Here is a 45793-nt window from a genome sequence, read left to right on the forward strand (position 1 = left end):
GCCAGCGCGCTTTCCGCGGTGATGCCCTTGCCGCCACCGGTGACGAGCAGGACGTCGCCCGCCTCCAGCGACTCGGGGATCGGGCCGGTGGGCGCCGGGGCGACCGCCACCAGGCGCGGCACCGTCCGGCCGCCGTCGACGCCGTAGCGGACCTCGGCGAAGTCCGTGGTCGCGGCGACCTCGGCGACGACGACCTTGACCGCGTCGGCGATCGCGGCCGGGTCGGCCGGGGCCGGGTCGGCCAGGTCGACGATCGTGGTGCGGGCCGACGGGTCCTCGAGCCGCAGGGTCTTCGCGAGCCCGGAGGCGCCGAGACCGTGCTGCACGACGACGAAGCGCGTGCCGTTGGGCGCGGCCATGACGGCGCGACCGGCTTCGAGGAACAGCCCCGCGTGGCTCGCGTCGCAGTCGGCGGGCAGGCAGAGCAGCACGCCGTCCCCGGCGCCCGCGCGGGCCAGCGCCGCGCGCAGCGGCTCGGCCAGCGGGTGCCCCGGCGTCGAGAAGACCTCCCAGCGCGCCTGGCCGAGGCCCGGCGTCAGGTCGGCCACCGGCCGCGGGGCCGGCACGTACTCGACCGCGAACGGCCGGACCCACGGGCCGGCGCCCGGGACCTCGCTGCCGCCGGTCTCGGCCGGCTTCGCGGTCTGGGCCAGCTCGTCGATCATCTCGGCCAGCTCGCCGAGGCAGACCGTCGCGAAGTTCGGCATGCCCTCCAGCGCGGGGCGGCCCAGCGCCCGGGTGACGTCGTTGACCAGCTGGCCGACCGTGATGGACGACAGGTGCAGGTCGTCGAGCGGGTGGGTGTCCGCGGTGACGGTCTCCAGCGGCAGCTCGACGCGCTCGGCGGCGAGCTTGCGCAGCAGGTCGAGCGTCGCGTTGGCGCCGCCGCCGACCTCGACCGCGGCTTCCGACGCCGCCTGCTCCTTCTCGGCCGCCAGTTCCGCGGCGAGCTCGCTGTCGATCTCGGGCGCCGCTTCGCAGGGGCTGGCGAGGAAGTTGAACACGCCGTCCTCGGGCAGCGAACGGACGGCCCGGCCCTCGAACAGCGGGTCCGTGGTCAGCTGCGCCCCGGCCGCGAACGCGGCACCGGCGACCCGCAGCACCGCGCTGAGCGTGGTGCTGTCGGTGTCCACGGCCAGCACCGGCGTGCCCGGCGCGATCTCCTCGAACAGGCCCGTCAGGACGCGGCCCGGGCCGACCTCGATCACCAGGTCGCTGCGCTCGGCCACCTTGGCGGCGGCTTCGCGGAAGCGGACCGGGAGCACGATCTGGTCGCGCAGCAGCTCGGGCAGGTTCTCGGCGGCGTGCAGGACGTCGCCGGTGACGGTGGAGACGACGGCGTGCTCCAGGCGGGAGAACGGGATCTCCGCCAGCGGCGCGGTCATCGCCGTCGCGGCCGGCTCGACCAGCGGCGAGTGGAACGCGTGCGACACCTTGAGCCGGGTCGCGGTGACCCCGGCGGCGTGGGCGCGGGCGATCACCCGGTCGACGGCCGCGGCCGGGCCGGAGATCACCGTCTGCTCGGGGGCGTTGTAGCCCGCGATGACGACGTCGGAGCCCAGGCCCAGCTCCTCCGCGCGGCTCGGCGACGCGGCGATGCCCGCCATGGCGCCTTCGTCGGCGGTGGTTTCGGCCATCACCTTGCCGCGGACCTTGGCCAGCCGCAGCACCGCGCGCTCGTCCAGGGCACCGCCCCAGTGCAACGCCGTCAGCTCGCCGAGGCTGTGCCCGGCCGCCGTCTGCGCCTCGATGCCCAGAGAGCGGAGCACCCGGAGCGCGGCCAGCGAGCCGGCGACGATCCGCGGCTGGGCGACCTCGGTGGCGACGTGGTCGGCGCCGGTGGGCAGGCCCGCGGCGCGGAAGACGTCGTCGGCGGCGGTGAACCGGCGGCGCAGCACGCCGTCGACGGCCCGCCCGGAGCCCTGGCCCGGGAACAGGAAGCCGATGCGCGGCTCGGTGACGCGGTGCCCGGCGAAGATGCCGTCGGTCGCGGCGAACACGGACCCGTCGGTGCCCAGCAGCTCGAGCAGGCGGGTCAGCTTGCGCTCGGCCTCCTCCGGACCGGTCGCGACGACCGCGGCGCGGGCGGGCCGGTTGGCGAGCTCGCCCGCCAGCTGCCCGGCGAGGTCGGTGAGCTCGGCCATCGACAGCTTCGGCACGATCTCCAGCAGGCCGGTGATCCGGGCCCGCAGCGCCTCGACGTCGTCGGCGTCGAGCAGCAGCAGCTCGGCGTCCTGGCGGCCGGAGACCAGTGCCCTGGTCCGCTCGTCGAGCTCGGTCTTGCGGGGCGCGCCCGGCGCCTCGGTGACCGTGACGTGCGAGTTGATCCCGCCGAAGCCCATCGCCGAGACACCGGCGCGGACCGGCGCGTCGGTCGGCCACAGCTGGGCCTCGCGCGGCACGTACATCCGCGCCGAGTCGCCGGTGAGCTTCTCGTGCGGGTCGAAGTGGCCGGTCGCAGGCGGGATCACCTGGTGGTACACGGCGAGCGTCGCCTTGATCAGCCCGGCGACGCCCGCCGCGGCCTTGGTGTGCCCGATGTTGCCCTTGATCGTCGACAGCGCGGCCGGGGCGGCCAGCGGGTCGGCGGCGTGGCGAGCGGTGGAGAGGGCTTCGATCTCGGTGGCGTCGCCGAGCGCGGTGCCGGTGCCGTGGCCCTCGAAGTAGGACACGGTCTCGACGCCGTAGCCCGCGCGGTCGTAGGCGCGCTTGAGGGCCAGCCGGTGCCCGGCGGCCTCGGGCCGGGTGATGCCGCCCTTGCCGTCCGAGGACACGCCCCAGCCGCCGATCGAAGCGTAGATGCGCTTGCCCTGCTCGATCGCGTCGCTTTCGCGCATCAGCACGAGCATGCCGGAGCCTTCGCCCGGCCAGAAGCCGTTCGAGTCGGCGTCGTAGACCTTCATCTCGCGCTTGGCGAGCGCGCCGGTCTTGGCGAAGCCGATCACCTCGAACGGGTCGATCGAGAGGTCGACACCGCCGGCGATGGCGACGTCGAGGTCGCCCTGCGCCAGCGAGTTGGCCGCGCTCACCACGGAAAGCAGCGAGGAGGAGCACGCGCCGTCGACGGTGTAGCCGCCGCCGGCGAAGTCGAAGTAGTTGCAGACGCGCCCGGCGATCGTGTTCGCCAGGCCGCCGGCCAGGGTGTCCTCGTTGATCTCCGGGAACGGCTCCTTGTACTGGACCTCGAGCTCCCGCAGGAAGGACGCCGTCTCGTCGTCGCCCCAGCCGCGCTCGGACAGTGCCGCGGCGACGGTCCGGCGGACGTACGGCCAGCGCAGCCGCATGATGTTCGCCCGCGAGAACTCGCCGGTCAGGCTGTTGCCGATGACGACACCGGTCGCCTCCCGCGGCACGCCGTCGCCCTCGGGGAACCCGGCGTCGGCCAGGGCCTGGGCGGCGACGTCCAGCGCGAGCCAGTGCGTGGTGTCCGTGGCCCGGAAGGTGCTGCCGGCGACCTTGTACGCGACCCGGTCGAACTCGAAGTCGCGGAGCACCGCGGCTTTCTGTGCGTAGAACCGGTCCGGCGCCGCCGGATCCGGGGAGTAGTAGTCCGCCCGGTTCATCCGTTCGTCGGGCAGCCGTCGGAACGCGCGGCGGCCAGCCAGCACGTTCTCCCAGAGCTCGTCCAGCGAACGGGCGTCCGGATACCGCAGTCCGATCCCGACGATCGCTATCCGCTCACCGCTCATGCCACCGCACTCCCAAATAGCTCTCGAGCCCGTCCGTCGCGAGGGCGACGGCTCCCGGTTCTGTCCGGCGCGGGTTCGCACCCGCCGCCCGGTCGTTCATTGCGTACCGCCGGGGTTCCCGCGGTCGCCGAAGCCCGCTTCAGCATGGGCTCCCGCGCGCCCGGCTTCTTCTTTCTCCCTGCCCCGGCCGCGGGTAGCGCAACGGTGAACAAATCCGCCGCGCCGCCCTCGACCGTCCACAGCGGACTGATCAGGCCGGGAACTGCCCCGGCCGGCGTCCGTCGCCCGCCGGGCCCCGGTACGCCTGGGCCAGCTCCAGCCACTGCCGGGCCAGCCCGCCTTCGGCGCGCACGTCGAGGTCGTCGGGGTGCCGCCGCCGGGTGACCAGCAGGCAGAAGTCCTCGGCACCGCCGGTGACGCGCTCCGGCGAGTCCTCGGGCCCGAAGGTCAGCAGCCGCCCGGACGGCGTGGTGATCTCGAAGCGGAACTCTTCCTCCGGCGGCGTCAGGCCGCGCGCCTGGTACCCGAAGTCGCGCACGCGCACGGCGAACCCGACGAGGTGGGCGAGGCGGTCGGTGCGCACCGGCCGGACGCCGAGGGCGTCGGCGATGTCCTGGCCGTGCGCGAAGACCTCCATCATGCCCGCGCAGGCGAGCACGTACGGCGGCAGCGGGTTGACCAGCCACGGCACGAGGTCGGTGCCGGGGACCGCGGCGAGCGCCTTGATGCCCTGGTCGCGCTCGGCACGCCAGCGGCCGAGCAGGACCTCCGCCGGCCCGCCGAGGTACTCCTGGAGGGCGCCGTTGACGGCGGCGTCGAGGTCACCGCCGATCGACTTCGTCATCGCGACGAACGCTTCCGGCTGCGCCGCGGCGAGCCCCGCGATGCGGAAGATGAAGGCGAGGTGCCCGACCTGGTGGCGCACGGTCCAGCCGGGCGCCGGGGTCGGGGTGTCCCAGTCGGTCTCGGAAAGGCCGGCGACGAGCGCGTCCACGCCCTCGGCCTCGGTCGTCAGGTCGGCGATCACGGCCGTCGTGTCAGTCACCGGATGTCCTTTCGCTACTCGTTCCTGGGGGAGGTTCGGGGGACGGGCCGGCGGCCGCCGAGCTCGTGGCGGGGGTGAGTGGGCCACGGTGCGGCGGCCGCCGGGGAGCGATCGAGGGGATCCGGCGGGGCAGGTCGCGGGCGTCCCGGGCGCAATCGGCTGTGTCCCGGTGCTGCGGTCCGGCCTGCCGGTCGATCAGCTCCTTTCCGAATCATCACCCGCGCCCGCGTGACACGTCTTCTCCTCGTGGGCGCAGGGAAAGGCGGCTGCCGAGCTCCTCGGCGGCGGCGTGAGCCGCCCACGAGACGAGCTCGATCAGGCCCCGGTCGTCGGCGCGGTCCCGGCGGGCGGCCACGACGACCTCGTCGTCGACCTGGTACGCGGCCTTGGCCACGAGCAGGGCCAGCCGCGCGGCCGGGCGCTCCGCCGCCGGCAGTTCGGCGAGCGGCGCGTCGGCCCAGGAGCGGCCCAGCCCGGGCGGGCGGCCGTCCCACGCCTTCAGCTCGCGCCGCACGAGCTCGCGCACCCGCGGCGGCAGCACGCGCTCTCCGGCGGCTTCGACGGCCACCCCGGCCCGGGCGAAGGCGTCGGCCAGCGTGCTGCCCGGCGGGGCCCAGTCCGGGCCGTCGACGCCGGTGGCGGGCAGCAGCTCCAGCGCCCGGCCGGCCGGTGGGGCCTGGCCGGGCCGCAGGAAGTGGCCGAGTACCGCTTTCGCCTTGCCGCGCGCGGACGCGGGCACCCGGTCGGGCAGCGGCGAGTCGCCGAGGAAGACGGCGACCATCCGGTTCAGGTAGTGGAAGGCCGTGGCCACGGCCGTGAACTCGGCGGCCGCCTCGGCCGGCACCCCGGGTGGGAGCGGGCCCGCGCCGCGCGCCCACCCGGCCAGCTCGCGGGCGTCGGGATCGGCGATCTCCCCCGGCGTGCCCGCTTCGAGCGCGGCCGCGGTGCCCGGGTCGCCCAGTGCGCCGACCGCCATCGCGTGCACCTCGACGCAGTACGGGCAGGCGTTGGCGGCCGAGACGGCGGCCGCGACGACTTCCCGGTCCGCGCGGCTCGAGACGCCCGCCGCGACCAGCGATTCGCGCAGCACGAGCCACGCGGCGGCCAGCACCGGCGGGGACGGCGAGTGCAGCGCGATGGGCGGCGCCAGCATCCCGAAGTCCCGCTCGAGCTGCCGGTAGACCGCGCGGACCTGGCCCTTCGCCCGCCGCGGCCGCACGGCTTCGACGTGCTTGACGTCCTGCACGGCCCGCCGCAGGGCGAACCGCACCAGTCCCGGTGCCATGGAACCTCCTCCGACGGCGAACTCGCGCTCCCAGGTGCCCAGGAGCGCGAGTTCGAAGTGGCCGTGCATCAGTTGCCGGCGACGAGGTCCAGCTTGGACACCGCCCGGCGGCCGGTGATCGACCCGTCGGGCGCCGGGGCGCCGTACTTGACGTCGATGCCGCGGGCCTGCGCGGCCCGGACGATGCTCGGCACCGAACGCTCGGCGAGCGCGGCGATGGTCATCGCCGGGTTCACGGTGAGCGCACCCGGCACCGACGCGCTGTCGGTGACGAAGATGCCCGGGTGGTTGCGCAGCTCGTGGTTCGGGTACAGCGCCGACGTCGCCGCGTCGTCCCCGATCCGGCACGACGCCAGCGGGTGCACGGTGTACGCGCCGACGACGTCGTTGGTCCACGGCGCGACCTTGCCGATGCCGTCCTTCTCGATGATCTCCTTGCAGTCGGCGTCGGCCAGCGCCCAGCCGCGCCGGGTGTTCGGCGTCGGGTCGTAGCGCAGCGGCCCGCGGCCGAGCATCTGCTGGGAGATCCGGTAGGCGTTGCCGGTGGGCGGCGGCGTGCCGAAGACGCCTTCGTTGTCGTCCTCGGTCATCAGGAAGATCGTGAGCCAGTTGGCCCACTGCTTGAGGATCTCCTTCTTCTCCGCCCCGAACCAGCGCGGCTCCTGCCCGCCGGGCACCTGGGCGAGGATGGTGCCCAGGCCCGGCGGGAAGTACAGCTGCTCCAGCGAGTACCGCTCGTACTCCGGCAGCGACCCGTCGAGCTTGTCCCAGTTCGCGACGGTCGGGCCCTTGCCGATGTGGTTCGCGGAGTAGACCGGGCCGTCCTCACGGGACAGCCCGAGCACCTCGCGGACGCGGTCCTCGTCGATGATCGCGGTGTTGAGCCGCTCGCCGTTGCCGGAGAAGTACCGGCCGACGCCGTGCGGCATGGTGCCGAGCGCGGCCTCCGAGCGCTGCAGGATCACCGGCGTCGCGCCCGCGCCGGCGGCGATGATGACGATCTTCGCCTCGATCACGCCGCTGCCGGTGTGGATCCGGTAGTCCTCTTCGTCGATCAGGTCGAAGTAAACGCGGTAGCCGCCGTCCTCGGTCCGCTCCAGGCGCTGGACCTCGTGCAGCGGGCGGATCTCCGCACCGTGCGAAAGCGCCGCGGGCAGGTAGTTCGTCAGCATCGAGCGCTTGGCGTCGAACTTGCAGCCCGCCATCATGAAGTTGCAGTTGACGCAGGTGTCGTTGTCGACCGCGACCGGCGCCGGGTTGGCCGTGCGCCCCGAGTGGTTGCAGGCCGCGGCCCACAGCCCGCCGGCGTAGGAGACGTCACTCCAGTCCTGTTTGGACACCGGGATCGACTCGTCGACGCGGTCGTACCACGGCTCGAGCGAGTCACGCGTGATGACCGAGGGCCACATCCGCCGCCCGATGCTGCCGTGGCGCTCGAAGACGAACTTCGGCGCCCGCGGCATCGCGGCGAAGTACACCACGCTGCCGCCGCCGACGCAGTTGCCGCCGAGCACGCTCATCCCGTCGCCGACGACGAAGTCGAACGCCCGGGTGTAGGACGAGCCGAGCAGGTAGTCGTGCTCGAAGTCGGCCGCGGCCAGCCAGGGGCCGCGCTCCAGCACGGTGACCTTGGCCCCGCCCGCGGCGAGGTGGTAGGCGGGGATGGACCCGCCGAAGCCGCTGCCGACGATGACGACGTCGGTCTTGTCGATCGCGTTCATGCGGGGCTCCCCGATGGGGTCGTGTCCGGGTGGAGTTCGGCCAGCTTGCGGCCGTAGCCGTACTTCGGGAACCGCCAGAACCCGTCGGCGTCCGGGGCTTTGTACCCGAGCGCCAGCAGGCCGGGGTGCCCTTCGCGGATGGCGTCGGCGGTGTGCTTGTGCGCGGCGCTGTCGAAGGCCATGTTGCAGAACAGGGCCAGGCTGACCCAGCCGTCCTTCTCGGGGTGGCCGGGCGCGGTCAGCCGCCGCACCAGCTCGCGGCGGTGCTCGTACGGCAGCGCGACGAACGGCGGGACGTCGTGGTCGAGCGCCAGCTCCACCTCGCCCGCGTAGGACTTCGCGTGGTCGTTGAGCGACTGCGCGAGGTAGGGCAGGCCGACGGTGACGCCGGTCGCGTCGAAGTTCAGCAGCTCGAGCGCGCCCGCCGCCACCGAACCCGGCCCGGGCGCGGCCCCGGCGATCGCCCGGTCGTCCTCGTGCCGCTTCTCGCCGGGCACGATCGTGTCCGCGTAGGCCTCGAGGGTCATGTTGTTGACGCGTTCTTCTTCGGTGGCCTCGGATTGCACCGCCCTACCTCCTCGTCGATTGTCCACAGTAGACGTCAGGCGGCTTCGGCCCGCCGCGTCCGTTCCCGGCGGTGCACGGTCATCGGCAGCCCGCCGCGCACCCGCAGCGACAGCATCGCCTCGGGGTCGACGACCTTGCCGGGCACCTTCCGCAGCTGCAGGTCCCGCGCGGCCATGGCCAGCACGAACACCGCCTCCATCACGCCGAGGCTGTTGCCGATGCAGAACCTCGGCCCGGCGCCGAACGGGATGTAGGCGTACCGCGGCGGCCGCCCGGCCGGGTTCTCCGGATCGAACCGGCCGGGGTCGAAGCGCTCCGGGTCGGTCCAGAACTCGGGGTGCCGGTGCAGCGTGTAGGGCACCACGACGACGTCGGAGCCGGCCGGCACGTGGTACCCGCCGATCTCGTCGTCGGCCTGGGCGATCCGCGGCAGCAGCCACACCGGCGGGTACAGCCGCATGACCTCCTCGACGACGGCCACCGTGTAGGTGAGCCGCCGCAGGTCCTCGTGCTCGGGCAGCCGGTCGCCGAGCACTCGGGCGGCCTCGGCGTGCAGCCGCTCGCCGACCTCGGGGTGCTCGTCGATCAGGTGGAACGCCCAGCCGAGCGTGCTCGCCGTCGTCTCGTGCCCGGCCAGCAGCAGGGTGATCAGCTCGTCCCGCATGCGCTCGCGCGAAGCACCGTCCTCGGACCCCGAGGCGATCAGCCGGGACAGCACGTCCTCGCCGTTCTCCACCGGGTCCGCCAGCCGCTGCTCGACGAGCTCGTCGGCGATCCGGCGCAGGTCGTCGCGCGCGGTCCGGAACTCCAGCTGCTTCTTCAGCGGCACCCACTGCGGGACCATGCTCAGCGTGACCGCCTCGAACATGGCCTGGTCCTGCACGGCCTCGAACGAGTGGCCCAGCGTCTCGTAGCCGCCGAGCTCGGCGTCCAGCAGCGTCTTGCCGAGCACGCCGAGGGTCAGCCCGGTCATCTCGTGCAGGATCTCGACCGGCCCGTCGTGCGCGGCGAGCCGCTGGATCAACGCGTCCACTTCGGCCGCGACGACCGCGGCCTGGCGCGAGATCCGCTTGGGCTGGAACACCGGCTGGATCGTCCGGCGCTGCTTCTTCCAGGTCTCGCCGTCGCTGGTGAGCAGGCCGTCGCCGAGGGCCCGGCGGGCCTCCTGCAGGCCGATGCCCTTGTGGTAGTTCGCCGCGTTGTCCGCGAGGACGTGCTTGGCCAGGTCGGGGTGGTTGACGAGGTACATCGCCTTCGGGCCGATGGCGATGCGGACGACGTCGCCGTAGGTCTCGGCGTTGTCGCCCATGAGCGCGAGCCGGTCGGTGAAGAGCTGCTTCAGCAACCGGATGGTCGCCCGGCGCGGCGGCCCGGGCGGCGCGGTGCGCGCTGCCCGGGCTTCCTGCTGCGAGCCGGTCATGCCGCGACGGCTCCCGGCTTCTCGTCCGCCGCCTCGGGTGCGGGCGGCGCGAGCTCGAGCTTCGCCTTCTGCGCGGCCTGGTCGGCCTCGAACTTGACCCGCGCCTTGTTCGAGAAGTGCAGGCCCCACAGGAACATGCCGCGGATCAGGCAGATCGTCGCAGTGGCCAGGAACAGGCCGTAGGCCACGTGCACGGCGGTGAAGAAGCCGTAGGCGAGCGCCACCCCGGAACCGAAGAGGAACTGCGAGGCCGGCTTCGACGGCGACGTGCCAGGGTCGGTGACCATGTAGTTCGTGTAGAGCACGAACGCGACGCCGGTGCCCATCGCCAGCGCGCCCGGGATGGACGTGCCGAAGAGCCAGCCGCGGACGAAGGCCTGGATGACGAAGAAGCTCAGCCAGCCCGCGATCAGCCACATCCGGTTGGTCAGCAGCGCGTTGAGCACCGTGCCCGACACGAGGATGATCGCGACGATCAGCCAGCCGCCCCAGGTGGGGATCTGCTCGGTGAAGTGGTACGGCGGGGCGATGCTCGCCCACGGGAACACCAGCAGGATGATCGTGATGCCGAAGTTCGACGGGTTCATGTAGTGCCGCATCCGGCCGTACACCGGGGCCTGCAGCACCCACTTCGCCCCGACCGCCACGACCACGCCGAAGATCATCACGAGGATCTGGTCGTTGACGTAGGTCAGCATGTTCAGGGCGAGACCGGTGATGTGGGCCGGCAGCAGGAACTCCACCAGGCCCTTGAACCCGGCGCCCTTGAACCGGACGCCGCGCTTGGTCACCTTGGAGTTGATGATCTCGAGCAGGATCTCCGTGGTGTACGCGGTCGCCAGCGCGACGAACGGGTACAGCCACGGCTGCTCGAACCCGAGGAACGTGTAGCCGATGATGTTGAAGATCGTGATCGAGATCGCGAAGCGCCGCAGCGCGGTGATGACCTTGTTGGTCCGCTTCGGTGGCGCGGTGTCCACCTTGGTCAGAGTCGGGGTGGTCATGTCACATCGCTTCCTTCGCCGTGGTGCCGAGCTGGTACATGTGGCAGCCGGGTTCGAGCTTCAGGTTCTCCGTCCGGAGCTGCCCGGTCCGGTCACGCCACTGCAGGCGCACGTCGAGCGGGCCCTGGACGTCGTGGCCGAGACCGATCTGGACGTCGAAGCTGCGCCGGCCTGCCTCCCCGCTGCTGCCGTCGACCCGGCCGAGGAACTTCTTGCCGTCCGCGGTCGTCACGGTGGCCTGGGCGCCGATCGCGGGCGAACCGGCCGCGGGCAGCGGGCCGGCCGCCACCGGGGCGTCCGTGGTCAGCTTCAGCTGCAGGTACTTGCCGGGGTTCGGGCTGTCGTTGTGGTAGAAGATCGGCGCTTCCCACTGCCGCGCCACCGCGAACTCGGGCAGGCCGTCGCCGTTGGTGTCGCCGACGCCGATGCCGCGGGTCGGCACCGGGACGGCCAGGCCCAGCTGCGGCGCGAGGTCGGTGTACCGGCCGTCGGAGCTCTTGACGAAGAAGTGCAGCGTCTGGTCGCCACCGATGTCGTCACCGGCCTGGGCGTTCGGCCACCAGTAGGGGTTCGACAGCAGGCCGTCGTGGGCCGTGGCGATCTCCTGCAGGTTCGGCCAGCGGTTGACCGCACCCTTGACGAACCCGGTCGCCTGCGCGATCTGGTTGTCGCCGCTGTTGTTGAAGTCCTGGATCTTGACGTCCCAGCCCCAGCCGGACCACGCCGTACCGTGCTCGGCGCTGTCGTCGTGGAACGGCGCGACACCGTCCTTGAGCTGCTGGGTCAGGTCGAGGTTGTTCTTCGCCTCGTTCATGAACTGGAAGTTCGACTCTTCGATACCCCACGAGGTCGTGATGTTGCTGACGAACAGGTCGTAGAGGCCGTCGTGGTTCAGGTCGCCGAAGTCGACGCCCATCCCCTTGAAGGAGTCGTGGCCCAGCACCTTCGACTTCGGGTCGTCGATCCCGCGGACGCCGGTGACCTCGGCGAGCTCGATCTTGCCCGGCGTGGACTTGTTGTACAGCAGGTGGTCGTGGCCGAAGTCGTTGGCGATGTAGAGCTCCGGCAGGTTGTCCCCGTCGATGTCGGTGGCGCTGGAGGCCAGCGTCCAGCCGAAGCGGGCGGTCTCCGGGATGCCCTGCGACGCGTCGACGTACTGCGCGGCCGGGTTCGCCCCGGCGGTCGCCCCGGTCCAGCGGAAGATGTACTTCTCGCCGGAGTTCACCGCGTGCGACATCGACTGGTTGAGGGTGATCCCGCCGTCGGCGTTCGGGTCGAGGACCCGGCTGTCCGGGAAGTAGTTCCCGACGAAGATGTCGACGTGGCCGTCGCCGTCGAAGTCGCCGATGGTCACCGAGTCGGTGTTCCACAGTGGACCGTTGTACTTGCCGTCCGCGCCGCGGTGGTTGCCCGGCACCAGCTCGACCGGCTGGAACGCCGAGGCGTCGAACCGGGTCGCGGTGGCCTTCTGCAGGAACAGCACCGGCGTGCGGCCCCAGTAGTAGGCCAGGATGTCCGTGCGGCCGTCCTCGTTGTAGTCACCGGGGACGCAGCCCATCGGGGCCATGTAGTCCCACGTCGGCAGGGCCGGCGCGGGGTCGAGCGCGAACGGCGCGTACCGCGGGCCCGAGTCCGGCGTCGGCGTGACCACGACCTGGTCGCTGCGCGGGTCGACCAGGCAGATGTCGTTGGCCTTGCCGCTGCCGCTGATGTCGTTGATCGCGATCGCGGCACCCACCGAGGAGATCCAGGCCGCGATCTTCTCGTACTCCTTGTTCACCGTCCGGATCGACTGCGACTTCGTCGCCGCGGGCAGCGCGATCGTCATCGGGGTGAAGTGGAACTTGTCCGCCATCGTGTCCTGCTCGGCGGCCGAGACGCTGGGCAGCCGCGCGACCAGGAACAGGCCGAGGATCAGCGCCAGCGCCACGATGCCCGCCAGCTGCTTGCGCAGCCAGCCCAAGGTCGCGGTCATTTGTTCTTCCCTCCGTGGGTCAGCACTTCTTCGGCGATCCGCTGCCGCCAGGTTTCGAAGGCCGGGACGTCGTCACCGTCGATGTCGACACCGCCGACGACGGCCGGGCGCACCTCCTGCGTGATGGCCGCGGCGCGTTCGGCGGACATCCCGCAGATCGCCTGAGCCGCCATCTGGGTCTCCGGGATCATCAGGCCCGAGCGCACCCGGCACTCGGCGGCGAACGCGCTGCCCTGCGCCAGCGGCCCGTGGTGGATCCCGGCCCGGTCGACCAGTTCCGCCAGCTCGTCGGCGGTGACGCCGCACGCGTAGGTCGAGGCCAGCCCGATCCCCGCGTACAGGTCGCCGTGGCGGGACTCGGGGAACTCCTCGATCGTCTTGGTCACCAGGTCGACGTCGGTGCCGCAGATGAACCACAGCGCCCGGCCGATGCCCTGGTCGATCGCCCGCAGCGCGTAGCCGTCGTAGCGCTTGTCCGGCCAGGAGAACCCCGGCTCCTGGTACTGGTTCCGGATGTACTTCTCGGTCTTGAAGTACGCCTGGTGGAAGCCGTAGCCGTCGAGCACGAGCCAGCGCAGCAGCGGGTCGAACGCCGACGCCTTCGGCCACGCGAACCGCGGCAGCCGGCACATCGCCCAGCCGACCCCGACGTAGATGATGTAGTCGTGCTTCTCGCCGGGGCCGGCCAGGAACTCGGCGGTGTTCGAGCTCTTGCCGAACGGCAGCCCGTCGAGGACGCCGTAGCCCATGCCCGCGCCTTCGTAGGCGAACCCGCGGAACTGCGTGGGGATCTCCTCGAGCCACTCCTCGGCCTGCTCGACCGAGCGCGCCTCGACCGCGTGCGCGTAGCCGAGGAGGAACTTCTCCCCGATCGTCTCGAGTCGTTCCTGAGCGGCTGGGCTCTTGCGGTGGAAGCCCCGCTTCTCCAGCGAGGTCTCCGAAACGTCCGGAGTCAGTATTCGACGCCTGAGCGTGCGCCAACCATTGCCCAACGCACTCTCCCCCTTACGGGTAGATGGGAATGAGGTGAAGCTCGTTCGCTTTCACGGTCACAGATTCGCTGGTCAGCGGTCTACTCCACGGTTGCCGGTGACCTTGGTCCCTCAGGCCGCGCGCTCTTGTGAGCCGGCACGGAACTCCGCGCGGATCCGCTCGCGCCACAGCTCGTACGGCGGCTCCGGACCCTCGTCCACGAAGGACACCTCGGTGCGGTCCGCGAGTGCCTCGGCCGCCTCGACCGTGAGGTCCGCGAGGACCTCGGCCGCGAGGACGCTGTGCTCCGGCACGTACGTCGAGTAGGTGCGCGCCTTGATCGCGAACACCACGCCCAGCGCCAGTTCCGCGTGGTGCGGTCCGGAGAGCCGCCGGAGCGTCGCCAGCCCGGCCCGGTCCGCGCCGCCGGCGAAGGTGGCCGCCAGCCCGATCCCGCTCCACAGGTCGGGGCGGCGGCTTTCGGGGAAGGCGTCGGCCGCGGCCGCGGCGGCCTCGGGCACGCCGCCGTTGATGAACCACAGCGCCCGGCCCACGCCCTGGTCGAAGGCACGGGAGAAGTAGTCCGGGCGCCCCGCCCAGGGGTACGGTGCCGGCTCGGCCTGTTCGTCGACCCACCGGCGGGTGTCGAAGTACGCCCGGTCGAACCCGTAGCCGTCGACGGCCAGCCAGCTCATGATCGGGTGGTGGTGCACCCCGTCGAGCTCCGGCAGGATGTTCTTCCACAGTGGACGCGGCAGCCGGGCCATCGCGAACCCGATCCCGATGTAGGTGAGGAAGATGTGCGGCTCCCCCGGTCCTTCCAGCAGGGCCTTCGTGCGGTCGCGGCCGCCGCCCGGCATCGCGTCGAGGATCGTGTACCCCATCGTCGCGCCTTCGTACGCGAAGCCGCGCTGTTCGGGCTCGACGAGCGCGAGCCGCCGTTCCAGCTCCCACAGGGAAGCGCCCTCGATCGCCCACTCGAACCCGCACACCACGGCTTGCGGCACCGCCTCCAGCCGGGCCGTCGCCGCGGTGGGGGTCACCGGGAAGCCGCGCTCCTCGAATCCCACGGACGCCAGGGAAGGTGCCAGCGCGCGCTTGCGCAGGACACCGAAGAAAGTCGCCATCACTCGTTCCTTTTCGTCCGGTGCCGGGTCAGGCCACCGCGCGCAGGTGTGCGCGCGACGCGGCGAGCATCTGCTGGCTGCCCGGCGTCTGCCGCGCGGCCAGGGTGATCGCGATGGGCGGGTCCGTCAGGGCGGGCGGCCGCAGCCGGATCGCCACCTCCGACGGCTCGAACGGCGTCACCGTCGCGGTCGCCGAGCCGATGGTGAACGCCGGCCCGTCCGCGGGGCGGCGGCCCGCGCCGTGGTCGGCCACCGCGATGACCGTCCAGGTGCCCTCGGGCACCCCGTGGATGGTCAGCCCGGCCGACTCGGAGTCGGCCAGCCCGCCGAAGGCCACCGGCCCGCTCTGCGGCACCGCGTCGGCGAACACGCCGACGAGCACGTTCGCGGGCGCGGCACCGTTCGGGAACCGCAACCGCACGGCCAGCCGCTCGTTGCCCCCCTGCAGGGACGCGCAGGTGCTGCCCGCCTCCCGCAGCGACCGCAGCGCGGGCAGCCGCTGGAAGTAGGCCGAGTGCGCCACGAGCAGCTCGCCGACCTCCGGCTCGCGGTACTCGGTCGGGGTCATCCCGACCGCGCGGGCGAACCGGCTGGTGAACGTGCCGACGCTGCTGTAGCCGACGCTGCAGACGATGTCCGACACCGTCAGGGAAGTCGTCAGCAGCAGCCGCTTGGCTTCGAACAGCCTCACCGCGGTGAGGAAGCGCCCGGGCGTCACCCCGGTCGCCTTGGCGAAGATGCGTGAGAAGTGGAACGGGCTCACGAACACCTCGGACGCCAGCGCCGACAACGTGATCGGCTCGAAGTACCGCTCCAGGATCATTTCGATCGCGCGCAGAACGGCGGGCTGGACGGCCTGTTCCGGCGCCTGGACCTGCCTGTACCGCTCCACACCCGCCGACGGGTCTTCGCCGTCGGCGCCCCCGGATGCCACCGATCGCAAGATCATCAGTCCAACCTCTAATTCCTTACCGACGTCAAGTTCCCTCCTCGCCAGGTAAGACGGCGCCCCTCGCGGGCCGGTGGATGCCCGATCGAAGGCCGGGCGAGGCCGGCGCAGCAACGGAGCGACGACCGTGCGGCCGTCCTGGTTCCGTTGTGCGGAACGCACATCCGCGCCGTGCGCGACGCACCGGGCCCGGTTGGCAGAAAGGCCGGTCCGAGGAGGCACGGCGGGCGCGGTTCCCCTTTTCCCGCCCTGCCAGGCCGTGCGGGACCTGGGCTTTGCCCGCCTCGGACCGGTGGCCACGGGTGGGTCGGGCCCGCGCCGGACGTGCGGAACGCACGGGTCCGTCGGGGAAAACGCATCTTGACTCTGGTGGACCGCTCACTGGTTGGGGTGGCCCGGCTCTGTCACATTCGACAGTGGACAGCCCGCGGCCGGATTGTGCTCGGTGTCGCGAGGCCAACTGGGGAGCTGAAAGTCCGTGGAGCTGAGACATCGCGGCAGAACACTGGAGGCGCGCGGCATGTACTCCGAGAAGAGGCTATCGGACGGGCTGGTCGGCGTGACTCAACGGCCCGTGCAACCACCCGAAAGTGTGGTCCAGTTCACGGTCCTCGGCACGCTCGGGGTGTTGCGGGACGGCGTCGACTACACGCCGACGGCCCCGAAACTGCTGCAACTGCTGGCCCTGCTCGTGATGCGCCCGGGCAAGATGGTGCACGTCGACTCGATCACGCAGGAGCTGTGGCCGAGCGGGCCGCCGCGGACGGTGCGGACGACGCTGCACACCTACGTCTACCACCTGCGGCGCTGCTTCGAGCAGCACAGCCTCGGCGACGGGGCCGACGAGCTGCTCGTCACGAAGGCGCCCGGCTACGTGTTCCGGATCGACCCGAGCCAGGTCGACGTCCACCGGTTCGGGCAGCTGCAGCAGGAGGCGCAGGACCTGCTGCGCCAGGACCAGCACGCGGCGGCGGCCGCGCGGTTCCGGGCCGCCCTCGACCTGTGGACCGGGCCACCGCTCGCGAACGTCCACTGTGGACCAATCTTGCTCCCGTACACGATGGAGCTGCTGGAACAGCGGCGCAACGCGCTGCACATGCTCATCGAGGCCGAGATCACCAGCGGCAACCACCGCGAGCTGATCGGGGAACTGCGCTCGCTGACCGCGGGCAACCCCCTCGACGAGGCGCTGCACGGGCAGCTGATGCGGGCGCTGGGTCGCAGCGGCCGCCGGTCGGACGCGATGGCCGTCTACCGCAACCTCCGGAAGCGGCTCAGCGAGGAGCTCGGCGTCGAGCCGTGCGACGAGCTGCAGCTGCTGCACCACGACCTCATCTCGGAGGGCGACCACTTCTGACCCACCGCACCACCGACCCACCCCGCACGGAACGAAGTGAGGATCAATGACCGCACGCACCCGCACCTACGGACAGTACTGCGGACTGGCCCGCGCCATGGAACTCGTCGGTGAGCGCTGGGCCCTGCTCATCGTGCGCGACCTGGTGCTCGGCCCGAAGCGCTACAACGAGCTCCGGACCGGCCTGCCCAAGATTCCGCCGAGCATCCTTTCGGCGCGGCTCAACGAGATGGAGGAGTCGGGCGTGATCCGCCGCCGGGTCCGCCCCGACCTCGACGCCGGCCTGGTCTACGAGCTCACCCAGTACGGCAGCGAGCTGGACCAGATCCTGCTCGACCTCGGCCTGTGGGGCGCCCGCTCCCTGAGCCACCCTGGCCCGGACGACATCTTCACCCTGGACGCGGCGATCCTTTCGCTGTTCACGACCTTCCAGGCCGAAGCGGCGGCCGGCGTCCAGATCACGTTCGAGATCCAGTACCACAACACGATGATCCTCCACGCGATGATCGACGACGGGGACCTGAAGGTCTCGGAGGGCCGCTACCCGGACGCGGACCTGATCATCCGCTCGAGCCAGGGCTCGGCGTTGCTGGACGTGATCAGCGGGCACTCGACCCCGGCACAGGCGCTGGAGGACGGCTCGGTCTCGATCGAGGGCGACCTGCGTGACCTCGACCTGTTCACGCGGCTGTTCCGGTTGACCTCGGCTCCGGAGCCGAAGAACGGCGTCGCCCTCCACTGAGGACGGTTCCAGGCGGCGGCCACGGCCGGGGATTCGCTCCTCCGGCCGCGGTCGTTCCGTCGCGTCCCGGCTTCTGGACCTGGCTCGGGTCGCGCCGGTTCGCCCCCTCCGCATGTCATGAACGAGTCGTTCATGGCGTCGGACGTCATGAACGACTCGTTCATGACAACGGCAAGCCCACCGGCTCAGCCCAGCCGCGCGGCCTGCTCCTCCAGATACCGGCGCTCGGGCACACTCCCCGTCCGCCCGGCGGCGCGCAGGTAGCACTCCCGCGCCCCCACCGCATCCCCCGCCCGCTCCAGCAGGTGCGCCCGGACCGCGTCCAGCCGGTGCCCCTGCTGCATCCGGCTGTCCGCGGCGATCGAATCCAGCAGCTCGAGCCCGCGGCCGGGACCGTCCACCATCGCCACCGCGATCGCCTGGTTCAGCGTCACCACCGGGCTCGGCGCCAGCTCCTGCAGCACCTCGTACAGCTGCGCGATCTGCACCCAGTCCGTCGTCTCCGCGCTCGGCGCCTCGTCGTGCAGGGCCGCGATCGCCGCCTGGACCTGGTACACGCCGACGGGCGCGCGGCCCAGCACCCGGCCGATCAGCTCCGTGCCCTCCGCGATCATCGCGCGGTCCCAGCGGGTGCGGTCCTGCGCGTCCAGCGGCACCAGCGTGCCGTCCTCGGCCGTGCGGGCCGGGCGGCGGGCATCCGTCAGCAACATCAGGGCCAGCAGGCCTGCGACTTCGTCGTCTTCCGGGCGCAACGCCCGCACCGCGCGCGTCAGCCGGATCGCCTCCTGCGCCAGCTCCGGGACCTGCAGGTCCGTGCCCGACGTCGCCGTATAGCCCTCGTTGAAGATCAGGTACAGCACCTGCAGCACGACGCTCAGGCGCTCGGCGTAGCCGGCCGCCTCGGGGTCGCCGAACGTCGAGCCCGCCGCCGCGATGCTCTCCTTGGCGCGGGTGATGCGGCGGGTCATCGTCGCCTCCGGGACGAGGAACGCCTTCGCGATCTGCGCCGTCGTCAGGCCGCCCACCGCGCGCAACGTCAGCGCCACCTGCGACGGCGGGGACACCGCCGGGTGGCAGCACAGGAACAGCAGCGTCAGCGTGTCGTCCTCGTCCGGGACGGCGACGGCGGCGTCCGGGACCTCCCGGGCCGCGACGGTCTCCTCCCGGCGACGCCGCGCGCTCTCACTCCGCCAGTGGTCGGTGAGCCGCCGCGTGGCCACCGTGACCAGCCAGCTGAGCGGGTTGTCCGGCACGCCGCCTTCGCGCCACTGCTCCGACGCCGCGACCAGCGCCTCCTGCACGGCGTCCTCGCACGCGTCGAACTGCCCGTACCGGCGCACGAGCACGCCCAGCACCCGCGGCACGAGCGGGCGCAGCAGCTCGCCGACGTCCCCGCTCACCCGCCGGTGAACTCCGTTTCGGTCTCGGCGTCGGCGAAGAACACGACCGGCCGGACCTCGATGCCGAGCCCCTCGATCCCCGCGTCCGGGATCATCGCGGCCACCTCGCACGCACGCTCGTGGCTGGCGCACTCCACGAGGTAGAAGCCCGCGAGGAACTCCTTCGACTCGACGAACGGGCCGTCGGTGACCGCCGGCTGGCCGTCCTTGACGCGGACCACCGCGCTCTTCGCCGGCGCGTCGAGCGCCTGCGTGCTGATCATCTCGCCGGACTCGCGGATCCGGCGGATGAACTCGCCGTGGCCGGTCATCACCGCGTCCTTGGTCTCCTCGGACAGGCCGTCCCAGACGTCCGGATCCATGTGCATCGCCAGCAGGTACTTCATCGCGCCTCCCCGCGTTCGGTCCCCGCGAACATAGCCGATCCGGCACCGCAACCTGTGAGTGGTCGCCGGCCTCGTGGCAGGAGCAGCATCGATCCTTCACCACTCGCACCTGCCCTAAGGAAACTCCCCGATGCAAGACGTGCACGCCGACCTCGCCACCGAGGCGGACGCCCTCGCGGACCTGATCCGCGACCACGAAGGGCGGGTGATGCTGCCCGCCGCCCGGGCGATCACCGGGTACCTGGCCGAGCTGACCGTCGTCGCGCGCCGCGTCGTGCTCGGCGTCGAAGGCGAAGAAAGCGCTTCCGCTCCCCGCGTCACCAACGCCGGCATGCTCGGCGACGCCGTCGTCGCCTGGCTCTCCGAGCACCGCAAGGCCACCGAACTGCTGGCGAGCACGGAGGAGGACATCCCGTGGCCCGGCGGCCCGCTGCGCCCGTCGGTCGTCGCGGCCGCCCTGCTCACCGCGTTGTTCGCCCGCGGCCAGGACATCGCCGACGTGCTGGGGGCCGGCCTGCGCCGCACCGACAGCGTCGGCCACGTGGCCTACTACGGCGTCCGCACCCGCGACGAGGTCTACGCCGGGCACGGCGAGCCGCCCGCCGGGCGGTTCCGCTACGAGCTCGTCGCGCCCTCGGGCGAACGCTGGGAGTTCGGGCCGGCCGACGCGCCGGACCGGATCACCGGCCCCGCCGTCGACTTCTGCCTGCTCTTCACCGGCCGCCGCGCGGCCGCCGACCTGGCGGTCACCGCCACCGGGGACGAAGCCGCCCGCTGGGTCGGGCTGCTGCCGTCGCGGCGGAACCCGCTGTGGACGTCCGAAGTGGACTGACGGTCACTCGAACCGCGCCGGGTCCCCGGCGCCCCGGCGGACCACCTCGGCCTCCCCCGAGGAGAAGTCGACGACCGTGGTCGGCTCGACGCCGCACTCGCCGGAGTCAACGACCGCGTCGAGGACGTGGTCGAGCTCTTCCTTGATCTCCCAGCCCTGGGTGAGCGGCTCGGCCACGTCCGGCAGCAGCAGCGTGCTCGATACCAGCGGCTCGCCCAGCTCCGCCACCAGCGCCTGGGTGACGACGTGGTCGGGGATGCGCACGCCGACCGTCTTCTTCTTCTCGTGGGTCAGCCGCCGCGGCACCTCCTTCGTGGCGGGCAGGATGAACGTGTAGCTGCCCGGCGTCGCCGCCTTGATCGCGCGGAACACGCTGTTGTCCACGTGCACGAACTGCCCGAGCTGGGCGAAGTCCTGGCAGACGAGCGTGAAGTGGTGACGCCGGTCGAGCCGCCGGATCGCGCGGATCCGGTCGAGGCCGTCCGGGTTGTCGAGCCGGCACCCCAGCGCGTAGCACGAGTCGGTCGGATAGGCGATCAGGCCGTCCTGCCGCACGAGGTCGGCGATCTGGCCGATGGCCCGCCGTTGGGGGTTGTCCGGGTGGACATCGAAGTACCGCGCCATGGCGCGAGCCTAGGCCCCGGACCTCCGGCGCGCCCGGCGGCGTCTCCCACCTTGCCGCGATCGCGCCGCAACCGGTGACCGCACCCCGTCCTCCGGCGGAGAATCCGCGAGTGCGACAGGAGCTGTCATCCAGGAGGCGATCATGACCCAGCTGGTGCTGCCCGATCCCACCCTCACCGGCCCCAAGCCACTCCGGCCCCGCGCCGTGGCGGCTTCGGCGTACGAGTTCGTCGGCCCGGCCGGCCGCGTGACACTGGCCGGCCTCTTCGGCGGCCACCGACGGCTCGCCGTGCACCACCGGATGCCGGACGCGAGCCTGCCCGGCGCCACCACGCCCGCCGGCGAGGTCGCCGCCGTCCTGCACGCCGCGGACACCCGCCTGGTGGTCGTTTCTCACACACCGTACTCGAAGTTCGTCCTTTACGGGCGCCACTTCGGCCGCGACCTGCCTGGCTATTCCGCGGTGGACAACGGGTTCGGTGCCGACTTCCCGGCCACCCGCCACCTGGACGGCACCGGCCGCACCGGGACCGACACCCCCGGCTTGAGCTTTTTCCGCTTGGACGGGCGGTTCGTGCGCCACCTCGGGTCGATTGCCGTGCCGTACCTGGATTTCCTGGACCTCGTCGGCGTCCCCGGCGACCTACTTTCGGACTGAACCAGTATTGGACCAGTAGGGCCGTCCGCGGCGGAAACCCCGCCGCACGGCCACTCTTCGCCGTAACGACGGGGGGCCGTCTTGAGATAGGATCCACCGGAGCATGCACACCGAGTTCCGCCCGGACCGAGCCGCTGGCTCCGGGCACCACCGACCCGCCGGAGGACTGCAGCCGATGTCTCCGGGAGCCGTACCGACCAGAACCGGTGCCTTGAACCCCGTCACCGAGCCCCGCGGCACGAGTGTCGTGGACCGCCGGCCGAAGCTCGCGGCCTACCTGGCGGCGGCGATGATCACCGTGGTCGTCGCGAGCTTCGGGTTCACCCTGCTCGCCAACCTGCTGCCCCTGCCGATCACCCCACTGGAAGCCGTGTACGCGGTCGCCGCGGTCGGGGTGCTGCTGGGCATCCAGCTCCTGCACTACAGCAGGCCCTCGGTCCGGCTCGACTCGACGGCGAGCAGGCTGCTGCTGATCGTCCTGGCCGTCCTCGGGTACGTGCCGGTCCTGACGTTCGACGCCATGTGGGCCGCGATGCCGGTGTTCTTCGGCGGCACCGTGCTGCTGGTGCTGCCACCCCGGTTCGCCTGGCCGCTGTTCGTCCTCAACATCGGCGGGGTGCTCTGGATCGAGCTGCTGTACGACCCGCCGCTGATCGCGTTCTACACGGTGGGTGGCGCGATCTTCTACAGCCTCGCGTTCACGCTGCTCACCCAGCTCGCCCGGATGATCCGCGAACTGCACCGGGCGCGCACCGAACTGGCCCAGCGCGCGGTCGCCGAGCAGCGGCTGGCCTTCGCCAGGGACCTGCACGACCTGCTCGGCATCAGCCTGTCCGCCATCGCCCTCAAGGGTGAACTCGTGCACCGCCTGCTGCGGAAGTCGAGCGAGCAGGCGAAGGCCGAGCTGGCCGAGATGACCGCCACCGCGCAGCGCACCCTGGCCGACGTCCGCGCGGTGTCGCACGGCTACCGCGAGCTTTCGCTGGAGAAGGAGTTCCGCACCGCGCAGTCGCTGCTCACCGCGTCCGACATCGCGGTGCGGGTCCACCTGGACCAGGCCGAGCTGCCGGTCCAGGCCCGCACGCTGCTGGCGAAGGTGCTGCGAGAGGGCGTCACGAACGTCCTGCGCCACAGCGACGTCGAGCACTGCGAAATCGAGGTCCGCAAGGACCGCGGCCGGGTCAGCCTGGCGATCGTCAACGACGGGGTGGATCCCGAGGCCCTCCCGGACGAACCCGACCTGCTCAGCAGGCTGCCCCGCGAAGTGGCCGCGCTCGGCGGCGAGGTGACGACGGGCCACGGCGACGACGGGCGGTTCCGCCTGCGCGTCGAGCTCCCGCTGCCGAACCAGCCGGAGCCGGTCGTCGTGCCCGACGAAGGAGACCGGAAGGCCCGTGCCGAGTCGCGGCGGATCCGGGTGCTCCTGCCGGTCGCCTTCGGCCTGCTCGGCCTGGCCGCCGTGCTGCACGAGCTGCTGCTGACGACGAACCCGTGGCACATCGCGCTGGTCACCGGGTCGGCGGCGGCGCTGCTGACGCTGCAGTTCTCCTACTTCAACCGGCCCACCACGCGGCTGCGCTCGGGCCAGAGCATCGCGATGCTGTTCGTCCAGGCGTGCCTGATCTACCTCCCGGTGCTGCCCCTGCAGCACGACTGGGTGAGCATGCCGTCCCTGCTCATGGGCTGCGGCCTGCTGGTGCTGCCGCCGGCCGCGGGGTGGACGCTGTTCGCCGCGAACACGGGCGTCTACCTGTGGCTGCAGTACATCGCCGGGCAGGCGGGCCAGGGCACGCTGTACGCGATCAAGTTCTCCATCGGCACGATCGTGATCGGGTTGATCGTGTTCGGCATGCTCTGGCTGGTCCGGCTGGCCGCCGAGCTGGACCACAGCCGGCGACGGCTCGCCGAGATGGCCGTCGCCGAGGAACGCCTGCGGTTCGCCAGGGACCTGCACGACCTGCTCGGCATGAGCCTTTCGGCCATCGCACTGAAGAGCGAGCTCACGTCGCGGGTACTGCCGCTCGACCGCAACCGCGCCACCGAAGAGCTGCTCGAGATCCTGGGCCTGACCAGGCAGGCGTTGTCCGACGTCCGCTCGGTCGCCAGCGGCTACCGCGAGCTGTCCCTGGACAGCGAGTCCCGGTCGGCGCGCTCGGTGCTGACCGCGGCCGACGTGCGGGTCCGGATGGAGATGCTGCAGGACGAGCTGCCCGCGCCGGTGCGCACGGTGCTGGCGGTGGTGCTGCGCGAAGGCGTCACGAACGTGCTCCGGCACAGCCGCGTGGAGACGTGCGAGATCGCCGTGCGCCGCACGGACGAGGGCGTGACGCTCGAGATCGTCAACGACGGGGTCGACGGCCCGGCCCGCCCCGCGGCGAAGCCCGCGGACAACGGCAACGGTTCCCGCCCCCCGGGCGGCGGCAACTCGGGCAGCGGCATCGGCAACCTCGCCCACCGGGTTTCGGACCTGGGCGGCGAGCTGACGGCAGGCGTCGTGGACGACGGCCGGTTCCGGCTCCGCGCGGTGGTCCCGGTCTGAACCTTTGCGGCGTCCGGTCCAAACCACTGCCGGCGGCACCCGCGGGTAGCCGCCGGCAGGATCACGGGCGATCGGCCCGGGTATCGCCTCGCGGCAACGGTATCGGAGCGGCCCGAGTGGTGATGGGCACGTCGAGCGGCGGACCGGGGCGACCTCCCACCGGCGGCGGCCACATCGGCCACCAGACCCGAGCGGGCTCCCCACCGGCAGCGGCCACATCAGCCAGCAGGCCCGAGCAGGCTCCCCACCGGCAGCGACCACATCGGCCAGCCCGAGCAGCCTCCCCACCGGCAGCGATCACATCAGCCAGCAGACCCGAGCAACCTCCCCACCCACGCCGGCCACATCGAGCCGCACACCTCGGCGGCCCCGGGCCAGGATTCCGCGGGCGGGCAGAGCAACCGGCACCGCAGCAGCGGCCGCGTCAGGTGATCCGGTGTCCCGGCAGCGAGAACTGCCCTCCCGAAGACCTGCTCGGGAGGGCTACCGCCGGACCGCTCGGCCGGCCGGACCTCACAGCCAGCCGGACTCCCGGGCGATCCGGATCGCGTCCACGCGGTTGCGGGCGCCCAGCTTGGCCACCACCGTCGTGAGGTAGTTCCGCACCGTGCCCGCGGACAGGAACAACCGGGCGGCCACCTCGACCGTCCCGTACCCGTGCGAGGTCATCCTCAGCACGTCGAGCTCGCGGACCGTCAGCGGGCAGTCCACGCTGTCCCACGCCGCCAGCGCGAGGTCGCCGTCGACCATCCGGCGGCCGGCCACCACCCCGCGGACCGCGTTGGCCAGCTTGTCCGGGGGCGCGTCCTTCAGCAGGAAGCCGCTCACCTTGGCGTCCAGCGCCCGCCTGAGCGTCCCGGGACGCCCCAGGCTGGTCAAAATGAGCGTGCGGCACCCCGGCAGCTGCTCGTGCAGCTCACCGGCCGCGGTGAGGCCGTCCTTGCCCGGCAGGTCGATGTCGATGATCGCCACATCGGCGGCCGCTGACCGGGCCGCCGGCAGGATCTCCGGCCCGGAGGCCACCTCGGCGACGACCTCGATGTCGGGCTCCAGCCGCAGGAGCGCCACCAGCGCCCCGCGGACGATGTGCATGTCTTCGGCAACGAGCACTCTGATCACGCGGCGCCTCCGCCTTACGAACTCTCCAGTTCTCCCCAGAAGCACAGTTAAACATTTCGACCGAGCTCCCGGATGGGCCGTTCGGGGCTTACCGGAAACATTGTGCGCCGACAGCGGTGCAAACTCATGGAGAACACGGCCTTACGCGTCCGGACGACTACCGGACGTAAGGCAAAACACCGTTTGCAATCCCGGTGGGAAATTTTCCGGGTCGGCATCTCCGGCGGAGGGACAGCACACGAGAGAGCCGGCCACCGTGGCGCACCGCGCGCTCCGGTGACCGGCTCCCAAGGTCCGGACCAGCGGCAATACTGGTCCACACCAGTCAGGCGGCCAGCCCGGCCTCGACCGGCACGTCGATGCGGGTCCAGATGATCGAGTCGCGAACGGCCGCGGATCCGCCGTGCCGATCGAACCTGTCGATCACCAGGTCGGACTTGACCGCGCCAACCTTTTCGACCTCGATCCCCAGGTCGGTGAAAAGTGCGCGAACGTCGGCGGAAAACTGTGCAGACATTTGAGGCTCCCAGTGGCGAAGAAGAATGCTTCACGTGCCATAAATAGTGCGCCGGCGATTGCTCGGGAACCAGTGCCCACATCATCGGGGCACTGTGCTTTATGACTACTCCGTGTAGTGCCCAGACGTGGGCCGAACGGGGGATCAAGGGGCGAAATCGGGCCACTGGGAGGCCGATTTCGTCACACTGCGCACTCGATCCGGCGCGCTGAGCTACTTGATCCTGCCGCTGTCACAGCGATGCATGCCCGGTCACGACTCGCTTCAACCCCGTTCGGGCAACCCTGTGCGAAACGCATTCCCACCCATATGCAAAACGCATGTCCGGGCCCGGTGAAATCCATTCGGAACGATGCACAGAGCACTTAAGAAGTAGACGGGTTCCGACCTAGAGTTCTGCCATACCAATTTTCCGGCGCCGAACGCGTCCGCAGGGGGACGCGTCCGGCAGGCACCGGCGACGGGAGGAACGGCCACCATGGACGAAATCGTGCGTCAGGCCGTGGCACGCGCCATCATGACCATGCGGGACAACCTGGGCGAGCGCCTCACCATCGACGACCTGGCCCAGGCCGCGATGTTCAGCAAGTTCCACTTCACCCGCGTCTTCCTGCGGGCGACCGGACTGTCCCCCGGACGGTTCCTGTCGGCCCTGCGGCTGGCGGAGGCGAAGCGGCTGCTCGCGACCACCACCATCTCGGTGGCCGACATCAGCCACCAGGTCGGGTACAACAGCGTCGGCACGTTCAGCGCGCGCTTCAGCGGCAGCGTCGGCTTCTCGCCGACCGGGTACCGCCAGCTGCGCGGCACCACGCCACGGATCGCCGAACGCGCCGGTCAGCCCGGGTCCGAGGCCGCCGTGCGCGGCCACGTCTGGCGGCCGCCGGGCGCGGAGACCGGGCCCGTGTTCGTCGGGCTCTTCCCGGCGAAGATCGCCGAGGGCGCGCCCGCGCGCCACGTCATCCTGCCGGGCGCCGGCCAGTACACGCTGACCGACGTGCCGCTGGGCTCGTGGTACGTCATCACGCACGCGTTCGGCAGCTGCCCGAACGACGACCGCGGGCTGCGGCCCATGACCGGGCTCGCCGGGCCGGTGACCGTGCACCGGGGGGTCGCCGCCAGCCTGGCCGACGTCCGGCTGCGGCCCCGGCACGGCTTCGACCCGCCGGTCCTGCTCGCGCTGCCCGACCTGCGCCACGCCCCGGCGCGGCACCCGGTCGCGGTCTGACTCCCCAGCCGGCCGACGGCCGCCCGACTCGGCCGCGGTGGCTTTTCACGCGGACCGGCGGCCGAATGGGGTACTGAGGGCCCGTACAGGCCCGGGAATGGGGATTCCCGGGCCTGCGGGTGGTCGCGGCGGCGCCGCGGCCGGAAATTCGGCTGCCGATTCACGCCGCCGGTCGCGCGGGAGCGACCGGCGAATCCTCCGGCGGGATCGCCCAATGGCGTACAATTCCGCACGGGGAAATAGCTCGACTGGGGGAAGCGAGGAACGACGTGATCAAGGTTCTGCTTGCCGAAGACATGGACATGGTCCGCGGTGCCCTCGTCGCTCTGCTGAGCCTCGAATCCGACATCGAGGTCGTCGCCGAAGTGGACTCCGGTGACGAGATCCTGCCCGCCGCCAAGTCCACCCGGCCGGACGTCGCCGTGATCGACATCGACCTGCCCGGCAAGGACGGGCTGACCGCGGCCGCCGAGATCCACGAGCACCTGCCGGAGTGCCACACGCTGATCCTGACCAGCCTCGGCCGCCCGGGCACGGTCCGGCGCGCGCTGGACGCCAAGGTCAACGGCTTCCTGCTCAAGGACGCGCCGTCGGACAAGCTCGCCAACGCGGTCCGGTCGGTCGCGATCGGCAGGCGGGTGATCGACAGCGAGCTCGCGCTGTCCGCCTGGGAGGCCGACGACTGCCCGCTCACCCCGCGCGAGCTGGAGATCCTCGCGCTCGCCGCGCGCGGGCGCAACGTCGCCGACATCGCGGCGGACCTCTTCCTCTCCCCCGGCACGGTCCGCAACTACCTGGCCGCGTCGGTCACCAAGCTCAACGCCCGCAACCGGGTGCACGCGATCAGGATCGCCACCGACGCCGAATGGCTCTGAACGGGTCGAACCAGCTCCGCGCCCCCACTCCGAACAGCTCCAGCGGGACGCTCGCGCGCAGCAGGTGCGTCCCCCCGGGCCCCGCCCCCGCCGTGAGCTCGCCCCCGTGCAGGCTGACGCGGTGGGCGAGGTTCCGCAGCCCCGAGCCGTGCTCCTCTTCGCACGGCTCGGCTTCGCCCGGCACGACGCCGTCGTTCGCCACCGTCAGCCACGCCTCGCCGCCACCGGCGCCGAAGGCGAACTCGCACCAGGTCGCCTTGCTGTGCCGCACGACGTTGGTGACACTCTCGCGCAGCACGGTGGCGAACGTCGTGGCCACGGCCTCGGGAAGTCCTTCGGGCAGCACCGGGTCGAACCGGACGGTCACCCCGGCCGAGGTCAGCACCGCGGCCGCGGCGGCGCACTCGTCCGCCAGCGACAGCTCCCGCTGACCGGCCGCCACCGAGCGGACGTCGGCGAGCGCCTGGCGGGACATGGTCACCAGCTCGGTGAGCTCCTGCTGGGCCTGCGCCGGCTGGGCGTCGACGAGCCGCCGGATCAGCTCGACCTTGAGCGTGATGGCCGACAGGCTCAGCCCGAGCAGGTCGTGCGTGTCGCGGCTGAAGCGCATCCGCTCCTCGGCGACGACCCGGGTGGTCAGCTCGCGCCGCCCGTTCTCGCGTTCGGCGGCCAGCCGCACGAACCAGGCCAGCCCGAACACGGCGCCGGCGGCGACGGCGGTGAGCGCCGCACCGTGCAGACCGTCCGCTATGGACGGCCCGGCCCCGGCCCTGGCCGACATAACACCGACCCCGCTCGAGACGAACACCAGGACGGGCAGCGACACGAGCGGCTTGGCCACGAGGAGCACGCTGCCGACGAAGAAGCTGCTGAGCACGCTCCAGGCGACGCCGAGCTGGAAGACGGGCACCAGCCCCAGCACGGCCTGCAGGGCGAGCGCGGGCCCTCGGAAGCGGATGCGCCCGTACCCGAACCCGACCAGGTGCACGGCGATGAGCGCCACGGCATACCCGGCCGCGACGAGCGAAACGGGCCAGGACCGGACGTCCCGCAGCGGACCCAGCAGGCCGAGCACGCCGATCCCGAAGCAGACCCCGGCATGCACGGTGTAGACGAGCCGGGCCGGAAAAGCCTTCCCCGCCAGCGGAACGACGGTATCCGAACGCGATCGCGTTGCTCCCTTTGCCCTCCGCGAATACGGCGATCGGACTCTCACGTCAGGCGCTCTCGCAGTGACGACCACGCGGCGCCTCCCAGAAACGCAGCCACTTCCCCAAGACTGCAATCTAACAGCCGTTCCTGAGGATCCGGCTCGCCACCACGGGGGATTTTCCCGCCGGCCGGCCCGCTTCCGCTACTCGGGGAAGTCCAGCACGCACTCCCCGACACTGACCTCGGCAGGCCACTCCAGCTTCAACGCCCGGTCCACCCGGTCCCCGGAATCCACCGGGACCGCGTGCGCGGCCAGGCCCATCGCCCGGGCCGCCAGCGAGAAGACCTGCTGCAACGCACCCAGGTGCAGCAACGTGGTCGCGTACGCCGCCCCGCCCAGCACCCAGGCGATCCGGGCCATCCGCGCCGTCATCGTCAGCAACGCCGACGGGCGGCGATGACTCCCCGCCGCGATCATCGCCATGTCCAGGAGGTTGTCCAGCACCGCCGCGTCGTCGTTGATCAGCGTCAGCGTGTGCCACAGGGGGTCGTAGTGGTAGATCCCGGGCGCCAGGTCCGTGCAGCGGTTGATGCCGACGTAGATCTCCAGCTCGTACAGGCAGGCCACGCTGAAGTACGGCCGCTGGGACGCCTCGTGCGCCGGCCCGCCGGGCAGGTGGGCCGGGCCCACCGAGCGCACCCGCGCGGTGCGGAACAGGAACTCGCCGATCTGCCTGGCCGACAGCGGCCGTTCGCTGAAGTCCGGGCAGGCGAGGTCGGTCTCCAGCAGCGCGGTCAGGGTCGGGTCGCGGTCGGGGAGTGCCAGCGGGTCGGGGCGGGGCAGCGGGAACGTCGGGCCCGCCGTCACCGGCTTGACCACCGGGGGCTCGGCCCCGGTGCGGCCGACGCCGGGGTCCGGCGGCGGGCCCTTCTGCCAGGTGCGGCTGCGCGCGTGGAACATCAGGTCGTCGTGCGACCAGATCGCCGTGTCCGGGTCGCCGTGCTCGATGAAACGGCCTTCGGCGTCGCCCAGCAGCACCACTCCGGCGGCGACGAGGAACTCGACCACGTCGGCCACCACCGGCACCGGCACGCCGGTGGTCTCGGCCAGCTGCTCGACCGTCGCCGGGGAAGCCAGTGCGGAGGCGATCGCGATCGCGGGCGGGCGGAACAGCGCGACCTTGTACCGCGCCCCCGGCGACTCGGCCAGCAGCGCGCCCTCGTCGGCGCGCAACGCCGTGAACCGCGACAGCCGCACCTGGCGGCCGGGTGGGAGCGGCCGGTCGGGGAACACCGGGAACTGGGTCACCGGGATCGCCGAAAGCACCGGCCCGCGCCCGTCGTTGAGGGCGAGGGAGTGCACCACCGACCCGGACAGCCGGGTGAGGATCTTGCGCAGGGAAAGCCGCCACTGGTCGCTGCCGGCGGCCTGGCCCGGAACCGCGAGGTTCGCCATCGACACCGGTCCCAGCGCGAGCCTGCCGAGGGATTCGCGCACCCCGTCGGCCGCGCCGGGGAATTCGTACTCGCCCCACCAGGTGATCGCCACGAGTGACCCGTCGTCACCGGCCTCGATCAGCGTGTCTTCGGTCAACGACCACAGCCGGACCGTTTCGGCGTGCCCCTGCGGGCTCTCGGCAGTCAACGCAAACTCCTATACCCACGACGAAATCGCCGTTCGATGCACGCAGTGTGCTACAGGAACATGGGGAACGGATTGAGCCGCTCGTAAGGCGTCGGCTCGGCGAGCCGACCCAGCCGCACCGGAACGTCGAACAACCGGCCGGGAGCGTACCGGGCCCAGAACGGCCGCAGTCCGGGAGCCAGCACCTTGACCACCGGCAGGCCGACGTCGGGCCGGGTCTGGTCGAGCACCAGCAGGTCACTGCCCGCCGCCGCCAGCGTCCTGGCCAGCGCTTCGACGTCGTCGCGCACGTCCGGCCGGTGGACGAACCGGAAGTCGGCCAGTGTCCGCGTCCGCTCGCCGGCGGCCGGGCGCAGGTAGGGCTGGTTGGCGACGGTCGCGTACTCCAGCCACCGCGCGGTGTCCGGGTCGTCCACGGCGTGGCCCAGTTCGAGCAGGTCCGGGATCATCTGGTTCAGCTCCGTCACCGCTCTCCGCACGGCGATCCGCGGGTCGAGGTGGGCGCCGAAGCCGAACATGATGTGCTCGTGGGGTCCGTCCGTGCGGCGCGAGATCGCGACGAAGACGGGCACGCCGAGATCGGACGTCAGGTCGAGGGCCCACAGTTCCCGGCCCAGCCCGGCGTAGTTGCCTGCCATCTCCTCCAGCCAGCTGTCGCCGAAGGAGCCGAGGTCCAGCCCCGGCATCGGCGTGCGGTTGTACCACCAGAGCGCGACGGCGTCCCGCTCGACGAGCTCGAGCGTGCCCTGGAGGACGGCGTCCTCGAGGCTGCTCCCGGCCGCCGCGCCGTTGGAGTCCGCGTGCAGTCCGCGGACACCGCATTCGGCGGGCACGCCGTAGTACAGGTACCCGGTCGGCAGCAGCCGCCGCTGCCCGGACAGCGACCAGACCGGGGTCCAGTCGATACGGGCCGTGGTGTCGAACCGGGGGGCGATGTGCTGGAACAGGCCGTGCGTGGCGTTCCACTCGGCCCGCTCGCGGTACTGGCGTTCGGCGAAGAGCATGCAGTCGTTGGGGTGCACGGCCGCCGCGCCGAGCTCGTCGAACGACGCCCGGATGCGCTGCTCGTCGCCCTGGTAGTTGCCGGAGAAGCGTTCCACGGCCTCGCAGAGCGCACCGACCTCGGCGTCGATCGGGCTGACCCCCTTGCCGCCGTTCTCGCTGCGCAGCCCGGCCTGCATCCCGGCGACGCCGGTCATCCCGCGGGCGACGTTGAACCCCGACCGGTAGGCGTTGACGAACGGCGGCGCCGCCGGGTCCGGCCGGACGTCCCGGATGATCCCGGTGACCGGGCTGACCAGGTGCCGGTAGCGCTCGAGGGTCTGGGCCGGCGTCAAGGTGCGGTGGCCGCCGCCGGTCGAGGTGGTCTTGCGGGCGGGCGCGAGCCGGATCGGGAGCTCCGCGCGCGCGGCCACCAGCGTGGCGTCCCCGCACTCGGGGCACTGCGGACGGCGGCGCAGCTCGTGCAGCTTGCCCTGCAGGTCCAGCGTGTCGAGCACCCAGACGCTCTCCTGGCCGCCGTGGCGGTAGCCGGCCAGCCACTTGCTGGCCTCGAGCGCGATCAGGTGCGCCGCGGCGGCGGTCAGCGACGGCAGCGCGGCGGCCGGGCGGCGCGCGGGCCCTTCGTGGCCGAGCAGCTCCTGGGCGCAGGCCTCCGCGTGCCGGTGCCCCCAGAGCCGGTTGGTCAGGCAGTGCCAGCACGCCGACTCGCCGGGCCGCAGGATCGGCCCGATCCACACCTGCGCGGCGAACGGCCGGGCCAGCAGCCACGGGCGGCCGGTCCGCCGGTGTTCGGCGTCGAGCTCGCCCAGACGCGGGTCGAGGTAGTCGGTGCACAGCACGATGCTGAGGTCGGCCTCGTCGGCGGCCGAGCCGGACGGCGCGACCTCGAGCCCGGCGTCGGCCAGCGCACGCACCACGGGCCGGGTGTCGACGTCGTCGCCGACGGCCAGCAGCCGGACTTCGCGGCGGGTGTCGCGGGACGCGGCCGACGGCGCGTCGACGCCGCACGCGTCCCAGTACGCGAGCTCCCGCTCGTCGACGGCCGGGCCCGGGGCCGGGCGCACCGAGACCAGGCCGGCGTCCACCAGCTCGGCCACGATCGCGGCGACCTCCTCGGGTGTCATCCCGTCCGGCCGGGCCGTGAGCACCTCGCCGAGTTCGCGGGTGCCGTCGAGCAGGGGCGCGAGCGATTCGATGCGCGCCCCTCGCATCGAGATCACCCCCTGTTCGGAGAAGAGGTACGCGCCCTTGCCCGCCCGCACTTCGGCGCGCAGGTGCCGCTTGAACGCGAGCACCGGGGGGCCGGCGGCGGGCGGTGTGGCGGTGAGCGTGCGGGGCGGGGCGGGTTGCACGGCCGAACCGGTCATTTGAGGCTCCTCATCCCGTGCGCGCGATCCGAGAACCCGAATTCTTCTCCGGCGCGCCGACCTGCGACCAGTGCGCCGCGCACCGATCGGGATGTGCAAAACGCATGCGGATTCGCGCGTAACGCATGGGTGAGGGGTGCATCGCGCACTGGTCGGCACCGCCGGTCGTTCGTCAACCTGGATCGCGAGGGCACAGCCCCGCGGGCACCCGCCCCGGCCCACCGACTGAGACCACAAGTGAGGACCGAGTATGACGACCACTCGCACCTATGGACAGTTCTGCGGCCTCGCGCGTGCCCTCGAGATCGTCGGGGAGCGCTGGTCCATGCTGGTCATCCGCGACCTCGTGCTCGGCCCGAAGCGGTTCACCGAGCTGCAGCTCGGCCTGCCGCGGATCCCGGCCAGCATCCTGTCCGCCCGGCTCAACGAGCTGGAGCAGGCCGGCGTCATCCGCCGCCGCGTGCTGCCGCAGCTGGACGCGAGCCTGGTCTACGAGCTGACCGAGTACGGCAGCGAGCTCGACCACATCCTGCTCGACCTGGGCCTGTGGGGCGCGCGGTCGCTCGGGCACCCGAAGGACGACGACGTCTTCACCAACGACGCCGCCATCCTCTCGCTCTACACGACGTTCCAGCAGGAAGCCGCGGCCGGCGTGCACGTCACCTACGTCCTGCGCCACCACGACTCGCTGATCATCCACGCGATGATCGACGACGGCACCCTGAAGGTCGGCTCGGGCGAGCACCCCGCCGCGGACCTGGTCATCGAGCCGCAGGGCCCGGAGCTGATCGACCTGGTCAACGGCCAGCTCACCGCGTCCGAGGCGCTGGCTTCGGGCCGGGTGCGGATCGAAGGCGACTTCGCGCACCTCGAGCTGTTCACCAAGCTGTTCCGGATCCCGCCGAAGCCGGAGCTGCCGGACGGCATCGCCTTCCACTGACATCCAGGGGCTGGGCGACGAGAGCCGGCCGGGCGCGCAGGGGGCGTTCCGGCCGGTTTTTCGTCGTCGCGGGGCCGGAAAGATGGGCAATCCGGAGTAACGAAACCGGGCGTCCCGGCATTTATGGTCGATGCGGCCGATCTTTCGGCCCTGTCGAGAAGGGGCAGCACATGTCGACCTCCGAGTTCGTTCGGCCGGCCGGCTTCCTGGGGACGTTGAACGGGAAGTACCACAACCGGGCGCTCGCCGCGTTCATGATCATCGTCGTCGCGCACTGGGCGGAGCACATCGTGCAGGCCGTCCAGATCTACGGCTTCGGCTGGCCGACGTCCCGCGCGCGGGGGGTGCTCGGCGTCCCGTTCCCGTGGCTGATCTCCCAGGAATGGCTGCACTACGGCTACGCACTCGTGATGCTGGTGTTCCTGTGGGTGCTGCGGCACGGCTTCGCGGGCCGCTCGCGGCAGTGGTGGAACCTCGCGCTCGGCCTCCAGTTCTGGCACCACATCGAGCACCTGCTGCTGTTCATCCAGGCGCAGAGCGGCTGGCGGCTGGCCGGGGCGAAGGTGCCGACCAGCGTCATCCAGCTGCTCGTGCCGCGGGTCGAGCTGCACCTGTTCTACAACACGATCGTCACCATCCCGATGGTCGTCGCGGTCATCCTGCACCGGCGCGCCTCCGCCGCCGAACGCAAGCTGACCGGCTGCTCCTGCGGGGCGCCGAAGCAGCCCGCGCTCGCCGCGTGAAGCGCGCGCTGGCCCTGCTGGCCTTCCTCCTCGGCTGGCTGGTGCTCGGCGCCACTCCGGCTTCGGCGCACGTCGAGGTCCTCTCGTCGACCCCCGGGGACGGCGCCCGCCTGAGCGCGGCGCCGTCCCTGGTGTCGATCACGCTGTCGGAGAACGTCGGCATCCAGCCCGGCTCGATCAAGGTCGTCGACCTGACCGGCCGCCAGGTGGACTCCGGGCCGGTGTTCCAGCCCGGCGACGTCGCCGAGCAGGTCGGCGTCCGGCTGCAGCCGGACCTGCCGGACGGCAGCTACCTCGTCGAATACGCCTTCGTCTCGGCGGACTCGCACCCGGTGCGCGGCACGTTCGCGTTCGTCGTCGGCACCGGCCCGCTGGTGACGTCGGCGGGCGCGGTGTCCGCGGCCACCGGCACGGACGCGGCGGTCGACGCCGTCTCGACGACCGTGCGCTGGCTGGCCTACGTCGGCGTGGTGCTGCTCGGCGGGCTGGCGTTCCTGGTGCTGTGTCGCCCGGCGGGCCGGACCGACCGGCGCGCCCGCCGCCTGCTGTACTGGGGATCGGGCCTGGTCGCGGCGGCCACGGTGGCGACGTTCGTGCTGCAGGGCCCGTACGCGGCCGGGCGCGGACTCGAAGCCGTGTTCGACACGGGACTGCTGGCCGACACGCTGCGCGTCGCCTACGGCAAGCTGCTGCTCCTGCGGCTGGCGGCGCTCGCCGCGCTGACCGTGCTGCTGCCCCGCCTGCTGCGGCCGGGCCTGCCGGACCGGCTGCGGTCCCGCTACGAGAACGTCGCCATGGTGACCGGCTTCCTCGTGCTGCTGACGTTCTCGGCAACCGGCCACCCGGTCTCGGACCCGATCATGTTCGTCTCGGTGACGGCCGACCTGGTGCACTTCGGGGCGATCGCGTTGTGGGCAGGCGGCCTGGTCCAGCTGGCCCTGTGCCTGCACCGCCCGGCCGACGGCGAGGACCTCACGGCGGTGGCAACGCGCTTCTCCCGCATCGCGGCCGGCTCGGTGACGGCGATCGCCCTCAGCGGCGCGGTACTGGCGTTGCGGATCATGCCGTCCCTGGAGACGCTCTGGACCACGAAGTTCGGGCTGCTGGTGCTGCTGAAGATCGCGGGCCTCGCGATCCTGCTGCTGGTGGCGAGCCGATCACGCCGCGCGGTCCGCCGGGGCCTGGCCCCGGCACCGGCCGACGGCGCCACGGCCGTGGTGACCGCCGACGTCCGCAAGCTGCGGCTCGCGGTCGGGGTGGAGGTGCTGCTCAGCGTGGTGGTGCTGGCACTGGCGGCCTTGCTGACGGTAACCCCACCCGGCGGCTGAGAACGTCATGAAAGGGTCGTTCAGTGCGCCCGACGTCATGAACGACCCTTTCACGGCGTCCGGTCAGGCACCCGGGTGCGGGGGCGGGCTGAACGGGCCCCAGCTGAACGCGGGCAGCCACGGCTCCGGCGGCCCGCTCCAGTCGAACGCCGCCAGCTGGGCGTGGGAACGGCGGCCGGCGAGCGCGCGGCAGAGGTCGTGAGCGGGAGCCGTCAGCGTCGCCGCCGGGCGGCCTTCGCCCGCCAGCCACTCCTCGCCGTCCGTTGTGCGCAGGCGCAATGCCGGGAGCCCGAGGCGGACGATCGAGCCCGACAGGCCGCGGACCAGCACGTCCACGCTCGCCGCGGCGGCCACGTGCGTCCGCGGCGGCGGTACGCCGAGGGCCGCGCGGAGGTCGAGTTCGTGGGTGTAGGCGTCCATCACCATGATCTCGCCGCTGCGCCCGCCCGCGCCCGCGAGCAGCGGGTCGAGCAGTGCGCCGGCGGCGTCCCAGCGGTCGAGCGGGTCCGCGGCGGGCTCGGGCGGGGTGCCGCCGTGGCGGACGAGCACGCGCTCGGCGATCTCGGCGAGGTGGCCGAGCAGGTCGGCGACGGTCCACTCCGGACACGCCGGGACCGGCCGCGCGAGCGCGCCGGGGTGCGCGTCCAGCAGCGTGCGAATGCCGCGCCGCACCGCGGGGTAGCCCACGAAGTCCGGCGCCGGGACGGTCCGGCTCGGTGTCACGGGTCCCCCTCCACCTGGCACGATCGGTGCTTCCGGCCCAGTATGCCGAGGTGACGGCCACCGCGGTTCTCCCCGCGTGCCGTCACGGGAAGAGGAGGTCAAGACGTTGTCGACGCTGTGGTCCACGCCGGCGCAGTGGGACCTGCTGCCGCCGGTGGTGCTCGCGCTCGTGCTGAGCGTCGCCATCGGGCTCGAACGCGAAGCGGGCATGAAAGCCGCCGGGCTGCGCACGCACAGCCTGGTCGGCGTCGGGTCGGCGGTGTTCATGCTCGTGTCGAAGTACGGCTTCGCCGACCTGCTGAGCAGCGACCACGTCTCGCTCGACCCGTCGCGGATCGCCGCGCAGATCGTGTCCGGCATCGGCTTCATCGGCGGCGGCCTGATCTTCGTCCGCCGCGACGCCGTCCGCGGCCTGACGACGGCGGCGACGATCTGGCTCACCGCCGCGGTCGGCACCGCCTGCGGCGCCGGGCTGCCGGTGCTGGCGGTCGGCACGACGATCGGGCACTTCGTGGTGACGCGCGGCTTCCCGCCGTTGCAGCGGTTCGTCGCGCGCCACCGCCGCGAGCCCCCGGTGGTGCGGCTGAGCTACCTCGACGGTCAAGGAGTGCTGCGCGCGGCACTGGCGGCGTGCACCGGACGGGGGTGGGTCGTCCATCACGTCGAGGTCGAGCACGAACCTGATTGGGGGGTCCGGGTGGCGAAGCCCCCGGCCCGGGGCGAAGGCCCGGATGTCACGGTTTCCGAAGAGGGACAACGGATCGCGGTCGTCACACTGCGGCTCGACGGCCGCGGCGACCTGTACGACCTGGCCGCCGAGCTCGCCGAACTGCCGGGCGTGCGGAGCACGTCCACCGGTCCCGGAGAACCGCTCGACGAATGATCACCCGCCCGGGCGGCGCGCGGGGGCGGGTTTGCGGCACACTGGAGTGCGCACGGAAATTCCCGGTGCCGCAAGGAAAACGTGCGGCCGAGGAGAAACCATCCAATTCGGAGGTGAGGCATGGCCCCCGGCGGTGGCGAGGACGAGGTGCGCACGCGACCCGAATTCGACCTGGCGTGGCGCGGTTTTCAGCGCGCGCAGGTCACCGAGTACGTCGCTTGGGCCGAGGCCGAGATGCGCAGACTCACCGCCGAACGCGAAGCCGCGAGGCAGCGCGTGGCCACCCTCGCGGAGGAAAACGGGGAGCTCCGGGCGAAGATCGACCGGATCAGCCGGACACCGATCGCCCCGGACGCGCTGCAGGAGCGGTCCCGCCGGATGATCGAGCTCACCCGCGAGGAAGCGGCGGAAATCACCGCGCGCGCAACGGAAGCCGCCGAACGCACCCGCCGCGAGGCGGAACAGGAGGCCGTGCGGCTGACGGAGAAGGAGCGCGCGCTGGTCGCCGAGGCGGAGGCCGAGCGGGAGCGCCGGCGCGCCGAGCACGAGGAGTTCGTGCGCGCGGCCGAGCAGCGCCGCCGCGAGCTCGACGAGGCCGCGGCCCACCGCAGGGCCCAGCTGGAGGAGGACCACACGCGCGCGATGACGGTCCGCCGCGCCGCCTCGATGCGCGAGCTGGCCGAGCAGGAAGCGGCCGCCCGCGCCAAGGCGGACCACCTGGTGACCACGGCCGAACACCACCTCGCGACGGCCAAGGCCAAGGCCGAAGAGGTCACCGCCGCCGCCGAACGCCAACGCCAAGACTTCATCACCGACGGCGAACGCCAGCTCGCGGCTGCCAAGGCCGAAGCCGAGGAACTCGCCGCCGAGGCCAAGCGCCGCCGCGAAGACCAGCTCGCGGCCGCCAAAGCCGAGGCCGAGCAACTCGTCGCCGAGGCCGAGCGGCGCAGCGAATCGCTGGTCAAGGCGGCCGAAGGCGAGGTCGCCGCCCTCAGTGAAGTCCGCGACCGGCTGCAAGCCACCCTGCTCGGCTGCCGCGGGTTGCTGTCCGAAGCCGCCGTTGCGCTCGACGATCGGCCCGCCCCCTTCGATCCCGAAGCCACCCTGCCGATGTCGAAGAGAGTGCCCGTCCAGCGGCGGTCCCCGGCCGGCGACCTCTCCGACGCGGTCGGCTGACCTTGGCGGGCCTCGCGCGGTCCGCGCTGGTCACGGCGTCGGCCGCGGGCGCCCGCCCCACCTGCGGCACCGACCCGGCCCGCCCCGGCTCGACCGTGGCCGCGAAGACCCCGAGGAAGCCGGACATCCCGGCCGACGCCACCGACCGGCCGCGGACCCCGACCCCGACCCCGGCCCAAGCCCCGGCCCAAGCCCAAGCCCCGGCCCAAGCCCAAGCCCAAGCCCAAGCCCAAGCCCAAGCCCCGGCCCAAGCCCAGGCCCAGGCCCAAGCCCCGGTCCCGGCCTCGAACCCGACCTCGACCATCTCCCCCGCGGCCGAGCTGCGCGAACCGCGGCCCGACCCACCCACCGCCGCCCTGACCTCGCGGGACACCATCCCGTGAGCTGGTCCGCCGGGCGGGTGCTCGCCCTGGTCGCGGCCGTCGGCACGCTGGCCGCGTCGACGACCTTGGCCAACCGGGTGCTGCCCGGCTGGGCCTATCCGGTGTGCGGCCTGGTGGCCGCGCTGGTGCTGGTCGCGCTGGGCCGGGCGGCCGGGTGCTCGTGGACCGACCTGGGGCTGCGCGGCCTCCGGCGGCCCGCGCTCGTCGGCCTGCTCGGCGCGGCCGCCGTTGCTCTCGTGTTCGGCATCGCGGTGGCCGTGCCGGGACTGCGGACCGTCTACCAGGACGGCCGTGTCGGCGACCCCGATCTCGCGCAGCTGCTGTGGCTGACGTGCGGGCGGATCCTCTTCGGCACGGTCCTCATCGAGGAGGTCGCGTTCCGCGGGGTGCTGCCGGGCCTGTTCGGGGCGACCGACGAGCGGTGGCGCTGGCCGCCGATCCTCTGCTCGGCGGCGCTGTTCGGGCTCTGGCACGCGCTGCCGGCGCTCGCCATCGGCCGCAACGCCGCCGTGCACGCGCTGTTCGGCGCCACGCCGGTCGTGGTGCTGCAGGTGCTGGCGATGGCCGCGGCGGGCGTCGCCGGGATCTTCCTGCACCTGTGGCGTCACTTCGGCCGCGGTGTGCTGGCGTCGGTGATCGTGCACTTCACGACGAACGCGGGCGGCCTCACCCTGGTCGTCGTGCTCCGGTAAGTACTCCGGTGAGCTAGGAGCGGACGAGCCGCGCGATCGCGTCCGAGGCCTCGCGGACCTTCAGGTCGGCCTCCTCGCCGCCCGCGGCGGCGGCCTGCACGACGCAGGTCGCGAGGTGCTCGTCGAGGAGCTCGAGCGAGAACGACTGCAGCGCCTTCGTCGCCGCGGAGACCTGGGTGAGGATGTCGATGCAGTACTTGTCCTGCTCGACCATGCGCTGCAGCCCGCGGATCTGCCCCTCGATCCGGCGCAGGCGCTTGAGATAGGCCTCCCGGTCGCCGCCGTAACCCGTCATCGCCCCACCTGTCCCGTCGTCGGCATCCCTCACCTGGCGACTATACCCTCCGGGGGTTCACCGGAAGCGGCGCAACCGGAGGCTGTTGCTCACCACGAACGCCGACGAGCAGGCCATCGCCGCGCCCGCGATCATCGGGTTGAGCAGCCCGAGCGCCGCCAGCGGCACCGCGGCGACGTTGTAGGCGAACGCCCAGAACAGGTTGCCCTTGATCGTGGCGAGGGTGCGGCGGGCCAGGCGGATCGCGTCGCCCGCGGCCCGCAGGTCGCCGCGGACCAGCGTGAGGTCGCTCGCCTCGATGGCCGCGTCGGTGCCGGTGCCCATGGCCAGGCCCAGGTCGGCTTGGGCGAGCGCGGCCGCGTCGTTGACGCCGTCGCCGACCATCGCCACCACGCGGCCCTCGGCCTGCAGCCGCTTGACGACGTCGACCTTGCCCTCGGGCAGCACCTCGGCGACGACCTCGTCGATGCCCGCCTCGGCGGCGATCTTCCGGGCCACGCCCGCGTTGTCGCCGGTCAGCAGCACCGGCGTGAGGCCGAGGGCGCGCAGCTCCTCGACGGCCCGCGCCGACGTCGGCTTGATCGTGTCGGCGACGACGAGGGTGCCGCGGACCTCGCCGTCCCAGCTCGCGGCGACCGTGGTCGCGTCCCCGCCCGCGGCCCGGCCGACGCTCACGACGCGCCCCTCGACCACGCCGGTGACGCCGACGCCCGGCGTGCCGCGGAACTCGGTGACGGCGGGCAGCGTGCCGAACCGCTCCCGGGCGGCGGCCGCGATGGCGCGCCCGATCGGGTGCTCGGAGGCGGCCTCGACGGCGCCCGCCAGCCGCAGGACTTCGCCGTCGCCTTCGACGAGCGTCATCGTGCCCGTGGTGACGGTGCCGGTCTTGTCGAGCACGACGGTGTCGACGCGCCGGGTGGACTCGAGCACCTCGGGGCCCTTGATGAGGATGCCCAGCTGCGCGCCGCGGCCGGTGCCGACGAGCAGGGCGGTCGGCGTGGCGAGGCCGAGCGCGCACGGGCAGGCGATGATCAGCACCGCGACGGCGGCGGTGAACGCCGGCTCGGCACTCCCGCCCGTCGCGAGCCAGACCACCAGCGTGGCCAGCGCCGCGAAGACGACCGCCGGGACGAACACCGCCGAGACCCGGTCGGCGAGGCGCTGGACCTCGGCCTTGCCGTTCTGCGCGGCCTCGACCAGCCGGGCCATCTGGGCGAGCCGCGTGTCCGCGCCGACGCGGGTCGCGCGCACGAGCAGCCGCCCGCCGACGTTGACGGTGGCGCCGGTGACCGCGTCCCCCGGCCCGACCTCGACCGGGACGGACTCGCCGGTGAGCATGCTCGTGTCGACCGCGGAGCCGCCCTCGGCGACCACGCCGTCGGTGGCGATCTTCTCGCCCGGCCGGACCGCGAAGACGTCGCCTTCGCGGAGGTCGTCGATCGGGACGAGGTGCTCTTCGCCGTCGCGGACGACCGTGACGTCCTTCGCGCCGAGGTCCATGAGCGCGCGCAGGGCGGCCCCGGCGCGGCGCTTCGACCGGGCCTCGAAGTAGCGACCGGCCAGGATGAACGTGGTGATCGCGGCGGCCACCTCGAAGTACAGGTGTGCCATGCCGGAGAAGAGCGCGTAGAGCGACCAGCCCACCGACGCGACGACGCCGAGGGAGATCAGCGTGTCCATCGTGGCGGTGAGGTGGCGCAGGTTGACCGCGGCGGCGCGGTGGAACGGCCAGGCGCCCCACGTCACGACCGGGGCGGCGAGGGCGAGCGAGACCCACGGCCAGTGGTCGAACTGAAAGGCGGGGACCATCGCGAGGGCCACGAGCGGGACGGTCAGGGCCGCCGCGATGAGCAAACGCTTGCGCAGGGCGGGCGTCTCGTCGGGCGTCTCGGGTTCGGGCAGCCGCGCGGAGTATCCGGCGGCCTCGACGACGGCCTTGAGGTCGTCGACCGAGAGCCGGCCGGGGTAGGTGACCCGCGCTTTTTCCGTCGCGTAGTTGACGGTGGCGGTCACGCCGTCGACCTTGTTGAGCTTGCGCTCGACGCGGGCGGCGCAGGACGCGCACGTCATCCCGCCGATGGCGAGCTCGACGCTGGTGGCTGGCGCGGCGGTCATGGCTAGGCGACCAGGCGGTATCCGGCCTCGGTGACGGCCGCGGCGACGGCGTCGGTGGTCAGCGGCGTGTCGCTGGTCACGGTGACGCGGCCGCTCTCGACGTCGACGTCCACCTGCCGGACGCCGTCGAGCTCGGACACCTCCTCGCGGACCGAGGTCGCGCAGTGTCCGCAGGTCATGCCCTCGACGGTGTAGGTCGCTTCGGTCATCGCCCCGTCCTTTCGTCCTCCTTCCTTTATACCCATCGGGGGTAGGGGTTCCGCAGCGGGGCCCGCCAGACTCGCGGGATGCGCAAGCTCTACGCGATCGGAATCGGTGCCGGCGACCCGGAGCACCTGACGGTGCAGGCGATCGACCGCCTCAACCGCGTCGACGTGTTCTTCGTGCTCGACAAGGGGACGGAGAAGGCGGACCTGGTCCGGCTGCGCGAGCAGATCCTCGACCGGTTCGTGACGCGGCCGGGGTACCGGGTGGTGCTCGCCCAGGACCCGCCGCGCGACCGCACGCCGGCGGACTACCGCCAGGCGGTCGCCGACTGGCACGCCGCGCGCGCCGAGGTGTACGAGGAGTTGATCCGGACGGAGCTGGGTCCGGCGGAGTCGGGGGCGTTCCTGGTGTGGGGCGACCCGTCGCTGTACGACAGCACGATCGCGTTGATCGAGGCGGTGCTGGCGCGCGGCAACGTGGAGTTCGACTACGAGGTCGTGCCGGGGATCAGCAGCATCTCGGCACTGGTGGCCCGGCACCGGACGACGATGAACCAGATCGGCCGCGCGGTCCAGCTGACCACGGGCCGCCGCCTGGCGGAGGGCTGGCCGGCCGGCGCGGACGACGTGTTCGTGCTGCTCGACGCGCACACGACGTTCGACCGGTACGTCGACGAGGGGCTGCAGATCTATTGGGGGGCGTACGTGGGCACGCCGGACGAGGTGCTCGTGTCGGGCCCGCTGACGGCCGCGCTCGCCGCCCGGATCCGGGAGACGCGGGCGGAAGCCCGGGAGCGGCACGGGTGGATCATGGACACCTACCTGTTGCGGCGTCCGGCCGAGCAGGGGTGAAGCTCGGCCGGCCCGTTCCTTGGGTATGTCGTGAAATGGAGAAAGGCCCCGGGAGACGTTTCCGTCTCGACCGGGGCCCTTCCTTCAAAGTAAGTTCGGCGGTGTCCTACTCTCCCACAACCCTTCGGTTGCAGTACCATCGGCGCTGTCAGGCTTAGCTTCCGGGTTCGGAATGGGACCGGGCGTTTCCCTGACGCTATAACCACCGAAACACTACGAAACACGCATGGTGTCTCAGAACCGTAGAGTGGATGCGTAACATCTTCGTAGGCAAGTCCTCGGCCTATTAGTACCAGTCAACTCGACAACACATTACTGTGCTTCCATTTCTGGCCTATCAACCCAATGGTCTGTTGGGGGCCTTAACCCACAAAGGGTGGGATACCTCATCTTGGAACAGGCTTCCCGCTTAGATGCCTTCAGCGGTTATCCCTTCCGAACGTGGCCAACCAGCCATGCCCTTGGCAGAACAACTGGCACACCAGAGGTTCGTCCGTCCCGGTCCTCTCGTACTAGGGACAGCCTTCCTCAAGTATCCTACGCGCGCGGCGGATAGGGACCGAACTGTCTCACGACGTTCTAAACCCAGCTCGCGTGCCGCTTTAATGGGCGAACAGCCCAACCCTTGGGACCTACTCCGGCCCCAGGATGCGACGAGCCGACATCGAGGTGCCAAACCATGCCGTCGATATGGACTCTTGGGCAAGATCAGCCTGTTATCCCCGGGGTACCTTTTATCCGTTGAGCGACACCCCTTCCACCAGGAGGTGCCGGATCACTAGTCCCGACTTTCGTCCCTGCTCGACATGTCTGTCTCACAGTCAAGCTCCCTTGTGCACTTGCACTCAACACCTGATTGCCAACCAGGCTGAGGGAACCTTTGGGCGCCTCCGTTACTCTTTAGGAGGCAACCGCCCCAGTTAAACTACCCATCAGGCACTGTCCCTGAACCAGATCATGGTCCGAGGTTCAGATTCCCAATTCGACCAGAGTGGTATTTCAACAACGACTCCACAACAACTAGCGTTGCCGCTTCACAGTCTCCCACCTATCCTACACAAGCCGAACCGAAAACCAATACCAAACTATAGTAAAGGTCCCGGGGTCTTTCCGTCCTGCCGCGCGTAACGAGCATCTTTACTCGTAGTGCAATTTCGCCGGGCCTGTGGTTGAGACAGCCGGAAAGTCGTTACGCCATTCGTGCAGGTCGGAACTTACCCGACAAGGAATTTCGCTACCTTAGGATGGTTATAGTTACCACCGCCGTTTACTGGCGCTTAAATTCTCAGCTTCGCCCCGAAAGGCTAACCGGTCCTCTTAACGTTCCAGCACCGGGCAGGCGTCAGTCCATATACATCGTCTTGCGACTTCGCATGGACCTGTGTTTTTAGTAAACAGTCGCTTTCCGCTGGTCTCTGCGGCCACCCACCCCTAGCCTGTAAAAAGCTTCAGGATGTTTGGCCCCCCTTCTCCCGAAGTTACGGGGGCATTTTGCCGAGTTCCTTAACCACAGTTCACCCGATCGCCTTGGTATTCTCTACCTGACCACCTGTGTTGGTTTGGGGTACGGGCCGTGCATGCACTCACTAGAGGCTTTTCTCGGCAGCATAGGATCACTCTACTTCGCCTCAAACGGCTACACATCACGTCTCAGCCTCATGGAACACGGATTTGCCTATGTTCCGGCCTACACGCTTATACCAGGACAACCATCGCCTGGCGGAGCTACCTTCCTGCGTCACCCCATCGCTTGACTACTACGAAATCAGGTCCCACGCTCCACACACCACCCTCCGTCCGAAGACATTGGGCGATGGCTTTGGGTGGTTAGTATCAAACGCCTCGTCATGGGCGCACATGCTCGGGTACGGGAATATCAACCCGTTGTCCATCGACTACGCCTGTCGGCCTCGCCTTAGGTCCCGACTTACCCTGGGCGGATTAGCCTGGCCCAGGAACCCTTGGTCATCCGGCGGCAGAGTTTCTCACTCTGCATTCGCTACTCATGCCTGCATTCTCACTCCCACACCCTCCACGACTGGCTTCCGCCGCCGCTTCCCTGGATGCAGGACGCTCCCCTACCCATCCGTGCCACTAGACAACACCCTCAAGGAGTGAAGCCGATGTATTGCACGAATGACACAGCTTCGGCGGTGTGCTTAAGCCCCGCTACATTGTCGGCGCAGGACCACTTGACCAGTGAGCTATTACGCACTCTTTCAAGGGTGGCTGCTTCTAAGCCAACCTCCTGGTTGTCTGG

38 protein-coding genes and 2 rRNA genes (2 of these 40 only partly in view) are annotated in these 45793 nt (G+C 71.5%); 15 read left to right on the top strand and 25 right to left on the bottom strand.

Features of this window, described 5'->3' with window-relative positions:
- The 11 genes from BLW76_RS37230 to BLW76_RS37280 form a co-directional block, all read right to left on the bottom strand.
- Positions 1 to 3689, bottom strand: the 5' portion of a protein-coding gene (locus BLW76_RS37230; RefSeq protein ID WP_091316456.1) for a type I polyketide synthase. Its footprint begins 2134 nt before the window's first position; only the first 3689 of its 5823 coding nucleotides appear in the window; its start codon is at positions 3687 to 3689; its stop codon lies off the left edge, out of view.
- Between the two features lie 250 nt (positions 3690 to 3939).
- Positions 3940 to 4734, bottom strand: coding sequence for a TIGR03084 family metal-binding protein (locus tag BLW76_RS37235; RefSeq protein WP_091316458.1), 795 nt, complete (start codon positions 4732 to 4734; stop codon positions 3940 to 3942).
- A gap of 214 nt (positions 4735 to 4948) precedes the next feature.
- Positions 4949 to 6019, bottom strand: a complete 1071-nt coding sequence (locus tag BLW76_RS37240) for a carboxymuconolactone decarboxylase family protein (RefSeq protein ID WP_091320364.1) — start codon at positions 6017 to 6019, stop codon at positions 4949 to 4951.
- Positions 6020 to 6087: 68 nt separating this feature from the next.
- Positions 6088 to 7740 (bottom strand): GMC family oxidoreductase N-terminal domain-containing protein, encoded by a 1653-nt coding sequence (locus tag BLW76_RS37245; RefSeq protein ID WP_091316460.1) that lies wholly within the window; start codon positions 7738 to 7740, stop codon positions 6088 to 6090.
- A complete protein-coding gene (locus BLW76_RS37250; protein WP_091316461.1) occupies positions 7737 to 8306 on the bottom strand; it encodes a DUF5987 family protein in 570 nt (189 codons plus the stop codon). The genes BLW76_RS37245 and BLW76_RS37250 overlap by 4 nt, the downstream gene beginning before the upstream one ends.
- Before the next feature lie 35 nt (positions 8307 to 8341).
- A complete protein-coding gene (locus BLW76_RS37255) occupies positions 8342 to 9727 on the bottom strand; it encodes a cytochrome P450 (RefSeq protein ID WP_091316464.1) in 1386 nt (461 codons plus the stop codon).
- Positions 9724 to 10731: an enediyne biosynthesis protein gene (locus BLW76_RS37260; RefSeq protein WP_091316465.1), complete on the bottom strand. Its 1008-nt coding sequence runs from the start codon at positions 10729 to 10731 to the stop codon at positions 9724 to 9726. The genes BLW76_RS37255 and BLW76_RS37260 overlap by 4 nt, the downstream gene beginning before the upstream one ends.
- A gap of 1 nt (position 10732) precedes the next feature.
- Positions 10733 to 12706: an FG-GAP repeat domain-containing protein gene (locus BLW76_RS37265; protein WP_091316467.1), complete on the bottom strand. Its 1974-nt coding sequence runs from the start codon at positions 12704 to 12706 to the stop codon at positions 10733 to 10735.
- Entirely contained in the window at positions 12703 to 13698 is a 996-nt protein-coding gene (locus BLW76_RS37270) for a DUF1702 family protein (protein ID WP_091316469.1), read from the bottom strand. The genes BLW76_RS37265 and BLW76_RS37270 overlap by 4 nt, the downstream gene beginning before the upstream one ends.
- A gap of 111 nt (positions 13699 to 13809) precedes the next feature.
- A complete protein-coding gene (locus BLW76_RS37275; RefSeq protein ID WP_091316470.1) occupies positions 13810 to 14805 on the bottom strand; it encodes a DUF1702 family protein in 996 nt (331 codons plus the stop codon).
- Between the two features lie 28 nt (positions 14806 to 14833).
- Entirely contained in the window at positions 14834 to 15754 is a 921-nt protein-coding gene (locus BLW76_RS37280) for a helix-turn-helix transcriptional regulator (protein ID WP_091316472.1), read from the bottom strand.
- Positions 15755 to 16274: 520 nt separating this feature from the next.
- Between BLW76_RS37280 and BLW76_RS37285 the strand changes: the two genes are divergently transcribed.
- Together BLW76_RS37285 and BLW76_RS37290 are read left to right on the top strand one after the other, a co-directional pair.
- Complete coding sequence (locus tag BLW76_RS37285) at positions 16275 to 17111, top strand: AfsR/SARP family transcriptional regulator (protein WP_091316473.1); 837 nt, start codon at positions 16275 to 16277, stop codon at positions 17109 to 17111.
- 46 nt (positions 17112 to 17157) lie between these two features.
- Positions 17158 to 17853 (top strand): winged helix-turn-helix transcriptional regulator, encoded by a 696-nt coding sequence (locus BLW76_RS37290; protein ID WP_167384866.1) that lies wholly within the window; start codon positions 17158 to 17160, stop codon positions 17851 to 17853.
- Between the two features lie 185 nt (positions 17854 to 18038).
- On the opposite strand, the gene BLW76_RS37295 is transcribed toward BLW76_RS37290, so the two are convergent.
- On the bottom strand, positions 18039 to 19253 hold the full coding sequence (locus BLW76_RS37295) for an RNA polymerase sigma factor (protein WP_091316475.1): 1215 nt from the start codon (positions 19251 to 19253) through the stop codon (positions 18039 to 18041).
- Entirely contained in the window at positions 19250 to 19639 is a 390-nt protein-coding gene (locus tag BLW76_RS37300; protein WP_091316477.1) for a YciI family protein, read from the bottom strand. The genes BLW76_RS37295 and BLW76_RS37300 overlap by 4 nt, the downstream gene beginning before the upstream one ends.
- A 130-nt stretch (positions 19640 to 19769) precedes the next feature.
- Between BLW76_RS37300 and BLW76_RS37305 the strand changes: the two genes are divergently transcribed.
- Entirely contained in the window at positions 19770 to 20471 is a 702-nt protein-coding gene (locus BLW76_RS37305) for a maleylpyruvate isomerase family mycothiol-dependent enzyme (RefSeq protein ID WP_091316478.1), read from the top strand.
- A 3-nt stretch (positions 20472 to 20474) separates the two neighbouring features.
- On the opposite strand, the gene BLW76_RS37310 is transcribed toward BLW76_RS37305, so the two are convergent.
- Entirely contained in the window at positions 20475 to 21095 is a 621-nt protein-coding gene (locus BLW76_RS37310; protein WP_091316480.1) for an L-threonylcarbamoyladenylate synthase, read from the bottom strand.
- 142 nt (positions 21096 to 21237) lie between these two features.
- Here BLW76_RS37310 and BLW76_RS37315 point away from each other — a divergent pair, with 142 nt between their 5' ends.
- Positions 21238 to 21753 (top strand): DUF899 family protein, encoded by a 516-nt coding sequence (locus BLW76_RS37315; protein WP_091316482.1) that lies wholly within the window; start codon positions 21238 to 21240, stop codon positions 21751 to 21753.
- A gap of 211 nt (positions 21754 to 21964) precedes the next feature.
- On the top strand, positions 21965 to 24292 hold the full coding sequence (locus tag BLW76_RS37320) for a sensor histidine kinase (protein ID WP_341866534.1): 2328 nt from the start codon (positions 21965 to 21967) through the stop codon (positions 24290 to 24292).
- 513 nt (positions 24293 to 24805) lie between these two features.
- On the opposite strand, the gene BLW76_RS37325 is transcribed toward BLW76_RS37320, so the two are convergent.
- Complete coding sequence (locus BLW76_RS37325; RefSeq protein WP_091316485.1) at positions 24806 to 25411, bottom strand: response regulator transcription factor; 606 nt, start codon at positions 25409 to 25411, stop codon at positions 24806 to 24808.
- 325 nt (positions 25412 to 25736) lie between these two features.
- The gene (locus BLW76_RS37330; protein ID WP_091316486.1) at positions 25737 to 25928 is read right to left on the bottom strand and encodes a hypothetical protein; all 192 of its coding nucleotides are present in this window, start codon (positions 25926 to 25928) and stop codon (positions 25737 to 25739) included.
- A gap of 478 nt (positions 25929 to 26406) precedes the next feature.
- On the opposite strand from BLW76_RS37330, the gene BLW76_RS37335 reads away from it, so the two are divergent.
- Together BLW76_RS37335 and BLW76_RS37340 are read left to right on the top strand one after the other, a co-directional pair.
- On the top strand, positions 26407 to 27156 hold the full coding sequence (locus tag BLW76_RS37335; protein WP_091316488.1) for a helix-turn-helix domain-containing protein: 750 nt from the start codon (positions 26407 to 26409) through the stop codon (positions 27154 to 27156).
- A gap of 269 nt (positions 27157 to 27425) precedes the next feature.
- Positions 27426 to 28031 (top strand): response regulator transcription factor, encoded by a 606-nt coding sequence (locus BLW76_RS37340; RefSeq protein WP_091316489.1) that lies wholly within the window; start codon positions 27426 to 27428, stop codon positions 28029 to 28031.
- Here BLW76_RS37340 and BLW76_RS37345 read toward each other — a convergent pair.
- From BLW76_RS37345 to BLW76_RS37355, 3 genes are all read right to left on the bottom strand, one after another.
- Positions 28000 to 29136: a sensor histidine kinase gene (locus tag BLW76_RS37345; protein ID WP_091316491.1), complete on the bottom strand. Its 1137-nt coding sequence runs from the start codon at positions 29134 to 29136 to the stop codon at positions 28000 to 28002. The genes BLW76_RS37340 and BLW76_RS37345 overlap by 32 nt on opposite strands.
- 249 nt (positions 29137 to 29385) lie before the next feature.
- The gene (locus BLW76_RS37350) at positions 29386 to 30828 is read right to left on the bottom strand and encodes a SagB/ThcOx family dehydrogenase (protein WP_091316492.1); all 1443 of its coding nucleotides are present in this window, start codon (positions 30826 to 30828) and stop codon (positions 29386 to 29388) included.
- A gap of 50 nt (positions 30829 to 30878) precedes the next feature.
- Positions 30879 to 33197: a TOMM precursor leader peptide-binding protein gene (locus BLW76_RS37355; protein ID WP_091316494.1), complete on the bottom strand. Its 2319-nt coding sequence runs from the start codon at positions 33195 to 33197 to the stop codon at positions 30879 to 30881.
- Positions 33198 to 33447: 250 nt separating this feature from the next.
- Between BLW76_RS37355 and BLW76_RS37360 the strand changes: the two genes are divergently transcribed.
- The 3 genes from BLW76_RS37360 (at position 33448) to BLW76_RS37370 (ending at position 36208) form a co-directional block, all read left to right on the top strand.
- The gene (locus BLW76_RS37360) at positions 33448 to 34137 is read left to right on the top strand and encodes a winged helix-turn-helix transcriptional regulator (RefSeq protein ID WP_091316496.1); all 690 of its coding nucleotides are present in this window, start codon (positions 33448 to 33450) and stop codon (positions 34135 to 34137) included.
- A gap of 170 nt (positions 34138 to 34307) precedes the next feature.
- A complete protein-coding gene (locus tag BLW76_RS37365; RefSeq protein ID WP_091316498.1) occupies positions 34308 to 34880 on the top strand; it encodes a hypothetical protein in 573 nt (190 codons plus the stop codon).
- Positions 34877 to 36208 carry a copper resistance CopC/CopD family protein gene (locus BLW76_RS37370; protein ID WP_091316500.1) on the top strand — a complete coding sequence of 444 codons (1332 nt, stop codon included), beginning with the start codon at positions 34877 to 34879 and terminating at the stop codon, positions 36206 to 36208. Before BLW76_RS37365 ends, BLW76_RS37370 begins: the two co-directional genes overlap by 4 nt.
- A 63-nt stretch (positions 36209 to 36271) precedes the next feature.
- Here BLW76_RS37370 and BLW76_RS37375 read toward each other — a convergent pair whose 3' ends face one another.
- Positions 36272 to 36931 (bottom strand): maleylpyruvate isomerase family mycothiol-dependent enzyme, encoded by a 660-nt coding sequence (locus BLW76_RS37375; protein ID WP_091316501.1) that lies wholly within the window; start codon positions 36929 to 36931, stop codon positions 36272 to 36274.
- A 76-nt stretch (positions 36932 to 37007) separates the two neighbouring features.
- Between BLW76_RS37375 and BLW76_RS37380 the strand changes: the two genes are divergently transcribed.
- The 4 genes from BLW76_RS37380 to BLW76_RS37395 all read left to right on the top strand — a co-directional run bounded on the left by BLW76_RS37380 (position 37008) and on the right by BLW76_RS37395 (position 40065).
- Positions 37008 to 37814, top strand: a complete 807-nt coding sequence (locus BLW76_RS37380) for an MgtC/SapB family protein (protein ID WP_425266038.1) — start codon at positions 37008 to 37010, stop codon at positions 37812 to 37814.
- 120 nt (positions 37815 to 37934) lie between these two features.
- Entirely contained in the window at positions 37935 to 38990 is a 1056-nt protein-coding gene (locus tag BLW76_RS37385) for a coiled-coil domain-containing protein (RefSeq protein WP_091316503.1), read from the top strand.
- Between the two features lie 2 nt (positions 38991 to 38992).
- On the top strand, positions 38993 to 39373 hold the full coding sequence (locus BLW76_RS37390; protein ID WP_091316504.1) for a hypothetical protein: 381 nt from the start codon (positions 38993 to 38995) through the stop codon (positions 39371 to 39373).
- Positions 39370 to 40065, top strand: coding sequence for a CPBP family intramembrane glutamic endopeptidase (locus BLW76_RS37395; protein ID WP_091316506.1), 696 nt, complete (start codon positions 39370 to 39372; stop codon positions 40063 to 40065). The genes BLW76_RS37390 and BLW76_RS37395 overlap by 4 nt, the downstream gene beginning before the upstream one ends.
- 13 nt (positions 40066 to 40078) lie before the next feature.
- On the opposite strand, the gene BLW76_RS37400 is transcribed toward BLW76_RS37395, so the two are convergent.
- The 3 genes from BLW76_RS37400 to BLW76_RS37410 are packed head-to-tail and all read right to left on the bottom strand — an operon-like array spanning position 40079 to position 42684.
- A complete protein-coding gene (locus BLW76_RS37400; RefSeq protein ID WP_091316508.1) occupies positions 40079 to 40360 on the bottom strand; it encodes a metal-sensitive transcriptional regulator in 282 nt (93 codons plus the stop codon).
- Positions 40361 to 40417: 57 nt separating this feature from the next.
- Positions 40418 to 42475 carry a heavy metal translocating P-type ATPase gene (locus BLW76_RS37405; RefSeq protein ID WP_091316509.1) on the bottom strand — a complete coding sequence of 686 codons (2058 nt, stop codon included), beginning with the start codon at positions 42473 to 42475 and terminating at the stop codon, positions 40418 to 40420.
- 2 nt (positions 42476 to 42477) lie between these two features.
- Positions 42478 to 42684, bottom strand: coding sequence for a heavy-metal-associated domain-containing protein (locus BLW76_RS37410; RefSeq protein WP_091316511.1), 207 nt, complete (start codon positions 42682 to 42684; stop codon positions 42478 to 42480).
- Between the two features lie 78 nt (positions 42685 to 42762).
- On the opposite strand from BLW76_RS37410, the gene cobF reads away from it, so the two are divergent.
- Positions 42763 to 43533, top strand: a complete 771-nt coding sequence (cobF, locus tag BLW76_RS37415) for a precorrin-6A synthase (deacetylating) (protein ID WP_091316513.1) — start codon at positions 42763 to 42765, stop codon at positions 43531 to 43533.
- A 93-nt stretch (positions 43534 to 43626) separates the two neighbouring features.
- Here the strand turns inward: cobF and rrf are convergent.
- Together rrf and BLW76_RS37425 are read right to left on the bottom strand one after the other, a co-directional pair.
- Positions 43627 to 43743 (bottom strand): 5S ribosomal RNA (rrf, locus tag BLW76_RS37420).
- Between the two features lie 56 nt (positions 43744 to 43799).
- Positions 43800 to 45793 (bottom strand): 23S ribosomal RNA (locus tag BLW76_RS37425); it runs 1123 nt beyond the window's last position.

Origin of the sequence: Amycolatopsis tolypomycina (assembly GCF_900105945.1) — a bacterium.
GTDB classification, from domain to species: domain Bacteria; phylum Actinomycetota; class Actinomycetes; order Mycobacteriales; family Pseudonocardiaceae; genus Amycolatopsis; species Amycolatopsis tolypomycina.

Coding starts and splice junctions, on each gene's coding strand:
- BLW76_RS37240 (WP_091320364.1), bottom strand. CDS start 6,019: ATGGCACCGGGACTGGTGCGGTTCGCCCTGCGGCGGGCCGTGCAGGAC.
- BLW76_RS37245 (WP_091316460.1), bottom strand. CDS start 7,740: ATGAACGCGATCGACAAGACCGACGTCGTCATCGTCGGCAGCGGCTTC.
- BLW76_RS37255 (WP_091316464.1), bottom strand. CDS start 9,727: ATGACCGGCTCGCAGCAGGAAGCCCGGGCAGCGCGCACCGCGCCGCCC.
- BLW76_RS37260 (WP_091316465.1), bottom strand. CDS start 10,731: ATGACCACCCCGACTCTGACCAAGGTGGACACCGCGCCACCGAAGCGG.
- BLW76_RS37265 (WP_091316467.1), bottom strand. CDS start 12,706: ATGACCGCGACCTTGGGCTGGCTGCGCAAGCAGCTGGCGGGCATCGTG.
- BLW76_RS37275 (WP_091316470.1), bottom strand. CDS start 14,805: ATGGCGACTTTCTTCGGTGTCCTGCGCAAGCGCGCGCTGGCACCTTCC.
- BLW76_RS37280 (WP_091316472.1), bottom strand. CDS start 15,754: ATGATCTTGCGATCGGTGGCATCCGGGGGCGCCGACGGCGAAGACCCG.
- BLW76_RS37285 (WP_091316473.1), top strand. CDS start 16,275: ATGTACTCCGAGAAGAGGCTATCGGACGGGCTGGTCGGCGTGACTCAA.
- BLW76_RS37290 (WP_167384866.1), top strand. CDS start 17,158: ATGACCGCACGCACCCGCACCTACGGACAGTACTGCGGACTGGCCCGC.
- BLW76_RS37300 (WP_091316477.1), bottom strand. CDS start 19,639: ATGAAGTACCTGCTGGCGATGCACATGGATCCGGACGTCTGGGACGGC.
- BLW76_RS37305 (WP_091316478.1), top strand. CDS start 19,770: ATGCAAGACGTGCACGCCGACCTCGCCACCGAGGCGGACGCCCTCGCG.
- BLW76_RS37310 (WP_091316480.1), bottom strand. CDS start 21,095: ATGGCGCGGTACTTCGATGTCCACCCGGACAACCCCCAACGGCGGGCC.
- BLW76_RS37315 (WP_091316482.1), top strand. CDS start 21,238: ATGACCCAGCTGGTGCTGCCCGATCCCACCCTCACCGGCCCCAAGCCA.
- BLW76_RS37330 (WP_091316486.1), bottom strand. CDS start 25,928: ATGTCTGCACAGTTTTCCGCCGACGTTCGCGCACTTTTCACCGACCTG.
- BLW76_RS37335 (WP_091316488.1), top strand. CDS start 26,407: ATGGACGAAATCGTGCGTCAGGCCGTGGCACGCGCCATCATGACCATG.
- BLW76_RS37355 (WP_091316494.1), bottom strand. CDS start 33,197: ATGACCGGTTCGGCCGTGCAACCCGCCCCGCCCCGCACGCTCACCGCC.
- BLW76_RS37360 (WP_091316496.1), top strand. CDS start 33,448: ATGACGACCACTCGCACCTATGGACAGTTCTGCGGCCTCGCGCGTGCC.
- BLW76_RS37365 (WP_091316498.1), top strand. CDS start 34,308: ATGTCGACCTCCGAGTTCGTTCGGCCGGCCGGCTTCCTGGGGACGTTG.
- BLW76_RS37385 (WP_091316503.1), top strand. CDS start 37,935: ATGGCCCCCGGCGGTGGCGAGGACGAGGTGCGCACGCGACCCGAATTC.
- BLW76_RS37400 (WP_091316508.1), bottom strand. CDS start 40,360: ATGACGGGTTACGGCGGCGACCGGGAGGCCTATCTCAAGCGCCTGCGC.
- BLW76_RS37405 (WP_091316509.1), bottom strand. CDS start 42,475: ATGACCGCCGCGCCAGCCACCAGCGTCGAGCTCGCCATCGGCGGGATG.
- BLW76_RS37410 (WP_091316511.1), bottom strand. CDS start 42,684: ATGACCGAAGCGACCTACACCGTCGAGGGCATGACCTGCGGACACTGC.
- cobF (WP_091316513.1), top strand. CDS start 42,763: ATGCGCAAGCTCTACGCGATCGGAATCGGTGCCGGCGACCCGGAGCAC.